The sequence below is a fragment of the Pseudomonas sp. FeN3W genome, assembly GCA_030263805.2.
Lineage (GTDB): Bacteria > Pseudomonadota > Gammaproteobacteria > Pseudomonadales > Pseudomonadaceae > Stutzerimonas > Stutzerimonas stutzeri_G.
This window is the reverse complement of record CP136010.1, coordinates 4187758-4245428: the sequence shown is the minus strand read 5'-3', so window position 1 is coordinate 4245428 and position 57671 is coordinate 4187758. Positions and strand designations below refer to the sequence as shown.

Annotated in this window: 53 protein-coding genes and 1 tRNA gene (2 of these 54 only partly in view); 32 read left to right on the top strand and 22 right to left on the bottom strand. The window is 63.3% G+C overall.

Annotation, left to right across the window (positions count from 1 at the left end; all coding sequences use genetic code 11):
• From hscB to trmJ, 7 genes are all read right to left on the bottom strand, one after another.
• A protein-coding gene (hscB, locus tag P5704_019985; protein ID WOF78273.1) for a co-chaperone HscB crosses the window boundary here: on the bottom strand, positions 1-520 show its 5' portion. The gene continues 2 nt to the left of window position 1, outside the view; only the first 520 of its 522 coding nucleotides appear in the window; its start codon is at positions 518-520; the stop codon is cut by the window's left edge — 1 of its three bases falls inside, at position 1.
• A 7-nt stretch (positions 521-527) separates the two neighbouring features.
• Positions 528-851, bottom strand: a complete 324-nt coding sequence (iscA, locus tag P5704_019980) for an iron-sulfur cluster assembly protein IscA (protein WOF78272.1) — start codon at positions 849-851, stop codon at positions 528-530.
• A 13-nt stretch (positions 852-864) separates the two neighbouring features.
• Positions 865-1251 (bottom strand): Fe-S cluster assembly scaffold IscU, encoded by a 387-nt coding sequence (gene iscU / locus P5704_019975; GenBank protein ID WOF78271.1) that lies wholly within the window; start codon positions 1249-1251, stop codon positions 865-867.
• A gap of 43 nt (positions 1252-1294) precedes the next feature.
• Entirely contained in the window at positions 1295-2509 is a 1215-nt protein-coding gene (locus P5704_019970; GenBank protein WOF78270.1) for an IscS subfamily cysteine desulfurase, read from the bottom strand.
• 31 nt (positions 2510-2540) lie between these two features.
• Complete coding sequence (iscR, locus tag P5704_019965) at positions 2541-3032, bottom strand: Fe-S cluster assembly transcriptional regulator IscR (protein ID WOF78269.1); 492 nt, start codon at positions 3030-3032, stop codon at positions 2541-2543.
• 158 nt (positions 3033-3190) lie between these two features.
• The gene (cysE, locus tag P5704_019960; protein ID WOF78268.1) at positions 3191-3967 is read right to left on the bottom strand and encodes a serine O-acetyltransferase; all 777 of its coding nucleotides are present in this window, start codon (positions 3965-3967) and stop codon (positions 3191-3193) included.
• On the bottom strand, positions 3967-4803 hold the full coding sequence (gene trmJ, locus P5704_019955; GenBank protein WOF78267.1) for a tRNA (cytosine(32)/uridine(32)-2'-O)-methyltransferase TrmJ: 837 nt from the start codon (positions 4801-4803) through the stop codon (positions 3967-3969). Before trmJ ends, cysE begins: the two co-directional genes overlap by 1 nt.
• A gap of 93 nt (positions 4804-4896) precedes the next feature.
• Here trmJ and suhB point away from each other — a divergent pair, with 93 nt between their 5' ends.
• Positions 4897-5712, top strand: a complete 816-nt coding sequence (suhB, locus tag P5704_019950) for an inositol-phosphate phosphatase (GenBank protein WOF78266.1) — start codon at positions 4897-4899, stop codon at positions 5710-5712.
• A 61-nt stretch (positions 5713-5773) separates the two neighbouring features.
• Here the strand turns inward: suhB and P5704_019945 are convergent, their stop codons facing one another.
• From P5704_019945 to queA, 6 genes are all read right to left on the bottom strand, one after another.
• On the bottom strand, positions 5774-6307 hold the full coding sequence (locus tag P5704_019945; protein ID WOF78265.1) for a glycine zipper 2TM domain-containing protein: 534 nt from the start codon (positions 6305-6307) through the stop codon (positions 5774-5776).
• A 76-nt stretch (positions 6308-6383) separates the two neighbouring features.
• On the bottom strand, positions 6384-7295 hold the full coding sequence (secF, locus tag P5704_019940; GenBank protein ID WOF78264.1) for a protein translocase subunit SecF: 912 nt from the start codon (positions 7293-7295) through the stop codon (positions 6384-6386).
• A gap of 12 nt (positions 7296-7307) precedes the next feature.
• On the bottom strand, positions 7308-9176 hold the full coding sequence (gene secD, locus P5704_019935; GenBank protein ID WOF78263.1) for a protein translocase subunit SecD: 1869 nt from the start codon (positions 9174-9176) through the stop codon (positions 7308-7310).
• Positions 9177-9240: 64 nt separating this feature from the next.
• Positions 9241-9570 (bottom strand): preprotein translocase subunit YajC, encoded by a 330-nt coding sequence (gene yajC / locus P5704_019930; GenBank protein WOF78262.1) that lies wholly within the window; start codon positions 9568-9570, stop codon positions 9241-9243.
• A 42-nt stretch (positions 9571-9612) separates the two neighbouring features.
• Positions 9613-10728, bottom strand: a complete 1116-nt coding sequence (gene tgt, locus P5704_019925) for a tRNA guanosine(34) transglycosylase Tgt (protein WOF81288.1) — start codon at positions 10726-10728, stop codon at positions 9613-9615.
• Between the two features lie 14 nt (positions 10729-10742).
• Positions 10743-11792: a tRNA preQ1(34) S-adenosylmethionine ribosyltransferase-isomerase QueA gene (gene queA / locus P5704_019920; protein WOF78261.1), complete on the bottom strand. Its 1050-nt coding sequence runs from the start codon at positions 11790-11792 to the stop codon at positions 10743-10745.
• A 113-nt stretch (positions 11793-11905) separates the two neighbouring features.
• Here queA and P5704_019915 point away from each other — a divergent pair.
• The 3 genes from P5704_019915 (at position 11906) to P5704_019905 (ending at position 13297) form a co-directional block, all read left to right on the top strand.
• Positions 11906-11992, top strand: a tRNA-Leu gene (locus P5704_019915).
• Between the two features lie 497 nt (positions 11993-12489).
• On the top strand, positions 12490-12702 hold the full coding sequence (locus tag P5704_019910) for a cold-shock protein (protein ID WOF78260.1): 213 nt from the start codon (positions 12490-12492) through the stop codon (positions 12700-12702).
• Positions 12703-12799: 97 nt separating this feature from the next.
• Positions 12800-13297 carry an RDD family protein gene (locus P5704_019905; GenBank protein WOF78259.1) on the top strand — a complete coding sequence of 166 codons (498 nt, stop codon included), beginning with the start codon at positions 12800-12802 and terminating at the stop codon, positions 13295-13297.
• Positions 13298-13547: 250 nt separating this feature from the next.
• Here the strand turns inward: P5704_019905 and lptG are convergent, their stop codons facing one another.
• Positions 13548-14609: an LPS export ABC transporter permease LptG gene (gene lptG, locus P5704_019900; protein WOF78258.1), complete on the bottom strand. Its 1062-nt coding sequence runs from the start codon at positions 14607-14609 to the stop codon at positions 13548-13550.
• A complete protein-coding gene (lptF, locus tag P5704_019895) occupies positions 14602-15723 on the bottom strand; it encodes an LPS export ABC transporter permease LptF (protein WOF78257.1) in 1122 nt (373 codons plus the stop codon). The genes lptG and lptF overlap by 8 nt, the downstream gene beginning before the upstream one ends.
• A gap of 266 nt (positions 15724-15989) precedes the next feature.
• Between lptF and P5704_019890 the strand changes: the two genes are divergently transcribed.
• The 10 genes from P5704_019890 (at position 15990) to rlmF (ending at position 28954) form a co-directional block, all read left to right on the top strand.
• Positions 15990-17477: a leucyl aminopeptidase gene (locus P5704_019890; GenBank protein WOF78256.1), complete on the top strand. Its 1488-nt coding sequence runs from the start codon at positions 15990-15992 to the stop codon at positions 17475-17477.
• Between the two features lie 75 nt (positions 17478-17552).
• A complete protein-coding gene (locus P5704_019885) occupies positions 17553-17972 on the top strand; it encodes a DNA polymerase III subunit chi (GenBank protein WOF78255.1) in 420 nt (139 codons plus the stop codon).
• A gap of 71 nt (positions 17973-18043) precedes the next feature.
• Positions 18044-18430, top strand: a complete 387-nt coding sequence (locus P5704_019880) for a DNA polymerase III subunit chi (protein ID WOF78254.1) — start codon at positions 18044-18046, stop codon at positions 18428-18430.
• 110 nt (positions 18431-18540) lie between these two features.
• Complete coding sequence (locus P5704_019875) at positions 18541-21375, top strand: valine--tRNA ligase (protein ID WOF78253.1); 2835 nt, start codon at positions 18541-18543, stop codon at positions 21373-21375.
• Positions 21376-21488: 113 nt separating this feature from the next.
• A protein-coding gene (locus P5704_019870) for an IS3 family transposase (GenBank protein WOF78252.1) occupies positions 21489-22714 on the top strand; the annotation gives its coding sequence in 2 pieces (ribosomal slippage) (positions 21489-21852 and positions 21852-22714; 1227 coding nt in all).
• A gap of 336 nt (positions 22715-23050) precedes the next feature.
• The gene (gene nhaD, locus P5704_019865; protein ID WOF78251.1) at positions 23051-24433 is read left to right on the top strand and encodes a sodium:proton antiporter NhaD; all 1383 of its coding nucleotides are present in this window, start codon (positions 23051-23053) and stop codon (positions 24431-24433) included.
• 59 nt (positions 24434-24492) lie between these two features.
• Entirely contained in the window at positions 24493-24789 is a 297-nt protein-coding gene (locus P5704_019860; GenBank protein ID WOF78250.1) for a winged helix-turn-helix domain-containing protein, read from the top strand.
• A gap of 6 nt (positions 24790-24795) precedes the next feature.
• A complete protein-coding gene (locus P5704_019855; GenBank protein WOF78249.1) occupies positions 24796-26622 on the top strand; it encodes an SLC13 family permease in 1827 nt (608 codons plus the stop codon).
• Between the two features lie 110 nt (positions 26623-26732).
• Complete coding sequence (locus P5704_019850; protein ID WOF78248.1) at positions 26733-27902, top strand: YbfB/YjiJ family MFS transporter; 1170 nt, start codon at positions 26733-26735, stop codon at positions 27900-27902.
• 56 nt (positions 27903-27958) lie between these two features.
• Entirely contained in the window at positions 27959-28954 is a 996-nt protein-coding gene (gene rlmF, locus P5704_019845) for a 23S rRNA (adenine(1618)-N(6))-methyltransferase RlmF (GenBank protein WOF78247.1), read from the top strand.
• Positions 28955-28981: 27 nt separating this feature from the next.
• On the opposite strand, the gene P5704_019840 is transcribed toward rlmF, so the two are convergent.
• The gene (locus P5704_019840; protein WOF78246.1) at positions 28982-29173 is read right to left on the bottom strand and encodes a hypothetical protein; all 192 of its coding nucleotides are present in this window, start codon (positions 29171-29173) and stop codon (positions 28982-28984) included.
• 467 nt (positions 29174-29640) lie between these two features.
• Positions 29641-30843, bottom strand: coding sequence for an MFS transporter (locus P5704_019835; protein WOF81287.1), 1203 nt, complete (start codon positions 30841-30843; stop codon positions 29641-29643).
• Positions 30844-30976: 133 nt separating this feature from the next.
• Between P5704_019835 and yejK the strand changes: the two genes are divergently transcribed.
• From yejK to P5704_019820, 3 genes are read left to right on the top strand one after another with little or no spacing between them, the layout of a single operon-like run.
• Entirely contained in the window at positions 30977-31984 is a 1008-nt protein-coding gene (gene yejK / locus P5704_019830) for a nucleoid-associated protein YejK (protein WOF78245.1), read from the top strand.
• Between the two features lie 7 nt (positions 31985-31991).
• Positions 31992-32810, top strand: a complete 819-nt coding sequence (locus tag P5704_019825; GenBank protein WOF78244.1) for a hypothetical protein — start codon at positions 31992-31994, stop codon at positions 32808-32810.
• A complete protein-coding gene (locus P5704_019820; GenBank protein WOF78243.1) occupies positions 32807-33655 on the top strand; it encodes a DUF4344 domain-containing metallopeptidase in 849 nt (282 codons plus the stop codon). The genes P5704_019825 and P5704_019820 overlap by 4 nt, the downstream gene beginning before the upstream one ends.
• Before the next feature lie 7 nt (positions 33656-33662).
• Here the strand turns inward: P5704_019820 and P5704_019815 are convergent, their stop codons facing one another.
• Together P5704_019815 and P5704_019810 are read right to left on the bottom strand one after the other, a co-directional pair.
• On the bottom strand, positions 33663-34601 hold the full coding sequence (locus P5704_019815; protein ID WOF78242.1) for a glutathione S-transferase family protein: 939 nt from the start codon (positions 34599-34601) through the stop codon (positions 33663-33665).
• A 104-nt stretch (positions 34602-34705) separates the two neighbouring features.
• Entirely contained in the window at positions 34706-34981 is a 276-nt protein-coding gene (locus P5704_019810; protein ID WOF78241.1) for a GIY-YIG nuclease family protein, read from the bottom strand.
• Between the two features lie 168 nt (positions 34982-35149).
• On the opposite strand from P5704_019810, the gene mltF reads away from it, so the two are divergent.
• Positions 35150-36610, top strand: a complete 1461-nt coding sequence (mltF, locus tag P5704_019805; protein ID WOF78240.1) for a membrane-bound lytic murein transglycosylase MltF — start codon at positions 35150-35152, stop codon at positions 36608-36610.
• 18 nt (positions 36611-36628) lie between these two features.
• On the opposite strand, the gene P5704_019800 is transcribed toward mltF, so the two are convergent.
• Positions 36629-39346, bottom strand: coding sequence for an HAD-IC family P-type ATPase (locus P5704_019800; protein ID WOF78239.1), 2718 nt, complete (start codon positions 39344-39346; stop codon positions 36629-36631).
• Positions 39347-39553: 207 nt separating this feature from the next.
• On the opposite strand from P5704_019800, the gene P5704_019795 reads away from it, so the two are divergent.
• The 8 genes from P5704_019795 (at position 39554) to guaD (ending at position 50595) form a co-directional block, all read left to right on the top strand.
• Positions 39554-40234, top strand: coding sequence for an SDR family oxidoreductase (locus tag P5704_019795; protein ID WOF78238.1), 681 nt, complete (start codon positions 39554-39556; stop codon positions 40232-40234).
• A gap of 195 nt (positions 40235-40429) precedes the next feature.
• Entirely contained in the window at positions 40430-41785 is a 1356-nt protein-coding gene (locus P5704_019790) for an 8-oxoguanine deaminase (protein ID WOF78237.1), read from the top strand.
• A gap of 203 nt (positions 41786-41988) precedes the next feature.
• A complete protein-coding gene (locus tag P5704_019785) occupies positions 41989-43080 on the top strand; it encodes a BMP family ABC transporter substrate-binding protein (GenBank protein WOF78236.1) in 1092 nt (363 codons plus the stop codon).
• Between the two features lie 155 nt (positions 43081-43235).
• Entirely contained in the window at positions 43236-44210 is a 975-nt protein-coding gene (locus tag P5704_019780; GenBank protein ID WOF78235.1) for a 2-oxoglutarate and iron-dependent oxygenase domain-containing protein, read from the top strand.
• Positions 44211-44371: 161 nt separating this feature from the next.
• On the top strand, positions 44372-45820 hold the full coding sequence (xdhA, locus tag P5704_019775; GenBank protein ID WOF78234.1) for a xanthine dehydrogenase small subunit: 1449 nt from the start codon (positions 44372-44374) through the stop codon (positions 45818-45820).
• Positions 45813-48209 carry a xanthine dehydrogenase molybdopterin binding subunit gene (gene xdhB / locus P5704_019770; GenBank protein ID WOF78233.1) on the top strand — a complete coding sequence of 799 codons (2397 nt, stop codon included), beginning with the start codon at positions 45813-45815 and terminating at the stop codon, positions 48207-48209. Before xdhA ends, xdhB begins: the two co-directional genes overlap by 8 nt.
• 141 nt (positions 48210-48350) lie before the next feature.
• The gene (gene xdhC / locus P5704_019765) at positions 48351-49205 is read left to right on the top strand and encodes a xanthine dehydrogenase accessory protein XdhC (GenBank protein ID WOF81286.1); all 855 of its coding nucleotides are present in this window, start codon (positions 48351-48353) and stop codon (positions 49203-49205) included.
• A gap of 85 nt (positions 49206-49290) precedes the next feature.
• Positions 49291-50595 carry a guanine deaminase gene (gene guaD, locus P5704_019760; protein ID WOF78232.1) on the top strand — a complete coding sequence of 435 codons (1305 nt, stop codon included), beginning with the start codon at positions 49291-49293 and terminating at the stop codon, positions 50593-50595.
• Positions 50596-50894: 299 nt separating this feature from the next.
• Here the strand turns inward: guaD and P5704_019755 are convergent, their stop codons facing one another.
• Positions 50895-51650 (bottom strand): GntR family transcriptional regulator, encoded by a 756-nt coding sequence (locus P5704_019755; protein WOF78231.1) that lies wholly within the window; start codon positions 51648-51650, stop codon positions 50895-50897.
• Positions 51651-52000: 350 nt separating this feature from the next.
• On the opposite strand from P5704_019755, the gene P5704_019750 reads away from it, so the two are divergent.
• Positions 52001-53344 carry an NCS2 family permease gene (locus P5704_019750; protein WOF81285.1) on the top strand — a complete coding sequence of 448 codons (1344 nt, stop codon included), beginning with the start codon at positions 52001-52003 and terminating at the stop codon, positions 53342-53344.
• 64 nt (positions 53345-53408) lie between these two features.
• Positions 53409-54035, top strand: a complete 627-nt coding sequence (locus P5704_019745) for a LysE family translocator (protein ID WOF78230.1) — start codon at positions 53409-53411, stop codon at positions 54033-54035.
• A 182-nt stretch (positions 54036-54217) separates the two neighbouring features.
• On the opposite strand, the gene uraH is transcribed toward P5704_019745, so the two are convergent.
• Positions 54218-54571, bottom strand: coding sequence for a hydroxyisourate hydrolase (gene uraH, locus P5704_019740; protein WOF78229.1), 354 nt, complete (start codon positions 54569-54571; stop codon positions 54218-54220).
• A gap of 280 nt (positions 54572-54851) precedes the next feature.
• Between uraH and puuE the strand changes: the two genes are divergently transcribed.
• From puuE to P5704_019720, 4 genes are all read left to right on the top strand, one after another.
• A complete protein-coding gene (puuE, locus tag P5704_019735) occupies positions 54852-55781 on the top strand; it encodes an allantoinase PuuE (GenBank protein WOF78228.1) in 930 nt (309 codons plus the stop codon).
• A complete protein-coding gene (gene uraD, locus P5704_019730) occupies positions 55781-56296 on the top strand; it encodes a 2-oxo-4-hydroxy-4-carboxy-5-ureidoimidazoline decarboxylase (protein WOF78227.1) in 516 nt (171 codons plus the stop codon). Before puuE ends, uraD begins: the two co-directional genes overlap by 1 nt.
• Before the next feature lie 79 nt (positions 56297-56375).
• Positions 56376-57371 carry an allantoicase gene (gene alc, locus P5704_019725; protein WOF78226.1) on the top strand — a complete coding sequence of 332 codons (996 nt, stop codon included), beginning with the start codon at positions 56376-56378 and terminating at the stop codon, positions 57369-57371.
• 169 nt (positions 57372-57540) lie between these two features.
• A protein-coding gene (locus P5704_019720; GenBank protein ID WOF78225.1) for an ureidoglycolate lyase crosses the window boundary here: on the top strand, positions 57541-57671 show its beginning. The gene runs 382 nt beyond the window's last position; the window shows 131 of its 513 coding nt (coding positions 1-131); its start codon is at positions 57541-57543; its stop codon lies off the right edge, out of view.

The window sequence follows — 57671 nt, the reverse complement described above, 5'->3', positions numbered from 1 at the left end:
AATCGTCGAGGCGCTCTTCGAGTTGGCGCACTTCCTGGGTCAGCTTGTCGAGAAACTGCATGCGTCGAACCAGGCGCTCGGCGTCGGCACGCCGCTCAGAATCCTGCCAGATCCGGGCGAAATCATCGTTCAAGCCCTGCTGCGCCTGCTTCAAGCGCGACTTGAACGCCGCCACACCATCCAGATCGGCCTGTTCGTGGAGCTCTTCGAGCTCCTCGCGCCAATGCATCTGCTGCATGAGGAAGGCGGGATCCTGAACAGTCGCTTCCAGCGGAACCTCATGCCCCTCGATGGCCAGCAGATACCTTGCCCGGCGACTCGGGCTCTTGAGCGTCTGGTAGGCCTCATTGAGGTTGGCGGAGCGTTCAAGGGCCTGACGCTGCTCGCTTTCGCCAGCGTCGGCAAAGCGATCAGGGTGAACCTGGCGAGCAAGCTCTCGGTAACGATCGGCGAGATGCGCGAGATCAAGTTCGAACTCGGGCTTCAACTCGAACAATGCAAAATGACAGGGAGTACCCACGGCGTCCTCAGATATTGAAGCTCTCGCCGCAGCCACACTCGCCACGAACGTTCGGATTGTTGAACTTGAAGCCCTCATTGAGCCCTTCGCGAACGAAGTCCAGCTCGGTGCCGTCTAGGTAGACCAAGCTCTTGGGATCGATGATCACCTTGACCCCATGACTCTCGAACACCGAATCCTCGGCTGCCGTCTCGTCAACGAACTCCAGGACGTACGCCAGGCCGGAGCAGCCGGTCGTACGAACCCCGAGTCGCACACCTACACCCTTGCCTCGCCCATCCAGCGAACGGCGGACGTGCTGGGCTGCAGCGGGCGTCATGGTGATAGCCATCGCAACCTCCCTTTTAAAGCAGACCTTTCTTTTCGCGGTAGTCACGCACGGCCGCTTTGATCGCGTCTTCGGCGAGCACGGAGCAGTGAATCTTCACCGGCGGCAGCGCCAGCTCTTCGGCCAGTTGCGTGTTCTTGATGGTTTCCGCTTCTTCCAGGGTCTTGCCCTTCATCCACTCGGTGGCAAGCGAGCTGGAGGCGATGGCGGAACCGCAACCATAGGTCTTGAACTTGGCATCTTCGATGACACCCTGCTCATTGACCTTGATCTGCAAACGCATCACGTCGCCACATGCTGGCGCGCCTACCATGCCGGTACCGATGCTTGGGTCTGCAGCGTCGAACTTGCCGACGTTGCGCGGGTTTTCGTAGTGGTCGATGACCTTATCGCTGTATGCCATGGTGCAATCCTCTTAGATCAGGCTATGCGGCGTTTGACGCCGGTCAGTGGGCTTGCCACTCGACCTTGGAAATGTCGACGCCGTCTTTGAACATGTCCCACAGGGGCGAAAGCTCGCGCAGCTTGGTGACGGCCTCGCATACCTTCTGCGCTGCGTAGTCGATTTCCTCTTCGGTAGTGAACCGGCCGAAGGTGAATCGGATGGAGCTATGCGCCAATTCGTCGTTACGCCCCAGGGCACGCAGCACGTAGGAAGGCTCCAGCGAAGCGGACGTACAGGCGGAGCCAGACGATACCGCCAGATCCTTGAGCGCCATGATCAGCGACTCGCCCTCGACGTAATTGAAGCTGAGGTTGAGATTGTGCGGTACGCGAGCGGTCAGGCTGCCGTTCACATAAAGCTCTTCGAGATGCTCCACCTGCTTGTAGAAGCGATCACGCAGGGAGCGGACGCGCTCGTTCTCCTGAGCCATTTCGTCTTTCGCGATACGAAAGGCCTCACCCATGCCGACCAGCTGGTGCGTAGCCAGGGTGCCGGAACGCATACCACGCTCATGACCACCGCCATGCATCTGCGCCTCAAGGCGGACGCGAGGCTTACGGCGAACATACAGCGCACCCACGCCCTTCGGCCCATAGGTCTTGTGCGCGGAGAAGGACATCAGATCGACCTTCATCTTCTCCAGATCGATTTCTACCTTGCCGGTCGACTGCGCCGCATCGACATGAAAGAGAATGCCGCGAGAGCGGGTCAGCTCGCCGATGGCGGTAATGTCATTGATGGTGCCGATCTCGTTGTTCACATGCATCACCGACACAAGAATGGTGTCGTCGCGCAGCGCAGCCTCGACCATCGCCGGAGTGACGATGCCATCTTCACCCGGTTCCAGATACGTGACTTCGAAACCTTCGCGCTCAAGCTGGCGAGTGGTATCCAGTACCGCCTTGTGCTCGATCTTGGTGGTGACGATGTGCTTGCCCTTGGACGCATAGAAATGTGCGACGCCCTTGATGGCCAGGTTGTCCGACTCGGTTGCACCGGATGTCCAGACGATTTCACGGGGATCGGCGTTGACCAGCTCAGCAACCTGGCGGCGAGCATTCTCCACCGCTTCCTCGGCCTTCCAGCCAAAGGCATGAGAGCGCGACGCCGGATTGCCGAAGTTGCCTTCGTTGGTAAGGCACTCGATCATCTTGGCGGCAACACGCGAATCCACAGGAGTGGTCGCAGAGTAGTCCAGGTAAATCGGCAATTTCATTCAGATATCTCCTATCAGGCAGTCGCCCTGCTCATTCGATGGCGGACGTTTCTATCTTGTCCATCTGCGGCGAAGTGCCGCCAGCCTTGCGCATGTCCTGGCGCAGGGCGACCTGCTGCACGTCCTGGCGCTTGACCAGATCGGCCAGGCTGATGCCGCTGAGGAATTCATGAATCTGCTGACTGAGGTCACACCATAGATGATGAGTCAGGCAGGTATCACCAGAGTGGCACCCGCCCAGACCTTGGCAGCGCGTAGCATCGACCGACTCGTTCACAGCATCGATGACCTGGGCGACCTGAATGCCGGCCATGTCGCGAGAAAGCTGATAACCGCCGCCAGGCCCTCGCACGCTGGTCACCAGGCTGCCGCGGCGCAGCTTCGCGAAAAGCTGCTCGAGATAGGAAAGGGAAATACCCTGCCGCTCGGAAATATCGGCCAGGGAGACCGGCCCATGCTGCGCATGCAGCGCCAGATCAAGCATGGCGGTCACGGCATAGCGGCCTTTGGTGGTTAATCGCATCGGTCTGCACCAAGCATTACGGTTTGGCGCAATTATGCAATTCCCGAGTATTTGAGTCAACTATAAGACCTATTAATTCAGTAGGTCTTTAGTCTGGAGCCGCACCTGGCCGCAGGCAGCGGGCGGGCATGATACCAGCTGCTGCCAGCCCGCGCACTTCAGCTGCGAGCATCGCCAGCGTCGGACTTCACCTCAACGAAGTCTTCTTCCCGCAGCTCCGGCAGTTCCTTGGCGCAATAATCACTGCCTAACGCCTTGAGGGCGCCACACATACCCTCCAGGCGCTCCTCTACGGCCTGGACATGATCCAGCAGCTGTCCAATGGCTCGCGCGACAGGATCGGGCATGTCCTCGCTGACGCCATAGGCATCGAAACCGATCTTCTCGGCAATGGCCTTGCGCTTGGCTTCCTGCTCATCACTGGATTTGACGATCACCCGCCCCGGAATCCCCACTGCCGTCGCACCCGGCGGCACTTCACGGGTAACTACGGCATTAGAGCCGATTTTCGCGCCCGCCCCGACGGTGAACGGCCCTAGTATCTTCGCGCCCGCCCCGACGATTACACCATCTTCAAGCGTGGGATGGCGCTTGCCCTTGTTCCAGCTGGTGCCGCCCAGCGTGACGCCGTGGTAGAGCGTCACGTCATCGCCGATTTCAGCGGTCTCGCCGATGACGATGCCCATTCCGTGATCAATGAAGAAGCGGCGACCGACCTTCGCCCCCGGATGGATCTCGATGCCCGTCAGCCAGCGCCCCAGGTTCGAGGACATGCGCGCCAGCCATTTCCAGCCGAACCCCCACAGCCAGTGCGACAACCGATGAATCCAGATGGCATGAAGCCCGGGATAGCAGGTCAGCACCTCGAACGCATTACGGGCCGCCGGATCGCGATGAAAAACGCCCTGAATGTCTTCGCGCATGCGTTCGAACATCAATCACTTCTCCGCTTGTGAGGCTCGCCGCGGGCAGCCTTCTGTGTCTCGGTGAGAATACCGCGCAGGATATTCATTTCCAGCTTGCTGATACCGCTGCGCCCGTAGAGACGACGCAACCGAGGCATCAGATGCCTGGGCTTGGCCGGATCGAGAAAGCCGATATCCACCAGGGTCTGCTCAAGATGACCGAAGTAATTCTCCAGCTCATCGACGGTCACGGGCTGAGCATCCAGCATCGCCGTGGTTTCCAGTTTTTCGACCTTGGTTGGCCGCCCCTCGGCAGCCAACCAGGCCATGCGCACCTCGTAGGTAAGCACCTGCACGGCCGCGGCGAGATTCAGTGAGCTGAACTGCGGATCAGACGGGATATGGACGTGGTACTGACAGCGCTGCAACTCCTCATTGGTCAGCCCTGCGTACTCACGACCGAATACCAGTGCAACTTCGCCGCCCCCGGCAGACTGTTCCACGGAAACGGAAGCGCACTCCCGAGGGTCGAGCAACGGCCAGGGAATGCGCCGGTCACGGGCGCTGGTTCCGAGCACCAGGCTGCACCCAGCCAGTGCCTCCTCCAGCGTTGCGACGACCTGTGCACTATCGAGAATGTCGGTTGCGCCGGATGCCCTGGCCACGGCATTGGGGCTCGGAAAATCCTCGGGATCGACCAAGACCAGGCGCGAAAGCCCCATATTCTTCATGGCGCGAGCCGCACCACCGATGTTGCCGGCATGACTGGTATTGACCAGCACGACACGAATGTTCTGCAGCGACACAATGATTCTCTGCTTGAAAGCGAGCGGAAAGCTTACAGGAAGCAGCTTCCGATCCGCCATCTGCCGCCCCCGCAACCACCACCGTGACGCTACATGCGCCGGCGCTTTCCTGATAGAATTTCGCGCTTTCTTTAACGACCAGGTAATTGATCCATGCAGCCCATGCTGAATATCGCGCTGCGCGCCGCCCGCAGCGCCGGCGAACTGATTGTCCGTTCCACCGATCGCCTGGATGCAATCTCGGTCAACGAGAAAGAAGCGAAGGATTACGTCACCGAAATCGACAAGGCCGCCGAGCAAAGCATCATCAATGCGCTGCGCAAGGCCTACCCGAATCACGGCATCCTGGGCGAGGAAGGCGGACTGCTCGAAGGCAGCGGGGATGGCGCCGACTACCTGTGGATCATCGACCCGCTGGATGGCACCACCAACTTCGTACGCGGCATTCCTCACTACGCCGTCAGCATCGCCTGCAAATACCGCGGACGCCTGGAACATGCGGTCGTGCTGGATCCGGTACGCCAAGAAGAATTCACCGCCAGCCGCGGCCGTGGTGCCGCCCTGAACGGCCGTCGCCTGCGCGTCAGCGCACGCAAGAGTCTGGACGGCGCGCTGCTCGGCACCGGCTTTCCGTTCAAGGACGGCCAGATGGACAACCTGGATAGCTACCTGAACATGTTCCGCAGCCTGGTTGGCCAGACCTCAGGCATACGTCGTGCCGGCGCCGCCAGCCTCGATCTGGCCTATGTCGCAGCCGGCCGTTTCGATGCGTTCTGGGAGTTCGGCCTCTCCGAGTGGGACATGGCAGCAGGCGCACTGCTGATTCAGGAGGCCGGCGGCCTGGTGAGCGATTTCAGCGGCGGCCACGACTTCCTTGAGAAGGGACAGATCGTTGCCGGCAATACCAAATGCTTCAAGGCGGTACTGACCACCATCCAGCCGCACCTGACTCCGTCCCTCAAACGCTGAGAACGGTAGCGGTTAAAAAACGCCCCATTGGGGCGTTTTTTGTTTCTGCACTACCGCCAGCTCACTGCTGCGACAGCATCAGCTGTCCATCCTGCACCGGGATCTGGCTACCCGGATCGCGATCCATTCGTACGCGCCCCACCTTGCCGGCGAGGTCGTACTTCACGTCGTAGCCGACGATCTTGTCGTGCGTATCGGTGACCGTGCTGCAACGTGTTTCGGTCGTGGTATAGGTGCTGTTGGCCTGCATGCGCCCCTGCACCTGATTGCCGGCATAACCGCCACCGACCGCACCGGCGACGGTCGCAATCTTCTTGCCGTTGCCGCCACCGACCTGATTTCCGAGCAGGCCACCAACCACCGCACCCACCGCCGTGCCTGCAATGCGATGCTGATCCTGTACTGGTTTCTGCCGAGTGACTGTGACGTCCTTGCAAACCTCACGCGGGGTCCGAATGGTTTCCTTGATGGGCTCCACCGCCAGCACCTCGGCGAATTTCGGTCCGCGATCAACCAGGCTATAAGTAGCGAAAGCGCCGCCAGCCGTGGCGACCACCACTCCGAGTGCCGTACCGACCAACATGGATTTGTTCACTGTGACTTCCTCTTCCTTCGGGCCGCGCCCGTTCCGCAGCCTTGGACTCCTTCAGGCCGCGGAAGTTCGAAGAGGTTCAGGGGCGCTCGTCCGCTTCCTCTTCCACCACCGGCGGAATCAGGTCATCACGGGTGAGTTTCAGCCAGACGAGCAGCATGCCCGCGACATAGACCGACGAGTAGGTGCCCGCGCCAACGCCGATCAACAGCGCCAAGGAGAACCCCCACAGATTCTCACCACCAAAAACCATGAGCGCGCCAACAGCCAGCAGCGTGGACACCGAAGTTGCCATGGTGCGCAGCAAGGTTTGCGTAGTGGAGATATTGATGTTCTCCAGCAACTCCGCCTTGCGCAGCATGCGGAAGTTCTCGCGAATCCGGTCGAAGATGACGATCGTATCGTTCAGCGAATAGCCGATAACCGCAAGCACGGCCGCCAGCACGGTGAGATCGAAGGAAATCTGGAAGAAGGAGAACACCCCGAGAACGACGATCACATCGTGGAACAGCGACAGCACGGCACCGAGACCGAACTTCCACTGAAAACGAAAGGCTACGTAGACCAGGATGCCGCCCAGCGCGAGCAACATGCCCAGACCACCCTGGTCGCGCAGCTCCTCGCCCACCGCAGGCCCGACGAACTCGACCCGCTTGACGCTCACCGGGTTGGCACTGTCGGCGCTGCGCAAGGCGTCGGCGACGCGCTCCCCGAGCTGCGGATCGTCACCCGGCATGCGCACCAGCACATCGGTGGTCGCACCGAAGCTCTGCACTACAGCATCCCCAAAACCTGACTGCTCCAACTGTCCACGCACCTGCTCGAGTTCAACCGGACGCTCATAGCCAAGCTCGATCAACGTACCGCCAGTGAAGTCCAGCCCGAAGTTGAGCCCCTTGACCACCAGGCTCGCCAGCGACGCCACCGTCAGCACCACGGTCAGGGCGAAGGCGACATGGCGGACACCCATGAAATTGATTACGCGTTTCATCGTGCTAGCCCCTTAAATCCACAGCTTCTTGAGATCGCGGCCACCGTAGATCAGATTGACCATGGCGCGCGTCACGATGATTGCGGTAAACATCGACGTCAGGATGCCGATCGACAGGGTGACCGCGAAGCCCTTGATCGGGCCGGTACCCATGGCGAACAGAATGCCGCCGACCAGCAGCGTGGTCAGGTTGCCGTCGACGATCGCCGAGAAGGCCCGATCGAAACCCTCATGGATGGCGCGCTGGACCGACATGCCGTTGGCGATCTCCTCGCGGATACGCGAGAAGATCAGCACGTTGGCATCCACCGCCATACCCATGGTCAAAACGATACCGGCGATACCCGGAAGGGTCAGCGTGGCATTGAGCATCGACATCAGAGCCGTAAGCACGACCATGTTGAACAACAGCGCAATGGTCGCCAGCACGCCGAAGAACTTGTAGATCAGCACCATGAAGATGGCGACGAAGAGGAAGCCCCACATGGCCGCCTGGACGCCCAGCTTGATGTTCTCCGCACCCAGGCTCGGGCCGATGGTGCGCTCTTCGGCGAAGTACATCGGCGCCGCCAGGCCACCGGCGCGCAGCAGCAACGCCAGCTCTGACGACTCGCCCTGCCCGTCGAGGCCGGTGATGCGGAACTGACTGCCGAGTGGCGACTGGATGGTCGCCAGGCTGATGATCTTCTTTTCTTCCTGGAAGGTCTCGACGCGCACCTCCTGCTCGACACCGTCGACCGTCTGCCGCACATAGCGAGTCATCGGCCGCTGCTCGATGAAGATCACCGCCATGCTGCGCCCTACATTGTTGCGCGTGGCGCGATTCATCAGATCGCCGCCGTGACCATCGAGACGGATGTTGACCTGCGGACGGCCATTCTCGTCGTAACTGGCCTGGGCATCGGTCACCTGATCACCCGTGATGATCAGCGTGCGCTCAAGCTGAACTGGCGGGCGGCCCTCTTCGCGAAACTCGAAGGTTTCGGTGGACGCACGCGATGCATCCGAATCAGCAGCCAGGCGGAACTCGAGGTTCGCCGTCTTGCCGAGGATACGCTTGGCTTCGGCGGTATCCTGCACACCCGGCAGTTCCACCACGATACGGTTGGCACCTTGACGCTGAACCAGCGGCTCAGCCACACCGAGCTCGTTGACGCGATTACGCACCGTGGTCAGGTTCTGCTTGATCGAGTACTCGCGAATTTCTGCCAACTTGGCTTCGGTCAGCGTCAGGCGCAGCACGTACTGGCCGTTGCGCTCTGCGGACGTCAGCTCGAAGTCGGTGAACTCCTTGCGGATGAGCGATTGGGCCGCATCCAGGGTAGCCTCATCGACGAAGCCCAGCTGCACCGAATCCTTCAGATTCGGCAGGCTGCGGTATCGCACACGCTCCTTGCGCAGCAGACTCTTGACCTCACCCTCGGAGACGTTCAGGCGCGTCTCAATCGCCTTGTCCATGTCGACTTCCAGGAGGAAGTGCACACCACCGGAGAGATCCAGACCTAGCTTCATCGGACTTGCACCGAGATTGCGCAACCAGTCGGGAGTCGTAGGCGCCAGATTGAGCGCTACCACATAGGCGTCGCCGAGCGCGCGTCGGACGATATCTTTTGCCGGCAACTGATCATCCTGACGCACGAGACGCACCAGGCCGCCCCGACCCTGCTCATCCAGAGACGCAGATTTGACCGCGATACCACCGTCCACGAGTGCTTTGCTGATGCGCTCGAGGTCTGCCTCGCCAATCTCCTGCGACGTGCTGGCACCGGTAACCTGAATCGCCGGATCATCCGGATAGAGGTTGGGCGCAGAGTAAATAACGGCGATCGCGAGCACTGCCAGAATCAGCAGGTATTTCCAGAGAGGGAATCTATTGAGCATGACGCAGCCCGTTTAATGAACGCGGGGCGCCTTGCGCGCCCCGTCGATATTGAATGAAGTCAGCTCAGATGGCTTTCAGTGTGCCCTTGGGCAACGTTGCGGCGATCGCCACTTTCTGGAACTTCAGCTCAACGTTGTCGGAGACCTCGATTACCACGAAGTCATCGGCGACCTTGGTGACCTTGCCAGCGATACCACCGGAAGTGACCACTTCGTCGCCCTTCTGCAGGCCGGCGATCAGGTTCTTGTGTTCCTTGGCACGCTTGGACTGGGGGCGCCAGATCATCAGGTAGAAGATGACCAGAAAACCGACCAGAAAAACCCACTCGAAACCAGTACCAGCAGGACCAGCAGCAGCCTCCTGGGCATAGGCGGCGGGAATCAGAAAGCTCATGTAGCACTCCTGTTGCAGAAAGGATTGTTTTGTTCTGGCACGTCACGCAAGCGGCGGCGTTGGCAGACCGCGCTTGGCATAAAAGGCGTCGACAAAGGCCGCCAATGTACCCTGTTGAATGGCGTCGCGTAAACCAGCCATAACCCGCTGGTAATGCCGCAGGTTATGGATGGTATTCAACATGCTACCCAGCATTTCGCCGCATTTATCCAGATGATGCAGATAAGCGCGGGAGAAATGTTTGCAGGTGTAACAGTCACAGCTCGGATCCAGCGGAGAATCGTCGTGCTTGTGAACGGCATTGCGGATCTTGATCACGCCACTATCGACGAAAAGATGACCATTGCGCGCATTACGCGTCGGCATCACGCAGTCGAACATATCGACGCCGCGCCGTACACCTTCGACCAGGTCCTCCGGCTTACCCACCCCCATCAGATAACGGGGCTTATCCGCTGGCATCTGTGGCGGAAGGAAATCCAGCACACGAATCATCTCTTCCTTCGGTTCGCCAACCGACAAGCCGCCAATCGCCAGGCCGTCAAAACCGATCTCGCACAATCCCTCCAACGAGCGCATGCGCAAAGACTCGTGCATACCACCCTGAACGATGCCGAACAGCGCAGCCGGGCTGTCGCCATGGGCGACCTTCGAGCGCTTGGCCCAGCGCAGCGACAGCTCCATCGAACGTCGCGCCACGTCTTCGTCAGCGGGGTAAGGCGTGCATTCATCGAAGATCATCACGATATCCGAGCCCAGGTCGCGCTGAACCTGCATCGACTCCTCCGGCCCCATGAAGACTTTTGCGCCATCCACCGGGGAGGCGAAGTAGACGCCCTCCTCCTTGATCTTGCGCATCGCCCCTAGACTGAACACCTGGAAGCCACCCGAGTCGGTGAGGATCGGTCCCTGCCACTGCATGAAGTCGTGCAGATCCCCATGACGCTTGATCACTTCCATGCCAGGACGCAACCAGAGATGGAAGGTGTTGCCCAGAATGATCTGCGCCCCGATCGCCTCGATGTCACGTGGCAACATGCCCTTGACGGTACCGTAGGTGCCCACCGGCATGAACGCCGGCGTCTCGACGGTGCCGCGCGGAAAGGTCAGACGCCCACGGCGCGCCTTGCCATCGGTGGCAAGCAGCTCGAAGGACATATGGCAAGAGCGAGTCATTGGGTTTCCTCGGGACCGCGGGGCGCGGGATTGCGGGTGATGAACATGGCATCGCCGTAACTGAAGAAGCGATAACGCCGAGCCACTGCTTCGGCGTAGGCCGCCATGGTCTCCGGGTAACCGGCGAAGGCGGAAACCAGCATCAGCAGCGTGGATTCGGGCAGATGGAAATTGGTGACCAGGGCATCCACCACATGAAAGGTCTTGCCCGGGTAGATGAAGATGTCGGTGTCGCCACTGAACGGTTTGAATTCACCATCGCGCGCTGCCGTCTCCAACGAGCGCACGCTGGTGGTACCGACGGCGATGACGCGACCGCCACGGGAGCGACAGGCCGCCACCGCATCGACGACATCCTGACTGACCTCCAGCCATTCACGATGCATGTGATGCTCTTCGATACGCTCCACGCGCACCGGCTGAAAGGTGCCGGCGCCGACATGAAGGGTAACGTAGGCCGTTTCCACGCCAGACTCACGTAGCGCCTGCAGCAGCGCCTCATCGAAATGCAGCCCTGCGGTCGGCGCTGCCACGGCCCCGGCGCGCTGAGCGTAGACAGTCTGGTAACGCTCACGGTCGGCGTCATCGTCAGGCCTGTCTATATAAGGAGGCAATGGCATGTGCCCGATACGCTCGAGCAGCGGCAGGACATCCTCGTCGAACTCGAGTTCGAACAGCGCATCATGCCGGGCGATCATTTCCGCTTCGCCGCCGCCGTCCAGCAGGATCTTCGATCCGGCCTTGGGCGACTTACTGGAACGGACATGCGCCAGAACGCTGCGATTGCCGAGCACCCGTTCGACCAGAATTTCCAGCTTGCCGCCGGTGGCCTTCTGACCGAACAGGCGCGCTGGAATCACCCGGGTATTGTTGAACACCATGAGATCGCCAGGCCGCACATAGTCCAGCAGATCAGCGAAGTTGCGATGCGAGAGCTTTCCCGTTTCGCCTTCGAGCACCAGCAGACGACTGGCGCGCCGCTCCGCCAGGGGATGTCGTGCAATCAGGGCATCGGGCAGTTGGAAGAAAAAATCGGCAACTTGCATGGATCGGAGGTCGGGACGCGGAAAGGGCGCAAATCTTATCCGAAACACGTCGACCTGACCACGCCAAGCGATTGACCACCCCGTCGCGCATCCCTATACTGCGCGCCCACTGTGCCTCGATGGCGGAATCGGTAGACGCAGCGGATTCAAAATCCGCCGTTGGTAACAACGTGAGAGTTCGAGTCTCTCTCGGGGCACCATCAGTGAATCGCTACAACGCAGCCAAGCTGCATGCTTAGCGAAACGGGCAACCGGATCGCCTGCAACTCTGAACGCCGTAGCGAAGCTTCAAAGCGCATCAAGCCATACGCAAGTCATCCATACAGCCTGGATCGGCAGCACGGCAAGCAACTCAGCTACATCGCTTTCCCTCAGACTGACACTCGATATCGATGCAGTCGACTCGCGGCATTGACCCTCTCGCAACAGCGAACACGGCGAGTCAAAGCCACGTCAAAAAGCGCCAAATAGCGCCGCCTGGACAGGCAAATTCTATGGCTCCGAGGGGTTGGCATTCCCTGGAGAGTTATCGTAGAGTGTGCCCACTGTGTTTGCATGGGTCGCTGTTGAATCGTGACCTGGTGCAGTAGATCTTCAGATCCGCTACTCCGCTCGACTCTCTTACTCCTTGCAACCAGTTCCAGCTTCCTGCTCTGCGGGGGGCAATTCTACTTTTGAGTTTCAAGGATACAAAGACATGTCGAATCGTCAGAACGGTACCGTCAAGTGGTTTAACGACGAGAAAGGTTTTGGTTTCATCACTCCTGAGAGCGGTCCGGATCTGTTCGTGCACTTCCGCGCGATCGAAGGCAACGGCTTCAAGAGCCTGAAAGAAGGCCAGAAAGTCAGCTTCGTCGCAGTGCAAGGTCAAAAGGGCATGCAGGCAGACCAGGTTCAGATCCTGGGCTAAGCCTCCTCTCCGAAAAGCCCCTGATGGCAACATCAGGGGCTTTTTTATGCGCGCAATTCCGTAGAATGCGCCGCCCACCCTTTGATCGAGACGCCCAATGCGCAGACACCTGCTCAGCCCGCAGGGCCAGTTTCCCGCTGCAGGCCTGGTACGCCGGCTTGCAGCGATGTTCTATGACAGCCTGTTGTGCATCGCCTTGATGATGGTGGTGACACTGCTCTATCAGCAGGTGCTACTACGACTGCTCTATGGCAGTGAACAGCTGCAACAGCTTGCGGACGCCGGCCGCCTGGATATCGACCCCCTGCTCTCGACCCTACTGCTGTTCAGCCTGTTCGGCTTTTTCGCCAAGTTCTGGACCCACAGCGGCCAGACGCTGGGCATGCAGGTCTGGGGCATCCGGATCCAGAATGCAGACGGGACCGCCATTGATCTTTGGCAGGCACTTTTGCGTTTTCTGATCGCACTGGTATCGCTGCTGTGCTTGGGCATGGGGTATTGGTGGATGCTGTTCGACAAACAGAAACGCACCTGGCACGACATGTACTCGGAGAGCCAGGCCGTGCAACTGCCGAAGAATATTCATAAGAAATAGCTACAAGCTACAAGCTACAAGCTGGGATGCGCTCCCGGCCGGCCATTCTTGCCGCTTGAAGCTTGAAGCTTGAAGCTGCTTCTATCCCGCCCGCCACCGCACCCAAATTCCCGGCCAGCACGTAGGGTGCGCTCCGCGCACCGATGGACTCGTGCCGTCGTTCGCGGTGCGCGGAGCGCACCCTACGGAGCGGGGACCCACTCCCGACGCGAGGCGCTATTCGAGCTTAGCTTGCAGCTTGAAGCTGCCTCTATCCCGCCCGACGCAGCAACCAGGCTCCGATGAGTGCACAGATGCCTGCCGGCAGCACCACCGCAAGCAACGGCGAGAAGCCGAACACCTGGCTAGCCGGCCCGAGCAGATCCTGAATGATGCGGAATACGAAGCCGACCACTACGCCGGTGAAGATGCGCTGACCGAGCGTGACCGAACGCAGCGGCCCGAAGATGAACGAGATCGCCAGCAGCACCAGCGCAACGGTGACGGCCGGCTGCAGCACCTTGGTCCAGAACGCCAGCCAGTAACGACCATTGTTCAGCCCCTGTTCACCCAGGTAATGGATATAGCGCCACAAGCCGGTAATCGACAGCGCTTCTGGCTCCATCACCACGGTGCCGAGCAGTTGCGGGGTCAGCTGGACATCCCAGCGTTCCTGCGGCGTGCGTACCACCTCGGTGCGGTCGCCTCGAAAATGGGTGGTCGAAATATTCTCGAGCAGCCAGTGATCGGCCTGATAGCTGGCGCGACGGGCAAAGCTGGACGACAACAATTGGCGCTCGTCATCGAAGCGATAGCGTGTCACCCCCACCAGCACGCCGCCGGGCTGCACGGCGTTGACGTGCACGAACTCGTTCTCCTGCCGGTGCCACAGGCCGCGCTTGCTGCTCTGCGCCTCGCCCGCACCCTGCGCCAGGGAGCGCCGCGCCTGGGCAATGTCCTCGGTTGCCGGCGCAACGTACTCACCGATCAGAATGCCGGCAATGAGCAGCACCAGCATCGGCTTCATCACCGCCACCACGATGCGTCCCAGCGAGACGCCAGCCGCGCGCATGATGGTCAGTTCGCTGCTGCTGGCAAGCGTGCCAAGGCCGATCAAACAGCCGATCAGAGCCGCCATTGGCAGCATTTCATACAGACGCCGAGGCGACGTCAGCAACACGTATTGCAGGGCATCGCCCAGTCCGTAGCCACCTTCTACATCGCCCAACTCATCGATGAAAGCGAATAGCAGAGCCAGCCCCACGATGATGCCGAGGACAGTCAGAATCGCGAGAAAGACATGGACTCCGATATAGCGATCCAGCTTAACCACGAGCCACCTCCCGCTGCGCACTGCCCTTCTTCATTCGCAGCCTGATCGGCTCCCAGTACAGCATCAACAGGCCTATCGCCAGGAACAGCCCGTGCACCCACCAAAGGCCCAGCGCCATCGGGATCCGCCCCTTGTCCAGCGCACCGCGCACGGCGATCAGCAACGCGAGGTAGGTCATGTACAGCAGGATCGCCGGCAGCAACTTGAGAAAACGCCCCTGTCGCGGATTCACCTTGGCCAGGGGCACCGCGAGTACGGTGACGACGAACACCAGCAACGGCAACGAGAAGCGCCACTGCAGTTCGGTCCGATGGCGGATGTTGTCGCTGCCGAGCAGCTCCAGGGTCGGCAGCGCCTCACGCTCGCTCAGCTCCATGCTCACTTCCGGCTTGGGAAGCAGCACGCCATAGGTGTCGTATTGGATGGCGCGATAATCGGCCTGGCCCGGGTTGCCGTCGTAGCGATAGCCGTTTTCCAGAATCAGATAGCGACTGCCATCGGGCTGGATCTCCTGCCGCCCGCTCTCGGCGACCAGCACCGACAGCCCGCTTTCCTTACCGGTCTGACGCGAAACATTGGTTTCAGAGATGAACACCCCGCCGAGCTCGCTGCGATCAGCGGATAACTCGCGGGTGTAGGTTACCCGTGAGCCGCCGCGCAATGTCTGGAAACGCCCCGGCACCAGCGTGTCGAACTCGGTCAGGGAGTCCTGCTGATTGAGGATACGGTCCACCTCGGCGATGCCCTGCGGTGCCAATCCCAGGCTCAGCCAGCCCACCACGACCGACACCAGGGCGGCGGGTGCCAGGCTGTAGACCAGCAGCCGACGCTGGCTCATGCCCGTTGCCGAAAGCACCGTCATCTCGCTTTCCAGATAGAGGCGCCCGTAGGCCAGCAAAATGCCGAGGAACAGCCCGAGCGGGAGGATCAGTTGCAGAAAGCCGGGCAGACGAAAGCCCATGATCAGCAACAGCACCCCTGGATCGAGCAGCCCCTGCGCAGCCTGCGCCAGATACTTGATGAAACGGCCGCTCATGATGATCACCAGCAGCACGGCACTGACCGCGCTCATGGTGACCAGCAGCTCTCGGGACAGGTAACGAAAGACGATCAAACCAGACACTCCAGGGTTGTCAGGCTCTGGCGGCAACGCTCAAACTAGCCGCCAGTTGCCGGCCCGCCAGAACGGGCCGTTGGAAATTGGGTAATGACGCACCGAGCGGACGCGGACCGCCGCGCCGAGGCAATCGCGAAGCATCGAAGATTGCAACGTTTCTAGCCTAGCGCAGTCGTTAGCAACGACCGAACAGGCGAACCACCGGAAAAATAAGCCCGGCATTATCCTGCAAACCCGACTCTTTGTCTTGGGGACACCACGTCATGGAATTTGTTGTCAAAAGCGCCAAAGCCTCCACCCAGAAGACCGCCACCCTGATTCTGCCGCTCGGCGATGATTGCCTTCTCGGCAGCGTCGCGCAGAGCGTAGACAGCACCAGCGGCGGCGCGCTCAGCGCTGCGCTCAAGCGTGGCGACATCCAGGGCAAAGCCGGTCAGACCCTGCTGTTGCATGGCCTGCCCGGCCTCAAGGCCGAGCGCGTACTGCTGGTCGGGATCGGCAAGGCCGACGAGCTGGACAATCGCCAGTGGCGCAAGATCGCCAATGCCGCACTTGCCGCAATCAAGGGCCTCGGCGGTGCCGATGCGGCCTTCGCCATGCAGGATGTTCAGGTCAAAGGCCGCGACAGCTACGGCCGCACTCGCCTGCTGGTGGAAATCCTCGCCGACGGCCAGTACGTGTTCGATCGCTTCAAGAGCAAGAAAGCCGACCCGCGCGCACTGCAGAAGATCATCCTGCTGTGTGACAAGAGCGAGCAGCCCGAGGTGGAACGCGCGACCCGCGAAGCCTCGGCGATCGCCAGTGGCATGGCCTTCACCCGCGACCTCGGCAACCTGCCCCCGAACGTCTGCCACCCGACCTACATCGCCGAACAGGCGAAGCAGATGAGCAAGGCCTACAAGGGCCTGAAGGTCGACGTGCTCGACGAGAAGAAGCTGCGTGATCTTGGCGCTGGTGCCTTCCTCGCGGTTTCCCAGGGTAGCGAACAGCCCGGCTGCATCATCGTCATGCAGTACAACGGCGGCAAGAAGGGCGACCAGCCGTATGCCCTGGTGGGCAAAGGCATCACCTTCGATACCGGTGGCATCAGCCTCAAGCCGGGCCAGGGCATGGACGAGATGAAGTACGACATGGGCGGCGCCGCCAGCGTACTCGGCACCCTAAAGGCCGTGCTGGAGCTGCAGCTGCCGATCAACCTGGTCTGTCTGCTGGCCTGTGCCGAGAACATGCCCAGCGGCGGCGCCACCCGCCCGGGCGACATCGTCACCACCATGAGCGGCCAGACCGTGGAAATCCTCAACACCGATGCCGAAGGCCGTCTGGTGCTGTGCGATGCACTGACCTACGCCGAACGCTTCGAACCGCGCGCGGTGATCGACGTGGCCACGCTGACCGGCGCCTGCATCGTCGCCCTGGGCAGCAACACGTCCGGCCTGCTGGGCAACAACGACGCCCTGGTGCAGCAACTGCTGCAGGCTGGCGAGAACGCGGCCGACCGCGCCTGGCAGCTGCCGCTGTTCGACGAATACCAGGAACAGCTGGATAGCCCCTTCGCCGATATCGCCAACATCGGTGGCCCCAAGGCTGGCACCATCACGGCTGCCTGTTTCCTTTCGCGCTTCACCAAGAAGTTCGCCTGGGCGCACCTGGATATCGCCGGCACCGCCTGGACCAGCGGCGGCAAGGAAAAAGGTGCCACCGGCCGCCCCGTGCCGCTGTTGACCCAGTACCTGCTGGACCGGGTCAACTGATATGCACCAGGCCGTCGCGCCTGATCCCTCGGGCCGGGGTCGCCTCGCGCTGCCCGGCCAACGCGGAGCGTGCCCATGACGCGTATCGAGTTCTACGTCCTGCCCGACGATAACCCGACCGGCCGCCTGCGGGCGGCCTGTCAGTTGGCGGCCAAGGGCTGGCAACATGGCATGCAGGTATTCATTCGCTGCGTCGATGAAACGCAGTCGAACGAAGTCGACGAACTGCTCTGGAGCTTTCGCGCCGAGCGCTTCATTCCCCACGAGCAGCACATCGACGACCCGAAGGCCCCGGTGGTGATCGGCGTCGACCAGGCACCTCAATTCACCCAGGGCCTGCTGATCAACCTGGCATCGACGCTTTCTTCGCATATCGACCAGTTCAGCCGGGTCATCGAGATCGTCAACCAGGAACCGCAGCTGCTGACCGCCTGCCGGGAGAATTTCCGCCTGTATCGACGCCAGGGCTATGATCCGAAACGGGTCGAGCTTTAAGACCAACCATTCGACAGCAAGGGAAAAACCCTGGCAGCCGCCGGGATGCTCAAGCCCCGGAAACTTCTGAGATGACACCGAAAGCCCCGAACAAACCCGCCGAACTGCTGAGCGATCTCGAGTCCATTCGCGCTCTGCTCGGTGACGATTTTCCAGACGAGGTTCCGGCCAGCGCAGCGCTGGACCCGGACAGCATTCCGCTGTTGTCCGATATCGTCGAGCCAGCGCCTGCCGCTCCGGCCGCCAGCGCCAGCGACGACGAGCCGCGGGAAACCAGCGTACGCAGTGCCTTCCGCACCCTGGCCGAGCGGCATATCGACCATGAGCTGCGCACCGCGGCCAACCTGATCCTCCAGGAAGTGATCGACGACTTCGTGCCGCAGATCGAGGCCGAGCTCAAACGCCGACTCGAGAGTCGGATCGACCGTCTGGTGCGTACGCCCCCACCCCGCCCCTGACCCACTCGCCATCGATACGCAGTTAATCCGCAACGGCCGCGAAACCTCGCGGCCGTTTGCCTTTATACTTGCGCGTTTTTCCGACCAGACGTTTTTAAGGGTCCCGCCGCATGGACAAGACCTACCAGCCGCACGCCATCGAGACTTCCTGGTACCAGACCTGGGAATCGAACAACTATTTCGCCCCGCAAGGTTCCGGCGAGCCCTACACCATCATGATCCCGCCGCCGAACGTCACCGGCAGCCTGCACATGGGTCATGGCTTCAACAACGCGATCATGGACGCCTTGATCCGCTGGCGCCGCATGCAGGGTCGCAACACCCTGTGGCAACCGGGCACCGACCATGCCGGTATCGCCACGCAGATGGTGGTCGAGCGCCAATTGGCCGCCCAGGGCGCCAGTCGTCATGACCTGGGCCGCGAGAAGTTTCTCGACAAGGTCTGGCAGTGGAAGGAGGAGTCCGGCGGCACCATCACCCGGCAGATCCGTCGCCTGGGCTCCTCGGTGGACTGGTCGCGCGAGCGCTTCACCATGGACGACGGCCTGTCCGAGGCGGTCAAGGAAGCCTTCGTCCGCCTGCACGAGGACGGCCTGATCTATCGCGGCAAGCGCCTGGTCAACTGGGACACCAAGCTGCATACCGCCATTTCCGATCTGGAAGTGGAGAACCACGACGAGAAGGGTCACCTCTGGCATCTGCGCTATCCGCTGGCCGATGGCTGCAAGACCGCCGATGGGCTGGACTACCTGGTGGTCGCCACTACCCGTCCGGAAACCATGCTCGGTGACGCCGCCATCGCCGTGCACCCGGAGGACGAGCGCTACAAGAGCCTGATCGGCCGCCACGTCATGCTGCCGCTGGTCAACCGCCTGATCCCCATCGTGGCCGACGACTACGTCGACCTCGAGTTCGGCACCGGCTGCGTGAAGATCACCCCGGCGCATGACTTCAACGACTACGAGGTCGGCAAGCGTCACCACCTGCCGCTGATCAACATCTTCGATCAGAACGCCTGCATCCTGGCGCGTGCCCAGGTGTTCAACATCGACGGCTCGGTGAACGACAAGATCGACACCAGCCTGCCGGACGGCTATGCGCACATGGACCGCTTCGATGCGCGCAAGGCCATCGTCGCCGAGTTCGACGCCATGAGCCTGCTGGAAAAGATCGACGACCACGCGCTGAAAGTGCCGCGCGGCGACCGCTCGGGCACCATCATCGAGCCGTGGCTGACCGACCAGTGGTATGTCTCCACCAAACCGCTGGCCGAGAAGGCCATCGCTGCCGTCGAAAGTGGCGAGATCCAGTTCGTGCCCAAGCAGTACGAGAACATGTACTTCAGCTGGATGCGCGATATTCAGGACTGGTGCATCAGCCGCCAGCTCTGGTGGGGCCACCGCATTCCGGCCTGGTACGACGAAGCAGGCCACGTCTACGTCGGCCGCGACGAGATGGAAGTCCGCCGCAAGTACAACCTCGGCAACGAAGTGGAACTGCGCCAGGACGAGGACGTGCTGGACACCTGGTTCAGCTCCGGGCTGTGGACCTTCTCCACCCTCGGCTGGCCTCAGCAGACCGAGTTCCTCAAGACCTTCCACCCCACCGACGTGCTGGTTACCGGCTTCGACATCATCTTCTTCTGGGTCGCCCGGATGATCATGCTGTCCACCCACCTGACCGGGCAGATTCCGTTCAAGACCGTCTACGTGCACGGTCTGGTCCGCGATGGCCAAGGGCAGAAGATGTCCAAGTCCAAGGGCAATGTGCTCGACCCGCTGGACATCGTCGACGGCATCACCCTCGATGAACTGCTGACCAAGCGCACCAGCGGCATGATGCAGCCCAAGCTGGCCGAGAAGATCGCCAAGCAGACCCGCGCCGAGTTCCCCGAAGGCATCGCCAGCTACGGCACCGACGCCCTGCGCTTCACCTTCTGCTCGCTGGCATCCACCGGTCGCGACATCAAGTTCGACATGGGCCGCGTCGAGGGTTACCGCAACTTCTGCAACAAGATCTGGAACGCGGCCAACTTCGTCTTCGAAAACACCGAAGGCAAGGACACGGGAGCAGGCGACGAGCCCGTCGAGCTGTCCTCGGTGGACCGCTGGATCATCTCCGCCCTGCAGCGCACCGAGGCCGAGGTGAACCGCCAGCTGGAGGCCTTCCGCTTCGATCTGGCCGCCCAGGCACTCTACGAGTTCATCTGGGACGAGTACTGCGCCTGGTATCTCGAGCTGGTCAAGCCACTGCTATGGGACGAGACCGCCAGCGCCGAACGCCAGCGCGGCACCCGCCGCACTCTGGTGCGCGTGCTGGAAACGGCACTGCGCCTGGCGCATCCGTTCATGCCGTTCATTACCGAGGAAATCTGGCAGCGCGTCGCGCCGCTCGCGGGCAAGTCCGGCCCGACGCTGATGCTGCAGCCCTGGCCGGAGTTCAACCCGGAGCGTATCGACGCAGCCGCAGAAGGCGATATCGAGTGGGTCAAGGCCTTCATGCTGGGCATTCGGCAGATCCGCGGCGAGATGAACATCTCCATGGCCAAGCGTATCGACGTGGTGCTGGGCAACGCTTCGGCTGCCGACCAACGTCGCCTGGCCGACAACGAGCCGCTGCTGAAGAAGCTGGCCAAGCTGGAAAGCGTGCGCATCCTGGCGTCCGACGAAGAGGCTCCGTTGTCGGCCATCGCGCTAGTGGGTGACATGCAGGTGCTGGTGCCGATGGCCGGCCTGATCGACAAGGATGCCGAACTGGCACGTCTGGACAAGGAAATCGCCCGTCTGGACGGCGAGCTCAAGCGCGTCGGCGGCAAACTGTCGAATGCCGGCTTCGTCGACAAGGCTCCCGCCGAAGTGATCGACAAGGAACGCGCCAAACTGGCCGAAGCCGAACAGGCCAAGGCCAGGCTGCAGGAGCAGCGCGACCGCATCGCCGCGCTCTGATCAGAACGCGGCAAACGCAAAAAGGCCAGCCCGAAAGGTGCTGGCCTTTTTGCTTAAGGGTGTCCCGTCCTGAATGGGGTTTACACCTTCTGATCGATTTTCAGGAGGATGTAATGGAAGCAGCAAAAAGGCGCAGCCAGCGGGACTACACGATGACTTTTAAATTGTCGGTTGTCGACCAGGTCGAAAAAGGCGAGCTGAGTTATAAAGAGGCTCAGGAGCGTTACGGGATTCAAGGCAAGACGACCGTTCTGACGTGGTTACGCAAGCATGGTCGGCAAAACTGGAATCCAGGCGCATATCTTGGCTCGCCGAGGATGGGGATCATGCCCGAGCAAAACCGCCCATTGACGCCAGAGCAACGCATCAAAGAGCTTGAAGAGCAGCTTGCTCTGTCGAATCAAAAAGCGCAGTTTTTCGAAGCTGTCGTGGATGTGTTGCAAACTGACTACGGTCTTTCTGTCGTAAAAAAGCGTCCCGGCAAGTCCTCTCGCAAAAACGAATCCAAAACCTGAGCATCAGCAGGGCTTGCCAGTTCATGGGGATAAGCCGACAGGCTTACTACAAGCGCAATCGCGCCTACACTGCTCGTTTGGTACTGGATCAGGAAGTAGTTGATTTCGTTACCCAAAAACGTCTGCGGCAACCCCGCATGGGGACGCGAAAGCTGCATTATTTGATGCATTGTCAGCCACAGCATGGGCTGCAAGTGGGCCGAGATCGCCTGTTTTCCATTCTGCGCGAGAGACGTTTATTGGTGGCCCGCAAGCGGGCGTATCACAAAACGACTGACAGCCATCATCGCTTTCGGCGACATCCGAACCTGCTCAAACCGGGTCCTGATCAGGTGGTTCCAAGCGGCCCGGAGCAAGTCTGGGTGGCTGACATTACCTATCTGCCCACCCAAGAAGGTGTGGCTTATCTGAGCCTTGTAACCGACGCGTATTCGCGAAAGATCGTGGGATATCACGTCCATGAAAGCCTGCACACCGAGTCGGTAGCGCAGGCGCTGCGTCGAGCAGTGAGACAACGTCAAACCGTGCAGCCGCTGATTCATCACTCGGACAGGGGCAGCCAGTACTGCTCGGGGCTGTACCAGGCGTTGCATGCGAAACACGACATCAGGTGCTCTATGACGGACGGCTATGACTGTTATCAAAACGCGTTGGCAGAGCGGGTCAACGGGATATTGAAGACAGAGCTTTTGCTTCAAAGACCACAGGATTTAGCACAGGCGAAGAAGATGGTGAGTGAATCGGTAGCGATCTATAACCGCGAGCGTCCGCACCTGTCTTTGAGATATCAAACGCCCGATGCGATGCACCGGGCATTTGGGTGAAACAGGTGTAAACCTATTTCAGGACTAGACAGGGGGTCATCTTGATTGATGACAAGTTATTACCGGCAACGCTGATACACTATGCCGCACATGAAACACCCCTTTACAAACTGGCAGGCCGTTAAAGCCAAGACGAACAACTCGACGATGTGAAATGAGCCCCCTGCTGCGAAGCGCAATGCCCCACGTATTTCGCCGAACGCGCAACCGTCTCCCAGGGCAGTCCACCGCCCCGATTTGTTTCACCTCGCTAGCCAATCGTTCCCCTGCCAGCCGCTGAGGCTGCGTCACCACACCCGCATGCCCGGCAAGGTTCCTCAAGATGGAGTCCCTCCGATGTATGCACTCATGGCTGTCGTGTTCGTCATAGGCTATCTATGCATAGCCTTTGAACATCCCCTGAAGATAGACAAGGCCGCAGCCGCGATCCTGACCGCGGTCGTGACCTGGACCATTCTGGTACTGGGTGCCGACCAGATACTGCCGCTGCTGCAACCCGGTAGCCACAACCCGGGGGACTCCTCCGCGGTGGTGGTCGAATCGCTGCGTCATCACCTGGGCGAAGTCTCGGAGATTCTCTTCTTCCTGCTCGGCGCGATGACCATCGTCGAGCTGATCGACTCCCATGAAGGGTTCAAGGTCATCACCGATCGCATTCAGACACGCAAGCGCGTGCACCTGCTGTGGATCATCGGCTTTCTGACCTTCTTCCTCTCCGCGGCACTGGACAACCTGACCACCACCATCGTCATGGTCTCGCTGCTGCGCAAGCTGATCCGCGGCCGTCCCGAGCGCTGGTTGTTCGTCGGCGTGGTGGTGATCGCCGCCAACGCCGGTGGTGCCTGGTCGCCGATCGGTGACGTGACCACCACCATGCTCTGGATCGGTAGCCAGATCAGCGCTTCCGGCGTGATCACCGGGCTGTTCCTGCCGAGCCTGGTGTGCCTGCTGGTGCCGCTGATCATTCTCAGCTTCACCCTGCGCGGCGAAGCACCTCGGCCGCGGCCGCGTGCTCACCTGGCCGAGAAGCACCCGCCGACCACCACGGTGTTCGAGCGCAACCTGGTACTCGGTCTCGGTCTCGCCGCCCTGCTCTTCGTGCCGGTGTTCAAGACGGTGACCCACCTGCCGCCGTACATGGGCATCCTCTTCGGCCTCGGCGTGCTCTGGGTCACCACCGAGTTCATCCACCGCAACAAGAACGCCGAAGACAAGCACCCGCTTTCGGTAGTCGGCGTTCTGCGCAAGGTGGACACCCCCAGCGTGCTGTTCTTCCTCGGCATTCTGCTCGCCGTATCCAGCCTCGCTACCGCCGGCCACCTGACCCAGGTCGCGACCGCTCTTCGCGAATCACTCGGCCACATCTATCCGATCACCTATGCCATCGGCCTGCTCTCGGCCGTGGTCGACAACGTGCCGCTGGTGGCCGGTGCAATGAAGATGTATCCGTTGGTGAGCGAGAAGATGCTGGCTGCCACCGCTGCCGAAGAGTTCGCCTGGATGTCGCAGTTCGTCGTCGACGGCAATTTCTGGGAAATGCTCGCCTATTGCGCCGGCACCGGTGGCAGCACGCTGATCATCGGCTCGGCAGCGGGGGTCGCGGCGATGGGCATGGAGAAGATCAGCTTCACCTGGTACGTCAAGCGCGTCAGCCTGCTGGCCTTCCTCGGTTACACTGCGGGCGCCGCGACCTACATCGGCATGCTCGCCCTGCGCTAAACCGTAGCGAGCCCGGCCAGGTCGCTGCCCCCCACAGACGACCTGGCCAGGGACTTTCCATGACCGTCAGCAAGACCAAAACCAGCTTCTATCGCCGACTCTACGTCGCCTGGCTGATCGACAGCGGCACCGCCTGCAGCGTGCCGGCCCTGATGGCCGCGACCGGCATGCCCCGCCGCACCGCCCAGGACACCCTTGCCGCGCTCGCGGACCTGGACATCGACTGCAACTTCGAGCAGGACGACGGCGAACGCCACAACGCCGGCCGCTACGCCATCCGCGACTGGGGCGCCATCGACAAGGGCTGGATCGAGCGCAACCTGCCGCGTATCAAATCCATTCTCGAATATCCCTGATCGACCATGAGTGGCGATCTGCTGCTGGTTCTCGCCCTGCTCGCCGGCTGCATCGGCCTGTTCGCGCTGAACAAGCCACGCATGGACGTGGTGGCGGTACTGGCCATGGTCGCGCTGCCGCTCACCGGTGTGCTCAGCGTGCAGGAGGCACTGGCAGGCTTCAGCGATCCGAGCGTGGTGCTGATCGCCACCCTGTTCGTCATCGGCGATGGCCTGGTGCGCACCGGCATCGCCTATCGCCTGGGCGACTGGCTGATGCGTGCCGCCGGCAGCAGCGAGACCCGCCTGCTGATCCTGCTGATGCTGGCCGTCGCGGGGCTCGGCTCGGTGATGAGTTCGACCGGCGTGGTGGCGATCTTCATTCCCGTGGTGCTGGGCATCGCCCATCGCATGAAGGTTTCGCCACGGCGACTGATGATGCCGCTGGCGTTCGCCGGCCTGATCAGCGGCATGCTGACGCTGGTGGCGACGCCGCCGAACCTGGTGGTCAACAGCGAGCTGCGCCGCGCCGGGCTAGACGGCTTCGCCTTCTTCGATTTTACCCCCATCGGCCTGGCGATTCTGATGCTCGGCGTCGGCTATATGCTGCTGGCGCGGCGCTGGCTGGGCACCGACAAGCGCAGCGAGGCGACGGAGCAGCGCCACACCCTGGCCGACCTGGCGCGGGAATATCGGCTGGAAGAGCGTGAACGACGACTGCGGGTGATGCCCGGATCGATTCTCGCCAACCAGGCGCTGGACGAACTGAAGCTACGGACCCAGTACGGCATCAACGTGATTGCCGTGGAGCGCCACGACCGCTTTCGCAATCTGCTGCTGATCGCAACGGGCAACACCGAGCTGTTCGTCGGCGATGTGCTGCTGGTGGATCTGGCCAGCCCGGCCATCGGCCTGCTCGGCGCCTATCAGGAGCTGGGCCTGGAACCCCTGCAACTCAACACCTCCTACTACGCGGTTCACGGCCGTGAACTGGGGCTGGCGGAAGTGGCGCTGCCACCGGATTCGCGCCTGCCGGGCAAGACCATCCAGCAACTGGGCTTTCGCAGCCGGCACAAGCTCAACGTGGTCGGCCTGCGCCGCAATCGCCAGGCACTGCAGGGGCTGCTGGTGGATGAAAAGCTCAAGCCGGCCGATACCCTCCTCGTCGCCGGCAGCTGGAAGCACATCCATCGTCTGCAGGGCATGAGCCGCGACTTCCTCGTGCTCAGCCTGCCGGCCGAGGTGGACGATGTGGCCCCCGCGGCCAACCAGGCGCCGTTCGCACTGCTCGGGCTGGCGGTGATGGTGACATTGATGGTCAGCGGCCTGGTGCCCAACGTACTGGCAGCGCTGATTGGCTGCCTGGTCATGGGCCTGTTCCGCTGCATCGACATGGACAGCGCCTACAAGGCGATTCACTGGCAAAGCCTGGTGCTGATCGTCGGCATGTTGCCGTTCGCCCTGGCGCTGCAGAAAACCGGCGGCGTCGCCCTGGCGACATCGGGGCTGGTCGGCCTGCTCGGCGATGCCGGGCCGCATGCCCTGCTCGCCTGCCTGTTCCTGCTCACCGCGGTGATCGGGCTGTTCATCTCCAACACGGCGACGGCCGTGCTGATGGCACCCGTCGCGCTGTCCACCGCCGAGCAGCTGGGCGCCTCGCCCTATCCCTTCGCCATGATCGTCGCGCTGGCGGCCTCCGCCGCGTTCATGACGCCGATTTCCTCGCCGGTGAACACCCTGGTACTCGGTCCCGGGCAATACCGCTTCGCCGACTTCGTTCGCGTTGGCGTACCTTTCACCGCGCTGGTCATGATCGTCTCGGTGCTGCTGGTGCCGCTGCTGTTTCCGCTTTGAATGCCGGCGACCTCAAGTTCGCCACCGACGGGTAGCCAGCGAAAAGTGGCATGGCGGCTGAAAGGGCCAGCCGTTAAGCTCCAGCTCTCATTCTAAAAAGAACAGATTCCATGCCTCAGCGTGTCGCCCTGTTTCCGGTCCTGCTGGCCGGTGCCGTCCTGTTGTTGGTGGTCCATGGCCTTGGCCGCTTCGTCTATACCCCGCTGCTGCCCTGGCTGGTGGAGGACGGCCTGCTGACCGTGCAGGAAGGCGCCAGCATCGCCAGCTGGAACTACCTGGGCTATCTGATCGGCGCCCTGCTCGCGGTGCGCTGGCATCGCGTCGCGCAGATCCGCCGTACGCTGCCCTGGGCACTGGCGCTACACGTCCTGAGCGCCCTGCTGCAGACCCAGGCCGAATCCGCCGATGCGCTCGCCGCGCTGCGCCTGGCCAATGGCATCAGCAACGGCCTGGTGTTCGTCCAGGCGCCCTCGCTGATCCTCGAATGGCTGGCGCGACAGCAGCGCGTTTCCTCCAGCGGCCTGGTCTACCTCGGTGTCTGCGTCGGCCTGATCCTCTCCAGCCTGCTGGTGAGCCTGAGCGATGGCTTGCTGGTGGGCGCCGAACGCTGGTGGCCGGCGGCGCTGCTGTCGATACCGCTGGCCTGGTGGGGCTGGCGGCAGTTGGCGCGGCTGGACATGCCTGATGAAGAAAAGGCCCAACCGTCGGCGGAGCCGCCAAGCGGCAAGCTGCTCGATCGCTCCAGCACGCCGCTGTTTCTTTCCTACGCCGGTGCCGGCATGGGCTACATCCTGCCGATGACCTTCCTACCGATGGTCGCGCGCCTGCAGGTGGAGCCCGGCGACTTCCTGATCGGTGGCAGCTGGCTGGTGGTGGCGCTGGCGACGCTGCCGGCGCCCTGGCTGTGGAATCGTCTCGGCGTGCGCATGGGTGACGACATCGCCTTGCGCCTGAGCTATCTCACCCAGCTGCTCGGCGTACTGGCCGCGCTGCTGCTGCCCGGCGCGGTCGGCATCCTGCTCTGTGCGGTGCTGGTCGGCGGCACCTTTCTCGGCACCGTGCTGCTGACCCAGCGCCTGGCGCGGGCACTGCATCCGCATCAGGGGCCGCGGCTATCGGCGGCGCTGATCGCACTCTACGGCCTGACCCAGCTCGCCGCCCCCTGGCTGACCAGCCTCTGGATGGGCATGGGCGGCAGCCTGCACAGCGCCTTCTGGCTCGGTGCCGGGGCGCTGCTCTGGGGTCTGCTGTGGATGCTGATGGTGCCGCGTCGGCACTAGCCGCCGACAGCGGTTGTGGGACAATGCGCCCCCCAGCCGCCAACCCCTGCTGACAAATGCCGCGCAAATCCCCGCCCTCGACTACGCAGCCCGACCGCGCCGAACCCGGCAAAGCCGTGCTGCATCCACGCAACCGCCACACCGGTCGCTACGACTTCCCCGCACTGATCGCTGGGTGCCCGGAGCTGGCCGAATACGTCATCCTCAATCCTTACCGCAAGCAGAGCATCGACTTCGCCAACCCGGATGCGGTGCGGGTGTTCAATCGCGCCTTGCTGCGGCAGTTCTACGGCATCCAGCACTGGGACATCCCGCCGGGCTACCTGTGCCCTCCGGTGCCCGGGCGCGCCGATTACCTGCACGGCCTGGCCGACCTGCTCGGGGGGCACGAGGCCCGCGCCATCCCCCGTGGCGCCGCGATCCGTGCACTGGACATCGGCACCGGGGCCAACTGCATCTATCCGTTGATCGGCCATCGGGAGTATGGCTGGCGCTTCACCGGGAGCGATATCGATGCCACCGCTCTGGCCTCGGCACGCACCATCGTCTCGGCCAACGGCCTCGCCAAGGCCATCGAGCTGAGACAACAGGCCGCGCCGAAGCACATCTTCAAGGGCGTGATGTTGCCGGAGGATCGCTTCGACCTGACGTTGTGCAATCCGCCCTTCCATGCATCACAGGCCGAAGCCAGCAGTGGCAGCCAGCGCAAGTGGCGTAACCTCGGCAAGCTCGATCCGAGCCGCAAGCTGCCCGCACTCAATTTCGGCGGTCAGGCGGCGGAGCTCTGGTGCGAAGGTGGCGAAGCGGCCTTTATCGCGCGCATGGCGGAGGAAAGCGTCGCATTCGCCGGGCAGGTCTACTGGTTCAGTACCCTGGTATCGAAGGGCGCCAACGTGGCGCCACTGGTGACACGGCTCAAGCGCCTCGGCGCCCGCCAGGTGCACACCCTGGACATGGCCCAGGGGCAGAAGAAAAGCCGGTTCATCGCCTGGACGTTTCTGACCGAAGCCGAGCAGGCGGGCTGGCGCGCCGAGCGCTGGTCGAAAGGATGAAAACCAGCAAGGCACCAACGAACGAATTCAGACCGCCACATCCCAGAGTTGCTTGTTCTTCAGCGCCATGGTCTGGATATAGCGCGGCTCACCGTTGATCTCTTCCAGCTCGGTCATCCCGGCCAGCTCGCCTACCACGCGATAACGCTTGCCTACACGCTTGTCCTTCAACGGATAGAGCTTGGCGATTTGTTGGGCGAGTTCGGTAAGGGTGGACATTGCTTGTTGCTCCATTGACTGCGTGCCGCAGGTATTTACCAACTGTTGATGACGGTTATGCGACAGCCGAGCCGTAGAACGGGGTTTCCAGGCTGCCACTCGGTCGCAGGCGTACACGCACAAAAGCCGATAGGTTGCTGCTAAGAACCGGCGATTTGTTCTTAACGTCTTCTACGCCGCTTCGCTTTGGAGCGATGAATCGCGAATTGATTCCGTCACGTTCGTCGCCGCTTGCGGACCGCACAGCGAAGCCAGGCAATCGCTATTGCGGGCATGACCGCTTCGGCGCGACCGGATAACCCGGCCACGCGCAAAAGAAGGAATCACGACATCGCGGACCGGCCGGATTCAGCAGGTGCCCAGGCCCATCTGCAACAGCGCCAGGCCGCCACGCTGCCAGCCCCACCAGGCCAGCATCAGCAGACCCAGCAGCAGGGCGCCGGCCAGACCCAGCCAGAGCGGCCGCATCAGTTGACCTGCGCCTCGCGCAGGCGCTCGACCGGCTGCTCGCGAATCGGCCAGTTGAGTACCGCCGCCATCAGGCTCAGCGCGATCGCGATCTGCCAGACCAGGTCGTAGCTGCCGGTACGGTCGTACAGCCAACCGCCCAGCCAACCGCCAAAGAACGAGCCCAGCTGATGGAAGAGAAAGGCGATACCACCGAGCATCGACAGGTTGCGCACGCCGAACATGGTCGCCACCGTACCGTTGGTGAGCGGCACCGTGGATAGCCACAGCAAGCCCATGGCGATGCCGAATGCGTATGCGCTCCAGACACTCAGCGGCGCCAGCAGGAAAGCACTGATCACCACCCCGCGGATCAGATACAACCCAGCCAGCAGCTTTGGCTTGGAGTAGCAGCTGCCCAACCAACCGGCGGTGTAAGTACCAACGACGTTGAACAGCCCGACCAGCGCCAGCACCGTGGTACCGACCTGCGCCGGCAGGTGCTGATCGACCAGATAGGCCGGCAGGTGCAGGCCGATGAAGACCACCTGGAAACCGCAGACGAAGAAGCCCAGCGCCAGCAAGCGGAATCCGGAATGCCCGGCGGCCTCGCGCAGCGCCTCGCCCAGCGATTGCTGAGTTCCGGGCGCCGCCGGAGCCCGCGCGGGGCTGCGCATCATCCCGGCGAGCGGCACGATCAGCGCCACCAGCAAACCGAGCGCCAGCAGCGCCGAGGACCAACCCAGCCACTCGATGAGCCCAAGGCTCCCCGGCAGCATGATGAACTGGCCGAAGGAGCCCGCAGCGCTGGCGATGCCCATCGCCATGCTGCGCTTCTCCGGCGGCACCGCCTGCCCGACCGCGCCGAGGATCACCGAGAACGAGGTGCCCGACAGCCCCAGCCCGATCAGCAGCCCGGCACTCAGCGTCAGCGTCGTCGGCGAATCGGACACCGCCATCAATGTCAGCCCAATGGCGTAGAGAATGCCGCCGATCAGCACCGCACGCGCCACGCCGAAGCGATCGGCCAACGCGCCAGTCACCGGTTGCACAAGGCCCCAGATCAGGTTCTGTACAGCGATGGCGAAGGCGAACACCTCGCGACCCCAGCCGAACTCCGCGCTCATGGGCGGCAGGAACAGACCGAAACCATGGCGCACGCCGAGGGAAATCGCGAGGATCAGCGAGCCACCAGCGAGAATCCAGGCAGAGTTGCGCCACACAGCGTTCATGAGCGTCATTCCCAGGGAAAAGGCGACCAGTTTACTCAGGAACCCCGGACCCACCGCAACTACTCATCGAACTGTCCCGGTCGGTTAAACTGCAGCTGTTTTGCCCACCCTGAACGAGTACTCCATGCCGATTCGCCACTGCATTGTCCATCTGATCGAGAAAAAGCCGGACGGCACCCCCGCCGTGCTCCACGCCCGTGACTCGGAGCTGGGCAACTCCCAGGCCATCGAAAACCTGCTGGCCGATCTCAACGAGAGCTACAACGCCAAGCAGGGCAAGGCCTGGGGCTTCTTCCACGAGGAGTCCGGCGCCTATCCGTTCAGCGGCTGGCTCGCCCAGTACATGGAAGGCAATCAGGACTTCACCGCGTTCAGCCGCCAGGCCGTCGAGCATCTGCAGAAGCTGATGGAAGAATCCAACCTGTCCACCGGCGGCCACGTGCTGTTCGCTCATTACCAGCAGGGCATGACCGATTACCTGGCCATCGCCCTGTTGCACCACAGCAACGGCGTCACCGTTACCGACTCGCTGGACGTGACCGAAGCGAAGCACCTCGACCTCGACCAACTGCACCTGGCGACGCGGATCAACATCTCCGAGTGGCAGAACAACAAGCAGTCCAAGCAGTACATCTCCTTCATCAAGGGCAAGAACGGCAAGAAGGTCTCCGAGTACTTCCGCGATTTCATCGGTTGCCAGGAGGGCGTCGACGGCCCGGGCGAGACGCGCACGCTGCTCAAGGCCTTCAGCGACTACGTCGAAAGCGAGGACCTGCCGGAAGAGAAGGCACGGGAGAAGACCAGCGCCCTGGTTGGCTACGCCAGCAGCCAGGCGAAGATCGGCGAGCCGATGTCGCTGGAGGAGCTGTCCGGGGTGATCGACGAGGAACATCCGCGCGCCTTCTACGAGCACATCCGCAACAAGGATTACGGCCTGTCGCCGGAGATTCCCGCCGACAAGCGCACGCTCAACCAGTTTCAACGCTTCACCGGACGCGCCGAAGGGCTGTCGATCAGCTTCGAGTCGCATCTGCTGGGCTCGAAGGTCGAGTACGACGAGGCGCGTGACATGCTGATCATCCGCCAGCTGCCGACCCAACTGAAGGACCAGCTCAAGCGGCGCAAGGACTGACCGCGCCATGCGCCTGGCAGACGCCATTCTCGATGACTGCCTGTGCGACCCAGCGGCGCCGCTGGCGCGCGATCCGGCACGCTGCTACGGCCTGGACAAAGCTCAGGCCCAAGCGCAGCTGGCAAGCCTGAGGGAATGGCTGCGGGTGCAGCAGAGCATGCTCTGGGCCAACCGCCGCGACGCCCTGCTGCTCGTGCTGCAGGGGCCGGACTGTTCCGGCAAGAACGGCGTGATCCGCCGCGTGCTGAGTGGGCTCGATCCGCTGGGGCTGTCGCCGCACAGCTTCCAGGCACCGAGCGCGGAGGAACGCCGCCACGACTTCCTCTGGCGCTACCGGGAGCGGCTGCCAGCGCCCGGCATGCTCGGCGTATTCAATCGCAGCTACTACGAAGCGCTGGTCAGCGATCTGCGCGACGGCCTGTGCTCGCCTACCGACATCCCGCAACGCCAGGCCGCAATCCAGGCTTTCGAGCGCGCGCTGCCGGCGGCTGGCATCCACCCGCTCAAGTGTTACCTGCAGCTATCCGCCGGCGAGCAGAAACAGCGCCTGCATCGGCGCCTGGAGCAGCCGGAAAAGCGCTGGAAGCTGACCCTCGGCGATCTGCAGGACCAGCGCAACTTCGCCCAGCAGCAGGCGCAATGGGCTGCCGTGCTGAGCAAAAGCCACAGCCGCGAAACGCCCTGGTACGTGATACCGGCCGACCACCGCTGGTTGCGCGACCTGCTCGTCGCCAGCCTGCTCGCCCGCGCGTTCGAGCGCCTGGCCCTGGACTGGCCGGCACAGCCGGCGCCATTCACCCATGCCGATCTGGACAGCACGCCATGAAGCGCTTCGCTCAGGTGTTGCTGCTACTGCCGCTGCTGGCGCAGGCGCAGGCGCAGCCAGGCGAAACAGCGCCGGAACTCTCGGTGGACGAAGTCCGCTTCACGGTCGCCAACTCCGAATTCACCCTGATGCACGAGATGGGGCACCTGCTGATCAGCGAACTGCAGCTGCCGGTGCTTGGACGTGAGGAAGACGCCGCCGACCAGCTCGGCTTCATGGGTCTGTTCCTGTTGCAGCGGGAACAGCACCGCGACGACTTCTACGCCAAGCTGATGGACGTCGCCGATTACTGGCGTCTGGAATGGCAGAGCGCGGAACGCGACGGCTCCCCGGTGCCGGTCTGGGACAGCCACGCGCTGGACGCCCAACGCTTCTACAACATCGCCTGCCTGGCCTACGGCAGTGATCCGGATCGGCTCGACTGGGTGCTGGAAGTCAGCGGCCTGCCGGTGGAACGGGCGCTGTACTGTCCCGAGGAGTATGAACAGGCGGCCCGCGCGGTGCAGTGGTTTCGCGAACACTTGGGCCGCAGCGACGAGGGACCGGCGCGGCACCGCATTCAGGTGATCTACGACACACCACCCGGACATCTGCCGGGTGGTGCCGAACTGCTGGAAAAGATCCGCGCCAGCGGCGAACTGGAGGCAGTCGCGGCGAAGGCCAGCGATGCCTTCGAACTGCCCCGCGACCTGACCCTGCGCATGTCCACCTGCGGCGCACCGGACGCCTGGTTCAACCGCATCAGCGGTGAACTCACGCTATGCTACGAGCGCATCGCCTACTTCCGCACGCTCGCTCGCGAACTGCCGAAACTGCGCGCCGGCGAATCACCGGCGTCGCACTGAGGCGTCTTCAGCGCGCCTCGATGCGATAGCCGACACGCGGGAAGTGCACGTGCACGACCCCGGTGCGGTCATCGCTGCGGCGCAGGATCAGCTCTTCGCTACCGGCAAAGACCAACTCGCCCTCGACCGGATCAGCGCCGTAATCCACCGCGGCGATGGCCACCAGCTGCCCTTCCTGGAAACCGTTCGGCTCGCTGAATGCTTCATCCGGCAGCGGCGCAGGCTCGGCCTCCAGCGCCATGCGCAGTGCATCCTCGGCGGACAACTCGCTGCTGGAGCCATGGCCCACGCCGAGTACCTTGCCAAGCCAGGCCGCCACCTCCGGGTAGCCATCCACCAGCGGCGCGGTGACCGGCGTCGCACGCAGGAACCACAGACAATGCGCGACGGCGAAGTCGGCAATCGACGGCGCCGCGCCAAACAGGAACTCGCCCTCCTCCCGCGCCAGTTGCTGCTGCAGGCGCGTCATGAAGGTTGGCCAATCATTCTTCGCCTGCTCCAGCGGAACGCGACTGACCGAGCCGTTGGCGAACAGCTGCGCACGATCCTTGCTGAAGGTCTGGACGAACTCCTTGGGCACCTGGGCGAAGCGAACGGCCATGGATTCGGGCTGGAACACCAGGCTCACGGCATTCAGGAACAGCACCGAGTCGGCCCACTGGGCAAGCGTCGCGGCGGTGAATTCCTGGCCTTCCGGGAACAGCGCCGGGGTGGCCTTCTCAGCCTCCAACCGACGCGCGATCAGCGCGGTGTCGCAGTAGATGTCGGCGCCGACCTGCAACACCGGCGTGCGCCGGTAACCACCGGTGAGCGCGGTCAGATCGGGCTTGGGCATGACCGGAGGGATCATCACCGAGCGCCAGGACAACTGCTTGAACCCCAGCATCAGACGCGCCTTTTCGGCGAAGGGCGAGGTGGGATAGTGGTGCAGGATCAGCTCGTGCATGACAGGCTCCGCCAGAGGGTCTCGAGATGGGGCGTCGCCCCGTTGAAAGAGCATCAGCTTAGACGCTCCGTTCGACTGAGCCTACCGGCTGATTGGTGCATCATTCACGCAACGGGGCCGACCATGCTCACCAGACGTTCCTTGGCACGCTTGTCCAGTCGCTTGATGGCGATCTCGCGGCGCAATGCATCGCCCTTGCTGGCGCAAGCCTCGACATAGACCAGCGCCTGCGCCGGACTGGAGTGAAAGAAACGCGCGCCGCGCCCGCGCTGGTGCTCGGCGAAACGCCGCTGCGCATCGTCGCTGATACCGCAGTACAGGGCACCGTTGGCGGCGCGCACCAGATAGACGAACCAGGGCTTGGGCTGGACCTCGGTCATGTTTCGCAAAAATCTCGGAGTCGGTGGCGGCACGGGCCGGCATTATGCCGAACTTGCGCGCCACGGTCGTTCGGCAGCATCGCCCTGGCTTCGGACGGCGCTCGCCTAGCAGAGAGCCCGGCTGCTGTCCAGATATGGTGGCGGTTCGCCTTTGCGTATACTGCGCCGATGTTTGTCCAAACCGTGTTCCGCAAGCGCTGCGCCATCTGGCTGTTGGCGACCGGACTCTTCCTGATGCTCAGCAGCTGCGCCGAAAAGCCCAGCGAGCTTGAGCGTATACAGGAGGAAGGCGTACTGCGCGTGATCACCCGCAACAGCCCCTCCACCTATTTCCAGGACCGCAATGGCAAAGCCGGCTTCGAGTACGAGCTGGCCAAACGCTTCGCCAGCAATCTTGGCGTCGAACTGCAGATCGAAACCGCCGACAACATCGAAGACATTTTCAGCCGTCTCAACCGGCCCGGCGGCCCGGCGCTCGCCGCCGCCGGCCTGGTCGCCAGCGAAGGCCGGCAGGAACTGGCGCGCTTCACCCGCTCCTATCTGGACGTCACCACCCAGGTCGTCTACCGCAGCGGCCAACGCCGCCCGACCAGCCCCAAGGACCTGATCGGCAAGCGCATCCTCGTGCTCAAAGGCAGCAGCCAGGCGGAGAAGCTGGCCACGCTGCAGGCCGAATATCCCGACCTGCGTTACGAGGAATCCGACGCCGTGGAAGTGGTCGACCTGCTGCGCATGGTCGACGAAGGGCAGATCGACCTGACCCTGGTGGAATCCAACGAGATGTCCATGAACCAGGTGTACTTCACCAATATCCGCGCCGGCTTCGATGTCGGCGAGCAGAACAGCCTGGCCTGGGTCGTGGCCAAGGGCGAGGACGACAGCCTGCTGCAGGCCGCCAACTCCTTCCTCGAACAGGCCCAGCAGAACGGCACGCTGCAGCGCCTGCGCGAACGCTACTACGGTCATGTCGACGTGCTCGGCTACGTCGGCGCCTACGCCTTCGCCAAGCATCTGCAGCAGCGCCTGCCGCGTTACGAGAAAGCCTTCCGCGAGACTGCCAGAAAACACGGCATCGACTGGCGCCTGCTGGCCGCGATCGGTTATCAGGAATCCCACTGGCAGCCCGAGGCCACTTCCAAGACCGGTGTGCGCGGGCTGATGATGCTGACCCTGCGCACCGCCAACGCCATGGGCGTGACCAACCGCCTGGACCCGGTGCAGAGCATCCAGGGCGGCGGCAAATACCTGGTCAAGGTGCACGCCAGCCTGCCCGAAAGCGTGCAGGAACCCGATCGCACCTGGTTCGCCCTCGCCGCTTACAACGTCGGCGGAGGGCACCTCGAAGACGCCCGCAAACTCGCCGAAGCCGAGGGGCTGGACCCCAACAAGTGGCTGGACGTGAAGCAGATGCTGCCGCGCCTGGCGCAGAAGCAGTGGTACAGCAAGACCCGCTACGGCTATGCCCGCGGCGGCGAGCCGGTGCACTTCGTGGCCAACATCCGCCGCTACTACGACATCCTCACCTGGGTGACCCAGCCACAGATGGAGGGCCAGCAGCTGGCCAAGAGCGAGCTGCATATCCCCGGCGTGTACACGACCGACCTGATGGAAGAACTGCCGCCACTCTGACCTTCGCGCAAGTCCGGCTCATCCCGGGCCGACGCCCATCCGACGCAGCAACGCCTTCTCGATCTCCAGGATCACCAGCACCGCCACACCGGCCAGCACCACCAGCACACCGGTCGCCAGCGGCAACGCTTCGGACGCGAACAGCGACTGCATGAACGGCGCATAGGTGAACATCAGCTGCAGGGCGAACACGCCGAACACCGCCACCAGCACCCGCGGCGTGCCCTTGACGCCCTGCACGGTAAAGGAAGGCGCCTTCAGATAACGCACGCTGAACAGATAGAACACCTCCATGCACACCAGCGTATTGACCGCCACGGTGCGCGCCGCCTCCACCGTCGCGCCCTGGCCGAGCATCCATTGATACATGCCGAAGATGCCGGCGAGAAACAGCGCGGAAACGAAGAAGATCCGCCAGATGACGAAGCGCGACAGCATCGGCTCGTCCGGTCGCCGCGGCGGACGCTGCATCACATCCGCCTCGGTCGGCTCGAACGCCAGCACCATGGCCAGCGCCACCGAGCTGACCATATTGACCCACAGCACCTGCACCGGCGTGATCGGCAGCGCGATGCCGAGCAGCACCGCCAGCAGCAGCGACAGCGACTCGCCGCCGTTGATCGGCAGCAGGAAGGTCACGGTCTTGCGCAGGTTGTCGTAGACGGTGCGTCCCTCTTCCACCGCATGGGCAATCGAGGCGAAGTTGTCGTCCGCCAGCACGATGGCGCCGGCCTGCTTGGCCGCCTCGGTACCCTTCATGCCCATGGCCACGCCGACGTCGGCCTGCTTCAGCGCCGGCGCATCGTTGACGCCATCGCCGGTCATGGCGACCACCTCGCCATTGGCCTGCAGCGCACGCACCAGGCGCAGCTTGTGTTCCGGGCTGGCACGGGCGAACACCCGGGCCTCGGCGACGGCCTGGCGCATGGCCGCCTCATCCATCAGTTCCAGCTCCGGCCCGGTGATCGCCTTGATGTCATCCCCCATGCCCAGCTGCCTGGCGATGGCGCTGGCAGTCACGCCGTGGTCGCCGGTGATCATCACCACGCGAATGCCCGCTGCACGGCACTGCGCCACCGCACGGATCGCTTCGTCACGCGGCGGATCGATGATGCCGACCAGCCCAAGCAGGGTCAGCTCGCTGGCGACATCAGCATGCTCGATCGCCTCCTGGCCGGCCGGCAGCCTGCGCCGGGCCAGCGCCAGCACGCGACGACCGGCCCGCGCCTGCGCCTCGACCTGTTCGTGCCAGTGCGACTGATCCAGCGGCCGCTCCTGGCCGTCGCTCTCGAGCTGCCGCGCGCACATGGCCAGGACCCGTTCCGGCGCACCCTTGACCAGCACCTCGCAGCCGCCTTCACAGGCATGCAGGGTGGCCATGAAACGGTGCTCGGATTCGAAAGGAATCACGTCCAGCCGCGGACGGTCGACGTGGAGGTTGGCCGGCGACAGTCCTGCCTTCATCGCCAGGGTCAGCAATGCGCCCTCGGTGGGGTCGCCGGCAAGGGCCCACAGCCCATCCTTCTCGTGCAGGCTGGCGTCATTGCACAGCGCCGCGGCTTCGGCAAGCGCGCTGGCTGCCGGCGTGCGCGCTGCCAGCGCCGCCGGTTCGACTGCCACGCCCTCGACCAGCAGCGCACCTTGCGGTGCATAGCCGGCGCCTTCGACCTCCAGCGCCTGCCCGGCGCAGATCACTTCCTGCACCGTCATCTCGTTGCGCGTCAGGGTGCCGGTCTTGTCCGAGCAGATCACCGTCACCGAGCCCAGCGTCTCCACCGCAGGCAGGCGCCGGATCACCGCGTTGCGGCTGGCCATACGCTGCACGCCGATGGCCAGGGTGATGGTCATGATCGCCGGCAGACCCTCGGGGATCGCCGCGACCGAAAGCCCCACCGCCGCCATGAACATCTCGCCAGCGCCCATGCCCCGCACCAGCGTGCCGAACAGGAACAGCAGCACGCCGGCGGCCAGGATCACGGCTGTCAGCGCCCGGCCGAAATCGGACATCTTGCGCAGCAGCGGCGTGGTGCCCTGCTCGACCGATTCCAGCATCGTCCCGATACGCCCGATCTCGGTCGCCGCGCCCGTGGCGACCACCAGCGCACGCGCCTGTCCTTGGGTCACCAGCGTGCCGGCATACCCCATGCAAAGCCGGTCGCCGATGGAAGCATCGTCGGCCACGGCCTCGACCTGCTTGTCGACCGGAACCGATTCGCCGGTCAACGCCGCCTCGTCGATACGCAGATTGCGCGCCTGCAGCAGCCGCACGTCCGCCGGCAGGCTGTCGCCGGAAGCCAGCAGCACCACATCCCCGGGCACCAGCTCGGCGGCATCGAGGTCCTGCTGGCGGCCATCGCGCAACACCACCGCGTGCGGTGCCAGCAGATGCCGAATCGCCTGCAGCGCTTTTTCCGCCTTGCCCTCCTGAACGAAGCCGATCACCACGTTGACCACCACCACCGCCAGGATCACGAAGGTGTCGACCAGGTGCCCCATCAGTCCGGTCACCAACGCCGCGGCCATCAGCACGTAAAGCAGCAGGTTGTTGAGGTGGCGCAGCAGGCGCTGCCAGACACTCGCCGGCTTGGCCTCGTCGAGCCGATTGGGACCGTATTGCAGCAGGCGCTGCTGGGCCTGTTCATGGCTGAGGCCGGCGCTCGAGGACTCCAGTTCGAGCAGCACCTCGTCGCTCTGCCGAGCATGCCAGCGGTTCGACTGCGTTTGCTGGTCGGGCATTGGATCCCCCCTGATTTCGATTCGATGATACCGGGCGCACCGGCAACGTTGGTTCATCAGAGCCGAAACAGCGCTCCTATGACCACCGCCGCGAAACCGCTTGCAACACTTACAGGACGACCAGATGCCGCACCCCTGCATTGCTGCACGCGCGCGTTGCAGCCGGGCTATTCTTGCCGGTCAGTCATGACCTACCGAGGACGCAGCATGCAAAAAACCGCACTCATCATCGGCGCTTCCCGCGGTCTGGGCCTCGGCCTGGCGAAACAATTCTGCGCCGCAGGCTGGCAGGTGATCGCCACGGTACGCAACCCGCAGCACGCCGAAGCCCTCAGCCAGATACCGCAGGTGCGCATCGAAACGCTGGATATGGACGATGCAGGCAGCGTAGATCAGCTGGCCAGCCGCCTGGCCGGCATCAGGCTCGACCTGTTGTTCGTCAATGCCGGCGTCGCCGGTCCGCAGGGCAAACCGGCCACGCAAGCCACTCAAGCGGAAGTCGGCCAGCTGTTCTTCACCAATGCCGTCGCGCCGGTGCGGCTGGCCGAGCGGCTGCTGCCGCTGGTCGATCCTACGCAGGGCGTGATCGTCTTTATGAGCTCGATCCTCGGCAGCGTCGAAACCGGTCCGGGCATGGGCATGGACCTGTACGGCGCGAGCAAGGCCGCGCTGAATCACATGACCCGCACCTTCGTCGCCGGGCTGGGCGAGACCCGGCTGACCGTGCTGTCGATGCATCCCGGCTGGGTCAAGACCGACATGGGCGGCGACCAGGCTCCACTGGATGTCGAGACCAGCACGCGCGGTATGCTCGAGCAGGTTACCCAGGCTATTGGACAGGGCGGACATCGATATCTGGATTACCAGGGCAATCCGTTGCCCTGGTAATGATGACCACAAGGGTTATCTCGGGAGTCGGATTGGCCGCTCCCACTAACCAACCCTTGGCAACCCTGTGACAAACCCACCCAAAACCCTTTATCTTCCTCCCCCGGCGAGGCATCCCCCTCCGCCTCCTGGATCAGCAGACAGGGCATAACTGAGCTGGCTACTCTGAACTCAACCATTCAGGAGAAAGCCGGCATGGCTGCTCATCGAATCTGGATCAAGCATCCCCTCGCCCTCTTCACCGCCAACGACCAGAAAGCCCCAGGCGGGCTGGTGATCGAAGACGGTGTCATCACCGAACTCCTTGCCGCCGGCGCCTCGCCCGCGCAGCCGGTGGACGAGACCTTCGACGCACGTGAACACGTGGTGTTGCCGGGCCTGGTCAACACCCATCACCACTTCTACCAGACCCTCACCCGCGCCTGGGGCCCGGTGGTCAACGAGCCGCTGTTCAACTGGCTGCTGACCCTCTACCCGGTCTGGGCGCGGCTGACACCGGAGGCGTTGCAGCTGGCGAGCAAGGTGGCGCTGGCTGAGCTGCTGTTATCCGGCTGCACCACGGCAGCGGATCACCACTACCTGTTTCCGGGCGGGCTCGAGGACGCCATCGATATCCAGGTCGGAGCGGTCCGCGAGCTGGGCATGCGCGCCATGCTCACCCGCGGTTCGATGAACCTGTCCAAGGACGATGGCGGCCTGCCGTGCAAGAGCGTGGTGCAGGACGCCGAGACCATCCTCGCCGACAGCGAGCGGCTGATCGACCGCTACCACGAGCGCGGCGACGGCGCGCAGATCCAGATCGCCCTGGCGCCCTGCTCGCCGTTCTCGGTCACCACCGACATCATGCGCACCTGCGCGGAGCTGGCCGAAGCGCGCGACGTGCGTCTGCATACGCACCTGGCCGAGACCCTGGACGAACAGGAGTTCTGCGCGAAGCGCTTCGGCATGCGCACCGTGGACTACCTGCAGAGCGTCGGCTGGCTCGGCCCGCGTACCTGGCTGGCCCATGGCATCCATTTCAACCAGGTGGAAATTCACCGCCTGGGTGCAGCCGGTGTGGGCATCTGCCATTGCCCGAGCTCCAACATGCGTCTGGCCTCGGGCATCTGCCACACGCTCGAGCTCGAGGACAAGGGCGCCATCATCGGCCTGGGCGTCGACGGCTCGGCCTCCAACGACGCCTCCAACATGATGCTCGAGGCGCGCCAGGCGCTGTTCATCGGGCGCCTGCGCTACGGCGCCGAGAAGATCACCCCAGAGAAGGTGCTGGGCTGGGCGACCCGCGGCTCCGCGCGGCTGCTCGGGCGCAGCGACATCGGCGAGCTGGCGGTCGGCAAGCAGGCCGACCTGGCCCTCTTCAGACTCGATGAGCTACGTTTTTCCGGCAGCCACGATCCCATCGCCGCACTCCTGCTGTGTGCCGCCGACCGTGCCGACCGGGTGATGGTCGGCGGCAAATGGCGCGTCATCGACGGTCAGGTCGAAGGCCTCGACGTGCAGGGACTGATCGCCGATCACCAGCAGGCGGCCCGGCAACTGGTAAACGGCTAAACAACCACGATCGAGGCTTGCACCAAAGCTGGGCGCCGTGGATTACTGGCGCACCAGTGCAAGTCTCGATCGGGCCTCGGCGTCGAGTCGAATCGGCCGCAATCCGGCACAGCGAAGGTATCTGTCCAGTTGGTCAGCTTTTTGCTAACCAGCTATCAGCCAACACAGGCTCTGTAGCTAGACAAACAGGAGCGTCACCCGCCATGCAGAACAACTCACGGAAAACCCTGCTGCGCGCCCTTGCCGCAGCGATCGGCTTCAGCGCCGCACTGACGACCGCCGCGGCGTCGGCTGCCGATCCGCTGAAGGTCGGCTTCGTCTACATCGGCCCGATCGGCGACCACGGCTGGACCTACCAGCACGAGCAGGGTCGCAAGTACATGGAAGAGAAGCTGGGCGACAAGGTGCAGACCAGCTTCGTCGAGAACGTGCCGGAAGGCGCCGACGCCGAGCGGGTCATCCGCAACATGGCCAAGAGCGACTACGACCTGATCTTCACCACCTCCTTCGGCTACATGAACCCCACGCTGAAGGTCGCCAAGCAGTTCCCCAAGGTCATCTTCGAGCACGCCACCGGTTACAAGCAGGCGAAGAACGTCGGCACCTACCTGACCCGTTCCTATGAAGGTCGCTACGTCGGCGGCTTCCTCGCGGCGAACATGACCAAGACCAAGAAGGTCGGCTACATCGCCTCGTTCCCGATTCCGGAAGTGATCCGCGACATCAACGCCATCCAGCTGGCGCTGGACAAGTACAACCCCGGCACCGAGATCAAGGTGGTGTGGGTCAACACCTGGTTCGATCCGGGCAAGGAAGCCGATGCCGCCAACGCCCTGATCGACCAGGGCGTCGACGTGATCTTCCAGCACACCGACAGCCCGGCCCCCATCCAGGCCGCCGAGCGTCGTGGCGTCTACTCCGTCGGCTATGCCTCGGACATGCAGCACTTCGGGCCGAAGGCCGTGCTGACCTCCATCGTCAACGACTGGGGCCCGCACTACACCAAGTCCGCCGAAGCGGTGATGGCCGGCAACTGGAAATCCGACGACTTCTGGGGTGGTCTGGCCCAGGACAGCATCAGCCTGCCGATCAGCGATCTGGTGCCCGCTGACGTGAAGACCGAAGCCGAAGCGATCATCACCAGCATCAAGAGCGGCGAGTTTCATCCGTTCACCGGTCCGATCAAGGACCAGGCTGGCGAAGTGCGCATCGCCGAGGGCGAGACCGCCAGCATCAAGGACCTCGCCTCGATGAATTACTACGTCGAAGGCGTCAAGGCCGAGTTGCCCAAATAAGCGCTGAGCTGGAAGCCTGAAGCTGGAAGCCAGCCGTGCCTGCTTCAGGCTTCAGGCTTCAGGCTTCAGGCTTCAGGCTTCAGGCTTCAGGCTTCAGGCTTCAGGCTTCAGGCTTCAGGCTTCAGGCTTCAGGCTGCGACCCAAGGTATTCCGAAATGACCCAACTTCCCATCATCGATATTTCCCCACTCTATAACGCCGACGAGGCCGGCCATCTGGCCGTCGCCGAGGCGATCGACCGCGCCTGCCGCGAGTGGGGTTTCTTCTATATCAAGGGTCACCCGATCAGCGCCGAGCGCATCGCCACCCTCACCGACCATGCCCAGCGCTTCTTTGCCCTGCCCGCCGAAGAAAAGCTGAAGATCGACATCACCAAGAGCCGCCACCACCGCGGCTACGGTGCCGTCGCCACCGAACAGCTTGACCCGAGCCAGCCGTGCGACCTCAAGGAAACCTTCGACATGGGTTTCCATATGCCGGCCGACCACCCGGACGTGCTGGCCGAAAAACCACTGCGCGGGCCCAACCGCCATCCGCTGCAGATCGAAGGTTGGACCGAGCTGATGGAGGGCCACTACCGCGACATGCAGGATCTTGCCTGCACCCTGCTGCGTGCCATCGCGCTCGCCCTGGGCATCGAGCGGGACTTCTTCGACAAGCGCTTTATCGAACCCATCAGCGTGTTCCGCATGATCCACTACCCGCCGCGGCAAACGGCCACCAGCGCCGATCAGCAGGGCGCCGGCGCACACACCGACTACGGCTGCGTGACCCTGCTCTATCAGGACCAGGCCGGCGGCCTGCAGGTGCAGAACGTCAAGGGCGAATGGATCGACACGCCGCCCATCGAAGGCACCTACGTGGTCAACATCGGCGACATGATGGCGCGCTGGAGCAATGACCGTTACAAGTCGACGCCGCATCGCGTGATCAGCCCGCTGGGTGTGGACCGCTACTCCATGCCGTTCTTCGCCGAGCCGCATCCGGACACCGAGATCGCCTGCCTGCCCGGTTGCTACGACGAAGCCAACCCGCCGAAATACCCCAGCACCACCTGCAGCCGGTACATGCTCTCGCGCTTCGCCGAGACCTACGCCTACCGACGGCAGGGCGAGGCCGAACCCGTCTGAACGGGCTTTAATTGCAGTATGAAAACATGGGCGAGCGCATCGATACGCCTCGCCCGATCTGCGCGCGTCTGCCGCATTGACTTTTGAGTCAGGAATTAGTTGACCGAGAAGTCAGATAGCGATAGTTTGCGCGTCAGAACAACAACAGCGGAGGCTTCGCCTTGATCCAGTTTCTCCTCAATCGAGAATTGCGCAGCGAACGCGCACTCGATCCCAACACCACGGTGCTGCAATATCTGCGCGAACACCGTGGCAAGACCGGAACCAAGGAAGGCTGCGCCTCCGGTGACTGTGGCGCCTGTACCGTGGTGGTCGGCGAACTGGTGGGCGACCGCCTGCGCTATCGCACCCTCAACTCGTGCCTGACCTTCATCTCCGCGCTGCACGGCAAGCAGCTGATCAGCGTCGAAGACCTCAAGGACCAGGGCCGGCTGCACAGCGTTCAGCAGGCCATGGTCGACTGCCACGGTTCGCAATGCGGCTTCTGCACGCCCGGCTTCGTCATGAGCCTGTTCGCCCTGCAGAAGAACGCCGGCGCGGTCACCGAATACGACCCGCACCAGACCCACGAAGCCTTGGCCGGCAACCTCTGCCGCTGCACCGGCTACCGGCCGATCCTCGAAGCCGCCGAGCAGGCCTGCTGCAACCCTGAGCCGGACCAGTTCGATGCCCGCGAAGCCGAGACCATCGCCCAGCTCAAGGCTATCGTTCCGCGTGAAATGGCCGAGCTCAGCGACGGCGACAAGCGCTGCCTGTCGCCGCTGACCGTCGCCGAACTGGCCGAGGTCTACGCCGCGAATCCCGACGCTCGACTGCTCGCCGGAGGCACCGACCTGGCGCTGGAGGTCACCCAGTTCCATCGCGAGCTGCCGGTGATGATCCATGTCGGCCAGATCGCCGAGATGAAGCAGGTCCAGCTCACCGACAACCACGTCGAGATCGGCGCCGCCGCACCGCTGACCGACTGCTATGCCGCGCTGGCCGACGAATATCCGGATTTCGGCGAACTGCTGCAGCGCTTCGCCTCGCTGCAGATCCGCAACCAGGGCACGCTTGGCGGCAATATCGGTAATGCCTCGCCGATCGGCGACTCGCCGCCGCTGCTGATAGCCCTGGGTGCCGAAGTTGTCCTGCGCAAGGGCGCCAGCAGCCGCACCCTGCCGCTCGAGGATTACTTCATCGATTACAAGGTCACCGCGCGCCAGCCCGGAGAATTCATCGAAAAAGTACGAGTGCCGCGCGCCACACCGGATCGCCTGTTCCGCGCCTACAAGGTTTCCAAGCGACTGGACGACGACATTTCCGCTGTCTGCGCGGCCTTCGACCTGAAGATCGCCGACGGCCTGGTCGCCGAGGCCCGGGTCGCCTTTGGCGGCATGGCGGCGATCCCCAAGCGCGCCGCGGCCTGCGAGGCGACCCTGAACGGCGCGCCGTGGAACCAGCAGACCGTGGAGGCCGCCTGCGATGCGCTGGCCGAAGACTTCACCCCGCTGACCGACTTCCGTGCCAGCCGCGAATACCGCCTGCTGGTCGCACAGAATCTGCTACGCAAATGCTTCCTCGAACAACAAGCACCGAAGACCGAGACGAGGGTGACCGCTTATGTCTAACCACGTAACCACCCGGACCCAGGAAGAGATCGCCGCGCTCTTCACCGCGGACCTGGTCACCGGCGTCGGCAAGAGCGTCAAGCACGACAGCGCACCCAAGCACGTCTCCGGCGAGGCGGTGTACGTCGACGACCGCCTGGAATTCCCCAACCAGTTGCACATCTATGCGCGCATGAGCGAGCGCGCCCACGCCCGCATCGTCCGCATCGACACCTCGCCCTGCTATGAAGTGCCGGGCGTGGCCATCGCCATCACCGCTCAGGATGTACCCGGGCAGCTGGATATCGGAGCAGTGATGCCCGGCGACCCGCTGCTGGCCGACGGCAAGGTCGAGTTCATCGGCCAGCCGGTGATCGCCGTGGCTGCCGACAGCCTGGAAACCGCACGCAAGGCGGCCATGGCCGCGATCATTGAATACGAGGATCTGGAGCCGGTGCTCGACGTGGTCGAGGCGCTGCACAAGAAGCACTTCGTCCTTGACAGCCACACCCACAAGCGCGGCGACTCGGCCACCGCCCTGGCCAGCGCGCCGCGTCGGCTGCAGGGTTCGCTGCACATCGGCGGGCAGGAGCACTTCTACCTGGAAACGCAGGTGTCCTCGGTCATGCCCACCGAAGACGGCGGCATGATCGTCTACACCTCGACGCAGAACCCCACCGAGGTGCAGAAGCTGGTGGCCGAAGTGCTCGGCGTGCCGATGAACAAGATCGTCATCGACATGCGCCGCATGGGCGGCGGCTTCGGCGGCAAGGAGACCCAGGCCGCGGGACCTGCGTGCCTGTGCGCGGTGATCGCGCATCTCACCGGCCGGCCGACCAAGATGCGCCTGCCGCGCATGGAAGACATGACCATGACCGGCAAGCGCCACCCCTTCTATGTCGAGTACGACGTCGGCTTCGACGACGACGGCCTGCTGTACGGCATCGAGATGGACCTGGCCGGTAACTGCGGTTATTCGCCGGACCTTTCCGGCTCGATCGTCGACCGCGCCATGTTTCACTCCGACAACGCCTACTACCTGGGCGACGCCACCATCAACGGCCATCGCTGCAAGACCAACCTGGCCTCGAACACCGCCTACCGCGGCTTCGGCGGCCCGCAGGGCATAGTCGCCATCGAAGAGGTCATGGACGCCGTGGCCCGCGAGCTGGGCAAGGACCCGCTCGAGGTGCGCAAGCGCAACTACTACGGCAAGACCGAGCGCAACGTCACCCACTACTACCAGACCGTCGAGCACAACATGCTCGAGGAGATGACCGCCGAGCTGGAAGCCAGCGCCGAATACGCCAAGCGTCGAGAAGAGATCCGCGCGTTCAATGCCACGAGCCCGATCCTGAAGAAGGGCCTGGCGCTGACCCCGGTGAAGTTCGGCATCAGCTTCACGGCGAGCTTCCTCAACCAGGCCGGCGCGCTGGTGCACGTCTACACCGACGGCAGCATCCACCTCAACCACGGCGGCACCGAGATGGGCCAGGGCCTCAACACCAAAGTCGCCCAGGTGGTCGCCGAAGTGTTCCAGGTCGACGTCGAGCGCATCCAGATCACCGCCACCAACACCGACAAGGTGCCCAACACCTCGCCCACGGCGGCCTCCAGCGGTGCCGACCTCAACGGCAAGGCGGCGCAGAACGCGGCGCAGACCATCAAGCAGCGGCTGGTGGAGTTCGCCGCGCGCAAATGGCAGATCTTCGAGGAAGACGTCGAGTTCAAGAACGGCCAGGTGCGCCTGCGCGATCAGTACATCAGCTTCGACGAGCTGATCCAGCAGGCCTATTTCGGCCAGGTCTCGCTGTCCTCCACCGGCTTCTACCGCACACCGAAGATCTACTACGACCGCAGCCAGGCGCGCGGCCGGCCGTTCTACTACTTCGCCTATGGCGCGGCCTGCTCGGAAGTGATCGTCGATACCCTGACTGGCGAATACAAGATGCTGCGCAGCGACATCCTGCATGACGTCGGCGCCTCGCTGAACCCGGCCATCGACATCGGCCAGGTCGAGGGCGGCTTCGTCCAGGGTCTGGGCTGGCTGACCATGGAAGAGCTGGTCTGGAATGACAAGGGCAAGCTGATGACCAACGGCCCGGCCAGCTACAAGATCCCGGCGGTGGCGGACATGCCGCTGGATCTGCGGGTCAAGCTCGTGGAGAACCGCAAGAACCCCGAAGACACCGTGTTCCACTCCAAGGCCGTGGGCGAGCCGCCGTTCATGCTCGGCATTTCGGTCTGGTGCGCGATCAAGGATGCGGTGGCCAGCCTGGCCGACTACCGGGCGCAGCCGCAGATCGATGCCCCAGCGACCCCCGAGCGCGTGCTCTGGGGCGTGGAGCAGATGCGCAGGCTAAAGCGGACCGCGGCGGTGTCAAGCGCCACGGAAAGCGCACCGGCCTGAAACTCAATGGTGGGCTAAAGCCCACCCTACGAGCCACGCTGCAAACGACCCGTAGGGTGGGCTTCAGCCCACCAAAGCACCATGACCGCAACCCGGATGCGCCGGCGCAACCCCACGCTGTTCCGGCCCCTGGAGAACGAAATGCATAACTGGATCGAAGCACTCGCCGACCTGCAACAACAAGGCGAACCCTGCGTGCTGGTGACCATCATCGAGGAGCGCGGCTCCACGCCGCGCAATGCCGGCTCGAAGATGGTGGTCAGCCGTGAGCGCCTGTACGACACCATCGGCGGCGGCCACCTGGAGTACAAGGCCCAGCAGATCGCCCGTGAAATGCTGGAAAAGCGCAGCCGTGACACCCGCCTCGAGCGCTTCTCCCTCGGCGCCAGCCTCGGCCAGTGCTGCGGTGGCGCCACGGTGCTGCTGTTCGAGCCCATGGGCCAGCCGCAGGCGCATATCGCCGTGTTCGGTGCCGGGCATGTCGGGCGCGCGCTGGTGCCGCTGCTGGCCAGCCTGCCGTGCAAGGTGCGCTGGATCGATTCGCGCGATAACGAATTTCCCGCCGATATTCCGCGCGGCGTGGAAAAGGTGGTCAACGACGATGTGGTCGAGGAAGTGGATAACATGCCCGCCGGCAGCTACTTCATCGTCATGACCCACAATCATCAGCTCGACCTGGAGCTGACCGCGGCGATCCTTTCGCGCAACGATTTCACCTACTACGGGCTGATCGGCTCGAAGAGCAAACGCGCCAGGTTCGAACACCGCCTGCGTGACCGCGGCTTCCAGGCCGAAACGGTGCAACGCATGCGCTGCCCGATGGGCATCGCCGAGGTCAAGGGCAAGCTGCCGGTGGAGATCGCCGTGTCCATCGCCGGCGAAGTGATCGCCACCTACAACGCGCATTTCGGTGAAAAGGGCGGCGAGAAGACCGCGGACGGTGAAAAACCGGTACCGATGCTGGTCCCCGCTTCGCGCCGCGCCCAGACAAACTGACCACCCGACCTTGTGGCAGGCACGCCTCCGACGGCGGTCTGCCATGTCAACGCATCACCCTCATACAACGATTTCGAGAGTCACCATGCCAAGCACCAAAGCCTACCGTGCCGCCCTGCTCCACTGCCTCGCCGACCCGCGCGAAGTGGGCATCGAGCAATCCCATGAATACTTCGAGGACGGCCTGCTGGTCGTCGAGGACGGTAAGGTCGCGCGCATCGGCCACGCCGCCGAGCTGCTGCCGACGCTTGCCGCCGGCACAGAGATCGTCGAATACCCGGACGCGCTGATCACTCCGGGCTTCGTCGATACCCATATCCACTACCCGCAGGTCGGCGTCATCGGTTCCTACGGCGCGCAGCTGCTGGATTGGCTGGAAACCTACACCTTCCCCAACGAGGGCCGCTTCAGCGACATGGCCCACGCCCGCGAACAGGCCGAGCTGTTCCTCGGCGAGCTGTTGCGCAACGGCACCACCACCGCGCTGGTCTTCGGCACGGTGCACAAGCAGTCGGTGGACGCCTTCTTCGAGGCCTGCGAGAAGCGCAACCTGCGGATGATCGCCGGCAAGGTACTGATGGATCGCAACGCCCCGGAGTTCCTCACCGACAGCGCCGAGTCCGGCTATGCCGACAGCCGCGAACTGATCGAGCGCTGGCACGGCAAGGGCCGTCTGCATTACGCCGTCACCCCGCGTTTCGCCCCGACCAGCACGCCGGAGCAGCTCACCCTGGCCGGCAAGCTGTTCGCCGAATTCCCCGACCTGTACATGCACACCCATATCTCCGAGAACAAGCAGGAGGTCGAGTGGGTCAAGGAGCTGTTCCCGGAGCGCAAGGGCTATCTGGACGTCTACGACCACCACGGCCTGATCGGCCCGCGCTCGGTGTTCGCCCATGGCATCCACCTGTGCGACGACGAATGCAAGCGCCTCGGTGAGACCGGCTCGGCGGTGTCGTTCTGCCCCACCTCCAACCTGTTCCTCGGCAGCGGCCTGTTCGACCTGGCCAAGGTGGAAGGCTTCGGTGTGCGCGTCGGCCTGGGCACCGACGTCGGCGGCGGTACCAGCTTCTCGCAGCTCGCCAGCCTCAACGAGGCGTACAAGGTGTTGCAGCTGCAGGGGCAGAAGCTCGACGCGTTCAAGGCGCTGTACCTGGCGACCCTGGGCGGCGCGCGGGCGCTCTATCTGGACGACCGCATCGGCAACCTGCAGCCAGGCAAGGAGGCCGACTTCGTCGTGCTCGACTACAAGGCGACGCCGCTGATCGACTATCGCCTGAGCCAGGCGACGACCCTGCAGGAAAAACTCTTCGCCCTGATGATCCTCGGCGACGACCGCGCGGTGAAGGAAACCTTCGCCGCCGGCGTCTCGGTACACAGAAAAACGTAGGGGGCCGCTCCGCACAGCAACGAACGCCGCAAGGCAAGCGATGCGCGGAGCGACGCCGGGGCGGGTCCTACGCTTCCGATGCCGCGCATCCCCGTAGGTTGCGGTTGAGGCGCACAGCGCCGAAGCCCAACTCACACCGAGGCACAGCCTGGCAATCCGCTCCCTGGCCCGGAGCCAACCGGCCCAAGGCCAGTTGATGAGTTTGCGCAATGCGCGGAACTCGCCATTTTCGCAGGGTGCGCTCCGCGCACCAGCGAACGCCAAGGCAAGCGGTGCGCCCGGCGCGCATCCTACGCCTTTCAGCGCTTTTTCGCGGTCTTTCCGGCCTTCGCCACGATATGCGAGAACACCGCATGCAGATCGCCGGAGGCGCTTTCTTCCTCGAGATTGAGCTTGCTGTCGATGTGGTCCATGTGATGCATCATCAGGTGCACGGCCTTGTCGACGTCGCGCGCGGCGATGGCATCGATCAGCTCGTTGTGTTCGTCGTAGGAGCAATGCGAGCGACTGGCCCCTTCGTACTGGGCGATGATCAGTGAAGTCTGCGACACCAGGCTGCGCTGGAAGCTCACCAGTGGCGCGTTCTTCGCCGCCTCCGCCAGCTTGAGGTGGAATTCGCCGGACAGACGGATGCCGGCGCCGCGGTCGCCGCGGGCGAAGCAGTCGCGCTCGTCGAGCACCATCTGCCGCAACTCAGCCAGCTGCGCTTCGCTGGCGTGCTGCACGGCCAGTTCGGTAATGGCCTTCTCCACCAGTCGGCGAGCGAAGAAGATCTGTCGTGCTTCCTCGACGCTCGGGCTGGCGACCACCGCGCCACGATTGGGGCGCAGCAGCACCACCCCTTCATGGGCCAATCTCGACAACGCGCGTCGGATGATGGTGCGGCTGACGCCGAAGATTTCGCCCAGGGCTTCCTCACTGAGCTTGGTGCCAGGTGCCAGGCGCTGTTCGAGGATGGCATCGAAGATGTGTGCATAAACGATATCGTCCTGCGTCCCGGTGCGAGTCTTGCCGGTCTTGGTCGGCTTCTTCAGGGGCTGCAACTGTTCGTTCATCGATGGCTCGCAATTGAAGTGTCGGCAAGGCCGAACTTTACTGCGTTAGCTGCTCCACTGGCAGTCGTCGGGCAAATAAAACGGGCAAAATCATCGTTCCGCTTGTGCACAATCAATTTCACGCCATTTTTTCACCAACCGCAGCTCGATCCGCCCTCCTCAGCTCACAAGCCAGCCGACGCGACAAGCGAGGGCGAATTATTGTTTGCATTTTTTGTATACAAAAGCATAATCCGGACAGCCCTTCCTGACCTTTCGGTCAACTAACAGAACGAAGGGCACACCATCACCCGCCCCTCGGGAGTGTCGTGCTCCGGGTGATAGACAACAAGAACGATGAGGAAAGCCCAGTGGAAAGCATCAAGCGCAAGCCCCAGGCAGCACCCTTGCAACGTACCCCCGGCTGGCTGGACCGCCTGTTCAAACTCAGCGAACACCGCACCAGCATCCGTACCGAACTGCTCGCCGGCCTGACGACCTTCGTCACCATGGCCTACATCATCTTCGTCAACCCCAACATCATGGCCGACGCCGGCATCGACCACGGCGCCGCCTTCGTCGCCACCTGCATCGGCGCGGCGCTCGGCTGCCTGTTGATGGGCCTGTACGCCAACTGGCCGGTGGGCCTGGCGCCAGGCATGGGGCTGAACGCCTTCTTCACCTACACGGTCGTTGGCGAGATGGGCTACAGCTGGCAGATCGCCTTGGGCGCCGTGTTCATCTCCGGCGTGCTGTTCATGATCATGAGCCTGTCGCGCATCCGCGAATGGCTGCTCAACAGCATCCCCATGAGCCTGCGCTTCGCCATGGGCGCCGGGGTCGGCCTGTTCCTCGGGCTGATCGGCCTGAAGACCGCCGGCATCGTCGTCGACAGCCCGGCCACCCTGCTCACCATGGGTTCGTTCGGCGAACCCACCGCCCTGCTCGCCGCGGTGTGCTTTCTGATGATCGCGGTGCTCAGCCACCGCAACGTGTTCGGCGCGATCCTGCTGAGCATGCTGGCGGTCACCGGTATCGGCTGGGCGTTGGGACTGGTCGAGTACAACGGCCTGGTATCGATGCCGCCGAGCCTGGCGCCGACCTGGCTGGCCATGGACATCGCCGGCGCATTCAACGTGGCCATGGTCAGCGTGATCCTGGCGTTTCTCTTCGTGAACATGTTCGACACCGCCGGCACCCTGATGGGCGTCGCCCATCGCGCCAACCTGGTGAACGAGGACGGCAAGATCGAGAACCTCTCCCGTGCGCTGAAGGCCGACAGCAGTTCCAGTGTGGTTGGCGCCTTCGTCGGCTGCCCGCCGGTGACCAGCTACGTGGAAAGCGCCTCGGGCGTCGCCGCCGGCGGCCGCACCGGGCTGACCGCGGTTACCGTCGGCGTGCTGTTCCTGATCGCCATGTTCTTCGCGCCGCTGGCCGGTATGATTCCGGCGTACGCCACCGCCGGCGCGCTGATCTACGTGGCGATGCTGATGATGAGCGGCCTGGCCAACATCGATTGGAAGGATCATACCGACACCATCCCGGCGATCGTCACGGTGGTGATGATGCCGCTGACCTTTTCCATCGCTAACGGCATCGCCCTGGGCTTTCTCACCTATGCCACGCTAAAGCTGCTGACTGGCCAGCGCGATAAGGTGTCCCTGAGCCTGTACGTGCTGTGCGTGGTATTCATCGCCAAATTCGCGTTCCTCTGAGCGAGGCGCGCATCGCCGCCCCGTCGCGTCGCGGCGGGGCTTTTTCATTTGTCAGGAGGATGTGATGAGTCTGGAAATCTGGTTGTTGTATGCGAGTGCGGCGCTGGTGGTGATCCTGATCCCCGGCCCGCTGTCGCTATTGATGATCAGCAACAGCCTGAACTATGGGGTGCGCCGCTCGTGGCCGGCGTTCCTCGGCGGGGTGACCGCCTCGATCCTTCTGCTCAGCGCCTCGGCGCTGGGCCTTGGCGCCATCCTGATGGCCTCGGAAAGGCTGTTCAGCACACTCAAGCTGATCGGTGCGCTATACCTGTTCTATCTGGCCTGGCAGAGCTGGCAGGAGGCGCGTCAGGCGCCGGCAGCGCGCGAGATCGCAATCCCGGCCCTCGCTCCGCGCTTCAGTCGTCTGTTCGGCCGGGCGTTCATTCTGGGTGGCAGCAACCCCAAGGACATTCTCTTCTTCGCCGCCTTCCTGCCACAGTTCCTCAGCGCGGAGCAGCCGTTGCTACCGCAGTTGCTGGTGATGATCCTGACCTGGTCGGTGCTCGACCTCTGCTGCAAGCTCGCCTATGGGCTGGGGGCGCAAAGCGCGGCGCGGTATCTGCGCACCGGGAGGGGGCACGTGTGGTTCAACCGGACCAGTGCGGCACTGTTTGGAGGCGCGGGGGCGGCGTCCTTGCTAAGCCGGTGACTTGGCTGGCACCGCTGGCACCGCTGGCACCGACTCACAGCGTGATGCGGGGCGATACGCCTTGCTCTGCGCACCTGTACCGCGCATAACCACGCACGCCGACCAGACTCAACCCATAAAAAACCCGCCATTACGGCGGGTAAAAGGGACTCCATAAGAGTCAGCACTGAACGAGAACCGCCTCAGCTACCCCGATAGGTCGAATAGCTGTACGGCGAAATCAGCAACGGCACGTGGTAGTGATCCTGCGCGGCATCGATCCCGAACCGCAGCACCACCTCGTCGAGAAATGCCGGCGCCCCCAGCTGCACACCGCGACCGCGGTAGTAGTCGCCGGCGTGGAAATGCAGCTGGTAGACCCCGGACCGGTAGTCCGCGCTTTCCAGCAACGGGCTGTCGCAACGGCCATCAGCGTTGGTTTCACGCGTGGCGATCAGGGTCAGGCCCTGATCCTCGACGCGATGCAGTTCCACCTTGATACCGCTGCCCGGACAACCGTGGGCGGCATCGAGTACGTGTGTGGTCAAACGGCCCACGGGCACCTCCGCTCTGTTGAATGGAAACTGACCCGAGCATAGCCAGCACGATCGACACACTCAAGACAATTTGAATATATTTTTGTACACAATATAAAAATCCGCTGTTGGCCCGCTCTCTGCAGGCACCGCCTGTCGGCGCGAACCTTAGCCGAGCCTTTGGCGGCAGCATTGAGCAGAAGGCATTCGGAAAAAAGCTATTTACAAGCCGCCATTCAATTTGTATACAATCTGGCCATCCGGTCGTTACATCACGACCCGCCATACAGGAAGCAGCCCAGTGAGCGCCGACTACCCACGCGACTTGATCGGTTACGCCAACAACCCGCCCCACCCGCAGTGGCCGGGCGAGGCCCGCATCGCCCTGTCCTTCGTGCTGAACTACGAGGAAGGCGGCGAGCGCTGCGTACTGCATGGCGACAAGGAATCCGAAGCCTTTCTCTCCGAGATGGTCGCCGCGCAGCCACTGCAGGGCGTGCGCAACATGAGCATGGAATCGCTCTACGAATACGGCAGCCGCGCCGGCGTCTGGCGCCTGCTCAAGCTGTTCAAGCAGCACGAGATTCCGCTGACGGTGTTCGCCGTGGCCATGGCCGCGCAGCGCCACCCCGAGGTCATCAAGGCGATGGTTGCCGACGGCCACGAGATCTGCAGCCACGGTTATCGCTGGATCGACTACCAGTACATGGACGAGGCCCAGGAGCGCGAGCACATGTTCGAGGCCATCCGCATCCTCACCGAGCTGACCGGCGAGCGCCCGCTGGGCTGGTACACCGGCCGCACCAGCGCCAACACCCGGCGCCTGGTGCGCGAGGAAGGCGGCTTCCTCTACGACTCCGACACCTACGATGACGACCTGCCCTACTGGGACCCCGACTCGGCGCCGGTCAAGCCGCACCTGGTGATCCCCTACACGCTGGACACCAACGACATGCGCTTCACCCAGGTGCAAGGCTTCAACACCGGCGACGATTTCTACAGTTACCTGAAGGATGCCTTCGACGTGCTCTACGCCGAGGGCTGCGAAGGCGCGCCGAAGATGCTCTCGATCGGCATGCACTGCCGGCTGCTCGGCCGCCCGGCGCGCCTGGCCGCGCTGGCCCGTTTCATCGACTACGTGAAGGGTCATGAAAAGGTCTGGTTCGCCCGCCGCGTCGACATCGCCCGCCACTGGCACGCCACCCACCCCATGACCGCGGAGCGCAGCTGATGACCCCGTTCAAGACGATCAAGCCCTCGACCCTCGACCGCGACGCCTTCGTCGCCGCCTTCGCCGATGTCTACGAGCATTCGCCCTGGGTCGCCGAGACGGTCTATGGCGCCGGCGTCGACGACACGCTGGACTACGTGGAAGTGCTGCACAGCCGCCTGTCCCAGGCCATGCTCGCCGCCGACCATGAGACCCAGCTGGCGCTGGTCAACGCCCACCCGGATCTCGCCGGCAAGGCCGCCATCCGCGGCGAGCTGACCGCATCGAGCACCTCCGAGCAGGCCGGTGCCGGCATCCATGAGTGCACACCGCAGGAGTTCGCCCGCTTCACCGAACTCAATGACGCCTACAAGGCGAAGTTCGGCTTCCCCTTCATCATGGCGGTCAAGGGCAGCAACCGGCACCAGATTCTCGCCGCGTTCGAAGAACGCATCCACAACAGCCCGGAACAGGAATTCGCCCGGGCTCTGGCGGAAATCAACAAGATTGCCCTGTTCCGCCTGCAGACCATGTAGCCGGAACGGGAAAACAGGCAACACCGCAACACAGGCAATAAAGGCAGAAACCGCTCCACTCAATTCAAGGCAGATCGCGATGAAAGCTTACGCCGTACCCTTCGAGAAATACGTCAACCTGGCCGACGCCCGCCTGGGCACCCGCGCCATTTCCGTCACCGACGACTGGTTCGCCGACGTCAACCGGCTGTTCCAGCCGACGCCGGCCGTATGGAAGGAGGGCGTGTTCGATGACAACGGCAAGTGGATGGACGGCTGGGAGTCGCGCCGCAAGCGCTTCGAAGGCTACGACCATGCGGTGATCCGCCTCGGCGTGCCCGGCTGGATCAAGGGCGTGGACATCGACACCAGCCACTTCACCGGCAACTTCCCGCCGTCGGCCTCGCTGGAAGCCTGCTTCGTCGCCGAAGGCGACCCGAACGACGACACCGTCTGGACCGAAGTCCTGCCGGCCGTCGAGCTCAAGGGCAACAGCCATCACTACCACGAGATCGCCTTCGACAAGCCGGTCAGCCACCTGCGCTTCAACATCTACCCGGACGGCGGTGTCGCCCGCCTGCGCGTGCACGGCATTCCGTACCGCGACTGGAGCAGCGTCGGCGACAACGAGCAGATCGACCTCGCCGCCGCCCTCAACGGCGGCCGCGCGCTGGCCTGCTCCGACGAGCACTTCGGGCGCATGAGCAACATCCTCAACCCCAACCGTGGCGAGAACATGGGCGACGGCTGGGAAACCGCGCGCCGCCGCACGCCAGGCAACGACTGGGTGATCGTCGCCCTCGGCCACCCGGGCGAGATCGAGCGCATCGTCGTCGATACCCTGCACTTCAAGGGCAACTACCCGGACAGCTGCACCATCCAGGCCGCCTACGTGAAGGGCGGCACCGACAGCCAGATCGAGACCCAGAGTCTGTTCTGGCGTGAACTGCTGCCGAGCCAGAAGCTCTCCATGCACGCCGAGCACGAGTTCGTCGAGCAGATCGCCAAGCTCGGCCCGGTGACCCACGTGCGCCTGAACATCTTCCCGGACGGCGGCGTCAGCCGGCTGCGCTTGTTCGGCAAGGTGGCGAAGTAAGGAGCGGGATCGGATCCCCTCACCCTAACCCTCTCCCCAGAAGGGAGAGGGAACTGGCGCGGCGCAGGGCTCAACCTTGTGCCCCCTCTCCCCTTTGGGGAGAGGGCCGGAGTGAGGGGGCGGCCCCCAGCGAACAATGAAAAGCATCCACTAACTGAACGAGCAAACCATGCGCACCCTGACCATCGAGCCACTGACCAAGGAAGCCTTCGCCCCCTTCGGCGACGTCATCGAGACCGAAGGCAGCGAATTCTTCATGATCAACAACGGCTCGACCCGCCGCTATCACAAGCTGGCCAC

Bases quoted from the DNA above. Each gene is read 5' to 3' on its own strand.
- P5704_019780 (WOF78235.1), top strand. From the start codon at position 43,236: ATGACCCAACTTCCCATCATCGATATTTCCCCACTCTATAACGCCGAC.
- P5704_019825 (WOF78244.1), top strand. From the start codon at position 31,992: ATGCGCCTGGCAGACGCCATTCTCGATGACTGCCTGTGCGACCCAGCG.
- tgt (WOF81288.1), bottom strand. From the start codon at position 10,728: ATGTCCTTCGAGCTGCTTGCCACCGATGGCAAGGCGCGCCGTGGGCGT.
- yejK (WOF78245.1), top strand. From the start codon at position 30,977: ATGCCGATTCGCCACTGCATTGTCCATCTGATCGAGAAAAAGCCGGAC.
- P5704_019910 (WOF78260.1), top strand. From the start codon at position 12,490: ATGTCGAATCGTCAGAACGGTACCGTCAAGTGGTTTAACGACGAGAAA.
- iscA (WOF78272.1), bottom strand. From the start codon at position 851: ATGGCTATCACCATGACGCCCGCTGCAGCCCAGCACGTCCGCCGTTCG.
- rlmF (WOF78247.1), top strand. From the start codon at position 27,959: ATGCCGCGCAAATCCCCGCCCTCGACTACGCAGCCCGACCGCGCCGAA.
- P5704_019875 (WOF78253.1), top strand. From the start codon at position 18,541: ATGGACAAGACCTACCAGCCGCACGCCATCGAGACTTCCTGGTACCAG.
- P5704_019745 (WOF78230.1), top strand. From the start codon at position 53,409: ATGAGTCTGGAAATCTGGTTGTTGTATGCGAGTGCGGCGCTGGTGGTG.
- yajC (WOF78262.1), bottom strand. From the start codon at position 9,570: ATGAGCTTTCTGATTCCCGCCGCCTATGCCCAGGAGGCTGCTGCTGGT.
- suhB (WOF78266.1), top strand. From the start codon at position 4,897: ATGCAGCCCATGCTGAATATCGCGCTGCGCGCCGCCCGCAGCGCCGGC.
- iscU (WOF78271.1), bottom strand. From the start codon at position 1,251: ATGGCATACAGCGATAAGGTCATCGACCACTACGAAAACCCGCGCAAC.
- queA (WOF78261.1), bottom strand. From the start codon at position 11,792: ATGCAAGTTGCCGATTTTTTCTTCCAACTGCCCGATGCCCTGATTGCA.
- guaD (WOF78232.1), top strand. From the start codon at position 49,291: ATGCCAAGCACCAAAGCCTACCGTGCCGCCCTGCTCCACTGCCTCGCC.
- secF (WOF78264.1), bottom strand. From the start codon at position 7,295: ATGAAACGCGTAATCAATTTCATGGGTGTCCGCCATGTCGCCTTCGCC.
- secD (WOF78263.1), bottom strand. From the start codon at position 9,176: ATGCTCAATAGATTCCCTCTCTGGAAATACCTGCTGATTCTGGCAGTG.
- P5704_019795 (WOF78238.1), top strand. From the start codon at position 39,554: ATGCAAAAAACCGCACTCATCATCGGCGCTTCCCGCGGTCTGGGCCTC.
- P5704_019810 (WOF78241.1), bottom strand. From the start codon at position 34,981: ATGACCGAGGTCCAGCCCAAGCCCTGGTTCGTCTATCTGGTGCGCGCC.
- P5704_019755 (WOF78231.1), bottom strand. From the start codon at position 51,650: ATGAACGAACAGTTGCAGCCCCTGAAGAAGCCGACCAAGACCGGCAAG.
- nhaD (WOF78251.1), top strand. From the start codon at position 23,051: ATGTATGCACTCATGGCTGTCGTGTTCGTCATAGGCTATCTATGCATA.
- uraD (WOF78227.1), top strand. From the start codon at position 55,781: ATGACCCCGTTCAAGACGATCAAGCCCTCGACCCTCGACCGCGACGCC.
- P5704_019880 (WOF78254.1), top strand. From the start codon at position 18,044: ATGACACCGAAAGCCCCGAACAAACCCGCCGAACTGCTGAGCGATCTC.
- P5704_019785 (WOF78236.1), top strand. From the start codon at position 41,989: ATGCAGAACAACTCACGGAAAACCCTGCTGCGCGCCCTTGCCGCAGCG.
- xdhC (WOF81286.1), top strand. From the start codon at position 48,351: ATGCATAACTGGATCGAAGCACTCGCCGACCTGCAACAACAAGGCGAA.
- iscR (WOF78269.1), bottom strand. From the start codon at position 3,032: ATGCGATTAACCACCAAAGGCCGCTATGCCGTGACCGCCATGCTTGAT.
- P5704_019840 (WOF78246.1), bottom strand. From the start codon at position 29,173: ATGTCCACCCTTACCGAACTCGCCCAACAAATCGCCAAGCTCTATCCG.
- P5704_019800 (WOF78239.1), bottom strand. From the start codon at position 39,346: ATGCCCGACCAGCAAACGCAGTCGAACCGCTGGCATGCTCGGCAGAGC.
- P5704_019790 (WOF78237.1), top strand. From the start codon at position 40,430: ATGGCTGCTCATCGAATCTGGATCAAGCATCCCCTCGCCCTCTTCACC.
- P5704_019905 (WOF78259.1), top strand. From the start codon at position 12,800: ATGCGCAGACACCTGCTCAGCCCGCAGGGCCAGTTTCCCGCTGCAGGC.
- xdhB (WOF78233.1), top strand. From the start codon at position 45,813: ATGTCTAACCACGTAACCACCCGGACCCAGGAAGAGATCGCCGCGCTC.
- mltF (WOF78240.1), top strand. From the start codon at position 35,150: ATGTTTGTCCAAACCGTGTTCCGCAAGCGCTGCGCCATCTGGCTGTTG.
- cysE (WOF78268.1), bottom strand. From the start codon at position 3,967: ATGTTCGAACGCATGCGCGAAGACATTCAGGGCGTTTTTCATCGCGAT.
- P5704_019850 (WOF78248.1), top strand. From the start codon at position 26,733: ATGCCTCAGCGTGTCGCCCTGTTTCCGGTCCTGCTGGCCGGTGCCGTC.
- P5704_019815 (WOF78242.1), bottom strand. From the start codon at position 34,601: ATGCACGAGCTGATCCTGCACCACTATCCCACCTCGCCCTTCGCCGAA.
- P5704_019970 (WOF78270.1), bottom strand. From the start codon at position 2,509: ATGAAATTGCCGATTTACCTGGACTACTCTGCGACCACTCCTGTGGAT.
- P5704_019890 (WOF78256.1), top strand. From the start codon at position 15,990: ATGGAATTTGTTGTCAAAAGCGCCAAAGCCTCCACCCAGAAGACCGCC.
- P5704_019820 (WOF78243.1), top strand. From the start codon at position 32,807: ATGAAGCGCTTCGCTCAGGTGTTGCTGCTACTGCCGCTGCTGGCGCAG.
- alc (WOF78226.1), top strand. From the start codon at position 56,376: ATGAAAGCTTACGCCGTACCCTTCGAGAAATACGTCAACCTGGCCGAC.
- P5704_019855 (WOF78249.1), top strand. From the start codon at position 24,796: ATGAGTGGCGATCTGCTGCTGGTTCTCGCCCTGCTCGCCGGCTGCATC.
- P5704_019885 (WOF78255.1), top strand. From the start codon at position 17,553: ATGACGCGTATCGAGTTCTACGTCCTGCCCGACGATAACCCGACCGGC.
- P5704_019860 (WOF78250.1), top strand. From the start codon at position 24,493: ATGACCGTCAGCAAGACCAAAACCAGCTTCTATCGCCGACTCTACGTC.
- trmJ (WOF78267.1), bottom strand. From the start codon at position 4,803: ATGGCGGATCGGAAGCTGCTTCCTGTAAGCTTTCCGCTCGCTTTCAAG.